The 57,671-nt window shown below is 44.9% G+C and carries 31 protein-coding genes (2 of these 31 cut by a window edge); 26 read left to right on the forward strand and 5 right to left on the reverse strand.

Annotation, left to right across the window (positions count from 1 at the left end; translation table 11 throughout):
* Positions 1-936, reverse strand: partial view of an aldo/keto reductase gene (locus tag QQL36_RS14985; protein ID WP_321570144.1) — the 5' portion only. 12 nt of this gene lie to the left of the window's left edge; 936 of the gene's 948 nt are visible here — the first part of the coding sequence; its start codon is at positions 934-936; its stop codon lies beyond the left edge, outside the window.
* 99 nt (positions 937-1,035) lie between these two features.
* Here QQL36_RS14985 and QQL36_RS14990 point away from each other — a divergent pair, with 99 nt between their 5' ends.
* Entirely contained in the window at positions 1,036-1,992 is a 957-nt protein-coding gene (locus tag QQL36_RS14990) for an ABC transporter ATP-binding protein (RefSeq protein ID WP_083720509.1), read from the forward strand.
* Positions 1,980-2,741: a class I SAM-dependent methyltransferase gene (locus QQL36_RS14995; RefSeq protein ID WP_321570145.1), complete on the forward strand. Its 762-nt coding sequence runs from the start codon at positions 1,980-1,982 to the stop codon at positions 2,739-2,741. Before QQL36_RS14990 ends, QQL36_RS14995 begins: the two co-directional genes overlap by 13 nt.
* Before the next feature lie 233 nt (positions 2,742-2,974).
* Here QQL36_RS14995 and QQL36_RS15000 read toward each other — a convergent pair whose 3' ends face one another.
* The gene (locus QQL36_RS15000; RefSeq protein ID WP_083720505.1) at positions 2,975-3,337 is read right to left on the reverse strand and encodes a group III truncated hemoglobin; all 363 of its coding nucleotides are present in this window, start codon (positions 3,335-3,337) and stop codon (positions 2,975-2,977) included.
* Positions 3,338-3,378: 41 nt separating this feature from the next.
* Positions 3,379-3,810 carry an Rrf2 family transcriptional regulator gene (locus QQL36_RS15005; protein WP_321570146.1) on the reverse strand — a complete coding sequence of 144 codons (432 nt, stop codon included), beginning with the start codon at positions 3,808-3,810 and terminating at the stop codon, positions 3,379-3,381.
* A gap of 348 nt (positions 3,811-4,158) precedes the next feature.
* Here QQL36_RS15005 and QQL36_RS15010 point away from each other — a divergent pair, with 348 nt between their 5' ends.
* The 6 genes from QQL36_RS15010 (at position 4,159) to QQL36_RS15035 (ending at position 11,472) form a co-directional block, all read left to right on the forward strand.
* Positions 4,159-6,399, forward strand: coding sequence for a DUF5703 domain-containing protein (locus QQL36_RS15010; protein ID WP_321570147.1), 2,241 nt, complete (start codon positions 4,159-4,161; stop codon positions 6,397-6,399).
* 233 nt (positions 6,400-6,632) lie between these two features.
* Positions 6,633-8,120: an alpha-amylase gene (locus tag QQL36_RS15015; RefSeq protein ID WP_321570148.1), complete on the forward strand. Its 1,488-nt coding sequence runs from the start codon at positions 6,633-6,635 to the stop codon at positions 8,118-8,120.
* Between the two features lie 240 nt (positions 8,121-8,360).
* Positions 8,361-9,881, forward strand: a complete 1,521-nt coding sequence (locus tag QQL36_RS15020) for a S10 family peptidase (protein ID WP_083720499.1) — start codon at positions 8,361-8,363, stop codon at positions 9,879-9,881.
* A gap of 102 nt (positions 9,882-9,983) precedes the next feature.
* Positions 9,984-10,553, forward strand: a complete 570-nt coding sequence (locus tag QQL36_RS15025; protein ID WP_321570149.1) for a Crp/Fnr family transcriptional regulator — start codon at positions 9,984-9,986, stop codon at positions 10,551-10,553.
* Positions 10,554-10,618: 65 nt separating this feature from the next.
* Complete coding sequence (locus QQL36_RS15030; RefSeq protein ID WP_083720495.1) at positions 10,619-11,056, forward strand: carboxymuconolactone decarboxylase family protein; 438 nt, start codon at positions 10,619-10,621, stop codon at positions 11,054-11,056.
* A 53-nt stretch (positions 11,057-11,109) separates the two neighbouring features.
* Positions 11,110-11,472 carry a DUF4260 domain-containing protein gene (locus QQL36_RS15035; RefSeq protein ID WP_083720492.1) on the forward strand — a complete coding sequence of 121 codons (363 nt, stop codon included), beginning with the start codon at positions 11,110-11,112 and terminating at the stop codon, positions 11,470-11,472.
* Between the two features lie 13 nt (positions 11,473-11,485).
* Here QQL36_RS15035 and QQL36_RS15040 read toward each other — a convergent pair whose 3' ends face one another.
* Entirely contained in the window at positions 11,486-13,576 is a 2,091-nt protein-coding gene (locus QQL36_RS15040; RefSeq protein ID WP_321570150.1) for a S9 family peptidase, read from the reverse strand.
* 153 nt (positions 13,577-13,729) lie between these two features.
* Complete coding sequence (locus tag QQL36_RS15045; RefSeq protein WP_083720487.1) at positions 13,730-14,395, reverse strand: response regulator transcription factor; 666 nt, start codon at positions 14,393-14,395, stop codon at positions 13,730-13,732.
* A 1,350-nt stretch (positions 14,396-15,745) separates the two neighbouring features.
* Between QQL36_RS15045 and QQL36_RS15050 the strand changes: the two genes are divergently transcribed.
* From QQL36_RS15050 to QQL36_RS15135, 18 genes are all read left to right on the forward strand, one after another.
* Entirely contained in the window at positions 15,746-17,473 is a 1,728-nt protein-coding gene (locus tag QQL36_RS15050) for a gliding motility-associated C-terminal domain-containing protein (protein WP_321570151.1), read from the forward strand.
* 31 nt (positions 17,474-17,504) lie between these two features.
* A complete protein-coding gene (locus QQL36_RS15055) occupies positions 17,505-18,515 on the forward strand; it encodes a type IX secretion system membrane protein PorP/SprF (RefSeq protein ID WP_179090968.1) in 1,011 nt (336 codons plus the stop codon).
* A 21-nt stretch (positions 18,516-18,536) separates the two neighbouring features.
* A complete protein-coding gene (locus QQL36_RS15060) occupies positions 18,537-20,864 on the forward strand; it encodes an OmpA family protein (RefSeq protein ID WP_321570152.1) in 2,328 nt (775 codons plus the stop codon).
* A gap of 565 nt (positions 20,865-21,429) precedes the next feature.
* A complete protein-coding gene (locus tag QQL36_RS15065; RefSeq protein WP_321570153.1) occupies positions 21,430-25,539 on the forward strand; it encodes a glycosyl hydrolase family 18 protein in 4,110 nt (1,369 codons plus the stop codon).
* Positions 25,540-25,815: 276 nt separating this feature from the next.
* Positions 25,816-27,612, forward strand: a complete 1,797-nt coding sequence (locus QQL36_RS15070) for a carbohydrate-binding protein (RefSeq protein WP_321570154.1) — start codon at positions 25,816-25,818, stop codon at positions 27,610-27,612.
* Between the two features lie 28 nt (positions 27,613-27,640).
* On the forward strand, positions 27,641-29,242 hold the full coding sequence (locus tag QQL36_RS15075) for a glycosyl hydrolase family 18 protein (RefSeq protein ID WP_321570155.1): 1,602 nt from the start codon (positions 27,641-27,643) through the stop codon (positions 29,240-29,242).
* 58 nt (positions 29,243-29,300) lie between these two features.
* Positions 29,301-30,458, forward strand: coding sequence for a carbohydrate-binding protein (locus QQL36_RS15080; protein WP_083720475.1), 1,158 nt, complete (start codon positions 29,301-29,303; stop codon positions 30,456-30,458).
* 36 nt (positions 30,459-30,494) lie between these two features.
* A complete protein-coding gene (locus QQL36_RS15085; protein WP_321570156.1) occupies positions 30,495-32,576 on the forward strand; it encodes a T9SS type A sorting domain-containing protein in 2,082 nt (693 codons plus the stop codon).
* 331 nt (positions 32,577-32,907) lie between these two features.
* Complete coding sequence (locus QQL36_RS15090) at positions 32,908-33,498, forward strand: RNA polymerase sigma factor (protein WP_083720471.1); 591 nt, start codon at positions 32,908-32,910, stop codon at positions 33,496-33,498.
* Positions 33,499-33,724: 226 nt separating this feature from the next.
* Positions 33,725-34,723 carry a FecR family protein gene (locus QQL36_RS15095; protein WP_321570157.1) on the forward strand — a complete coding sequence of 333 codons (999 nt, stop codon included), beginning with the start codon at positions 33,725-33,727 and terminating at the stop codon, positions 34,721-34,723.
* A 413-nt stretch (positions 34,724-35,136) separates the two neighbouring features.
* The gene (locus QQL36_RS15100; RefSeq protein WP_321570158.1) at positions 35,137-38,772 is read left to right on the forward strand and encodes a SusC/RagA family TonB-linked outer membrane protein; all 3,636 of its coding nucleotides are present in this window, start codon (positions 35,137-35,139) and stop codon (positions 38,770-38,772) included.
* Between the two features lie 16 nt (positions 38,773-38,788).
* On the forward strand, positions 38,789-40,240 hold the full coding sequence (locus QQL36_RS15105; protein WP_321570159.1) for a RagB/SusD family nutrient uptake outer membrane protein: 1,452 nt from the start codon (positions 38,789-38,791) through the stop codon (positions 40,238-40,240).
* Positions 40,241-40,262: 22 nt separating this feature from the next.
* A complete protein-coding gene (locus QQL36_RS15110; RefSeq protein ID WP_083720464.1) occupies positions 40,263-41,174 on the forward strand; it encodes a putative zinc-binding metallopeptidase in 912 nt (303 codons plus the stop codon).
* Positions 41,175-41,180: 6 nt separating this feature from the next.
* Entirely contained in the window at positions 41,181-42,461 is a 1,281-nt protein-coding gene (locus tag QQL36_RS15115; protein ID WP_083720462.1) for a DUF4302 domain-containing protein, read from the forward strand.
* A 37-nt stretch (positions 42,462-42,498) separates the two neighbouring features.
* Positions 42,499-51,423 (forward strand): gliding motility-associated C-terminal domain-containing protein, encoded by an 8,925-nt coding sequence (locus QQL36_RS15120; RefSeq protein ID WP_321570160.1) that lies wholly within the window; start codon positions 42,499-42,501, stop codon positions 51,421-51,423.
* 21 nt (positions 51,424-51,444) lie between these two features.
* A complete protein-coding gene (locus tag QQL36_RS15125) occupies positions 51,445-55,602 on the forward strand; it encodes a PKD domain-containing protein (RefSeq protein WP_321570161.1) in 4,158 nt (1,385 codons plus the stop codon).
* 17 nt (positions 55,603-55,619) lie between these two features.
* Positions 55,620-56,627: a PorP/SprF family type IX secretion system membrane protein gene (locus QQL36_RS15130; RefSeq protein ID WP_321570162.1), complete on the forward strand. Its 1,008-nt coding sequence runs from the start codon at positions 55,620-55,622 to the stop codon at positions 56,625-56,627.
* Positions 56,628-56,643: 16 nt separating this feature from the next.
* Positions 56,644-57,671, forward strand: the 5' portion of a protein-coding gene (locus QQL36_RS15135) for an OmpA family protein (RefSeq protein WP_321570163.1). The gene runs 751 nt beyond the window's last position; 1,028 of the gene's 1,779 nt are visible here — the first part of the coding sequence; the start codon lies at positions 56,644-56,646; its stop codon lies beyond the right edge, outside the window.

A 57,671-nucleotide genomic window follows, 5' to 3' on the forward strand; every position in this document is an offset into this window, starting at 1 on the left:
ATTATCCAGCAATCCCAGATCTTCCGCATCCAGCTGTAAAGCCGGTGCCGCCACCAGTGTTTCCAGCTGATGTTGGCTTGTAGCACTCACGATCGGAGCTGCAATGGTTGGTTGCGCCAGCAACCATGCCAGTGCAACAGTTGCAGGTTTAGAATTATGTTTAGCCGCTACTTTGTCCAGTGCATGTAATACCCCAATACCTTTTGCATCCAGGTATTTCCTCACTCCTTCACCACGCACACTTTTCTTAAAATCGTCCTCAGAACGGTATTTACCTGTCAGGAAACCTGCTGCCAGTGACCAGTAAGGCATTACACTCAAACCATACTGCTGTGCAATAGGTTGGTATTTTGTTTCAAAATTTGCACGCTCTACCAGGTTGTAATGTGGCTGTAAAGCCTGGTAACGGGGTAAACCCTTTTCTTCTGCCAGTTTCAGGGACGCTGTCAGGCGCTCCGGTGTCAGGTTGGAAGCCGCAATGTATTTTACTTTACCAGCTTTGATAATTTCATCGTAGGCAGACAATGTCTCTTCTAAAGGAGTCACATTATCATCAAAGTGTGTATAGTACAAATCAATATGATCTGTTTGTAAACGTTGCAATGACTCATCAACTGATTTCAGGATGTGTGCCCTGCTCACATCTTCTTTATGTTCTTTGTTCTGAGAACCTACTTTGGTAGCGATGACAACCTTATCGCGGTTGTTGCGCGCCTTCATCCATTTACCAATGATGGCTTCTGATTCACCACCTTTATTGCCTTCTACCCACCAGGAATAAGTATTCGCAGTATCAATGAAATTAAAGCCGGCATTGACAAAAGCATCTAATATTTCAAATGATTGTTTTTCGTCTAAAGTCCAGCCAAATACGTTACCACCAAAGTTGATTGGAGCTATCTGTAAATCTGTTTTCCCAATAGTTATCTTTTTCATCTGTCATCAATTTGAGAGGATAAAAATACCCCTAATAGCGACCGCAGGGTTTGTAAAATGGGGGCAATTAATTGTATATTTCTTTTACTTTTGTTTATTATGAGTTTTTTAACAGCAACAGGGATCCGTAAACAGGAGAATGGCGAATGGGTATTAAAGGGTATTAATTTTTCGCAGGAGAAGCACCAGCAGATTGCTATTGTAGGGGCCTCCGGTTCCGGAAAAAGTACCTTACTGAAGATTGTAGCCGGATTGATGCAGACAGATGAAGGTGAAGTACGATTTGAAGGTACGCGGGTAAAAGGCCCACACGAAAGATTGCTTCCCGGCGAACCTGGTATTGCTTACCTGAGTCAGCATTATGAACTGAGATTGAACTACAGGGTAGAGCAGGTGCTGGAATATGCCAATAAGATGACGGATGACGAAGCAGACGAACTCTATAGCATATGCAGGATCAATCACCTGATGAAGAGAAGAACCGATCAGCTCTCAGGTGGGGAAAAACAACGAGTGGCTATGGCCCGGTTGTTAATTGGTAATCCTACATTATTCCTGTTGGATGAGCCTTTCTCCAACCTGGATTATTCACATAAAGAGATCCTGAAAACGGTGATCAGGGAAATCGGAGAAAAGCTGGACCTGACCTGTCTGCTTGTATCACATGATCCACAGGATACACTGTCATGGGCAGATGAAATACTGGTGGTGAAAGATGGTTTGATTGTGCAGAAAGGCACGCCGATTGATGTATACAATCATCCTGTGGATGAATATACGGCAGCGTTGTTTGGTCCTTATAATCTGGTTGATGCGAAGGTGTTGGAGCTGACAGGCGAAGAGCAAGCATTTATTCGCCCCGAGAATTTGCAGTTTGCATATAAATCCGGGATCAAAGGCATTGTAGAAGCAGTAGATTATATGGGGAGTGCGTATGAGGTGCGTGTAAAGGTTCCGGGAGGTTCCCTGTTGGTCAGAACACCTACTGATGTACTGACTAAAAAGGGGAGCACTGTATATCTCACTATTAAACCTGATAGTATATGGCGTCTTTAGACAAGTTTAACTCCAAAGAAAGATTTTCTGACAGGGTAGACAACTACAAAAAATACCGTCCTACCTATCCGGATTCGTTACTTGATTTTTTGCAGGCAAAAGGTGGGCTTACCAGTGATGCAACAGTGGCAGATATTGGTTCCGGTACAGGTATTCTGACGGAATTATTATTAAAAAAAGGTTGGACGGTGTATGCGATAGAGCCGAATGCAAAGATGCGTGAGGCGGCAGAAGCACAGTTGAATGACTATCCCAATTTTTCTTCTCTCACTGGTTCAGGGGAGGCGACTGGGTTACCAGATCAGTCAGTACAACTGATTACAGTGGCGCAGGCTTTTCACTGGATAGATCCTGTGTTGGCGCGGAAAGAGTTTGATCGTATCTTATTACCTGATGGGCATATAGCGTTGCTGTGGAATTTGCGTACGCTGGATTCTCCGTTTGACAAAGGGTATGAAGATATTAAGGCGAAGTATGGAACGGATTATCATGAGATCCGGAAGGCACATGAGCCGGAGCTGACGGCGTTTTTTGCACCTGCCACGATGGATGTATACTACTTCAGGCATAGCCAGCAGCTGGACTTTGAGGGATTGAAAGGGCAGGTGTTAAGTTCTTCTTATATGCCGCAACCAGGGCAGAAAAATTATGAGGAGATGATGGAAGCGCTGACAGAGTTGTTTGAGGTGAATCAGCGGGATGGTGAAGTGACGATTACTTATGATACGAAGTTGTACATCAATAAATAGCTGTACATCCGCAATAAAATATGCATAAATGGGGGAATTCACTAATTCTCAGAAAACAATAGCGCCTGCCGCAGGAGAACCCGCAGCAGGCATTACATCTTTTTAACGCTCTTCTTTTAAAGACCACCCGGTCTTTAATCCAATTACAAAAATCACCAGCAGGAATTCACCCACTGCCAGCAATATATCGCCTGGTACTCTTAACCAGCGGAGTTTTGCGAAACCATGATCTCCTATGCCGGGCGGGTCACTACATGTTGCATGACGGCCGATATTTTTTGTGCCCTGTTTTTAGCTGCCTGTGCGGTTTCGCCGGCGAACAGTTCATCTATGGTTTGCTGAAAGATGGAGAGCCAGGTGTTGAAATGCACAGTGTCGATAGCCATTCCGCGGTGTACACTCATTGGATCGCCCTCGTACTTTCTGGTACAGAGGAGGAGTGTACTCCAGAAGTTACATAGTTTCTGCAGGTGGGTATCCCAGTCTTTGATGCGGGCGTTGAAGATGGGACCTATGGTGTTGTCCTCTCTTACCCGGGCATAGAAGGTATGCACCATGAGTTGTATGTCTTCTTCAGTTGTAATATCGGTCAGCATAATTTAATACCTTTTTGTCTTTTATTAGTATAAAAAAAATGTCAGCGTTTCAGGAACCCAATGTCTTTAGTGAGTTTTTCGTGAAACTCGTCCAGTCTGGTGTTGTTCAAAATATTAGCCATATCTTCTCTGATTCTCTTGAACTCGTGGTGGATGGGACAGGGTTTGCTTTCTGAGCAATAATCCAGGCCGAGTCCGCAGCCGGAGAAGATCTTGTCGCCGTCAATGGCTTTGACGATGTTGGCGATAGAGCATTGGAGGGCTTTGTCATCCAGGTAAAAGCCGCCGGTGGGGCCTTTGAAGGAGAGGAGTAAGCCTTTCCTTGTAAGTTCCTGCAGGATTTTGGCGATGAAGTATTCAGGGGAGTCGATACCTGCAGCAATGTCCTTAACGCCGACTTTGACGTTATTTTTGGATTGCTGTGCAATATAGATCATTGCCCTGATGCCGTATTCGCAGGTTTTTGAGAACATATGGCAAAGATAGGGTGGAATTAATAAAAGATAAAAAAGTATTTTATTGGTAGTGTGTCATTTTGAATTTAGTCAAGCCGGCCGCAGGCCCATTCCGAATCTTCCACGCAGTTGCCTACGACAACTGCGTGGAAGATTCGGGTGATTTTTTAAAGAAAATTGAAATTGATACACTACTATTTTATTAGAAGGGGGCTAAATTGGATGGATGGACAAATTGAGGGCAGACAATAACAATATAAAAGGGAGATTTTATTTTTGAAAGCGTATGCTGTATTTTTAAGTGTAGCATTTACAACCAATTCCATGTTATATCGACTTTTGTTATCCTGTTTATTGATTTTTTGTTTGAAAACGAATGCGCAGCTGGTATGGAATACCCAAAGCCGGCATGCAGGAGAATCTATGCCTTGTGGAGGTGGAGATATTGGGTTGAATGTGTGGGTAGAAAAGGGGGATCTCCTATTTTATTTATCGCGCAGCGGTACATTTGATGAGAATAATGCAATGCTCAAGTTGGGGAGGGTAAGAGTACGCATAGAAGGCAGGCCATTTGACAAGGGGGATTTCAGGCAGGAGTTGCACTTGGAGGATGGGAGTGTGATTGTAAGTGGAGGTGGGGTACGCATAGTATTGTGGGTAGATGTATTTCATCCGGTTGTGCATGTGAGTATGGAAAGTAAAACAGCAGTGCGGATGAGTGCTGTTTATGAATCATGGAGATATGAGGATCATGTTATTACAGATGCGGTAGAGTGCAGGGCGAATTCATATAAAGAATTACAAGCTTTTCCGATTACGACTTATAAGGATACTGTTTCTTTTGTGGGAAATAGGGTACAGTTTTATCATCGCAACAGGGATGATAAGGAGGATATTTTTGATTATACAGTGAGGATGGAAGGAATGTCTGCGGTGAAGGATCAGTTATATAATCCTATCCGGCATAATACTTTTGGAGGAATTATGCAGGGGAAAGGGATGATAGCAGGGGGAAATACGGATGGCCAGTATGCAGATACAAAATATCGTGGGTGGGAATTGAGAACATCTAAGCAGGTCAAGTCGCAGGAAATAACGATCGGACTGCATGTAGCACAGACGAATACATCGAAGGATTGGGAAGAGGGGCTGTGGGCATTGATAAAGGAATCCAAACCTGTATCGAAATCTCTATCGAACCATGTATCGATAAAGATATCCATTGAGCCGTCTTTAGGGCGGAGACGCAGCATCAAATGGTGGAAACAATTCTGGAATCGTAGCTATATTCATATTGATAGTAAAGATGCTGCTGTTCGTACAATAGACCGTAATTATGAATTATTCCGTTATCAGTTAGCCTGCAATGCATTTGGTGAATGGCCTACAAAATTCAACGGCGGGTTATTCACATTTGATCCCTGTTATGTAGATAGCAGTAAACATTTTTCTCCTGACTTCAGGGCATGGGGTGGTGGTACTATGACCGCGCAAAATCAACGACTGGTTTATTTCCCCATGTTGAAAAACGGAGATGGAGAAATGTTAAAAGCACAATTTGATTTTTACATGCGCATGTTGCACAATGCATCTTTGCGTAGCAGGGTGTATTGGAACCATGTCGGGGCATGCTTTACAGAGCAGATAGAAAATTTTGGTCTGCCGAATGTAACGGAGTATCACCCGAAAAGACCGGCTGGTACTGACCCTGGTGTAGAATATAATAAGTGGTTGGAGTATGAATGGGAAACGGTGTTTGAGTTTTGTCTGATGATGCTGGATGAGCAGCGATATGATGGTGTGAACTTACAAAAATACCTGCCGTTTATAGATAGTTGTTTGTCTTTTTATGATGCACATTATCACAAATTCGATGCACAGGGGCATTATATATTTTATCCTACTTCTGCTGCTGAGACGTATAAGCTAACTTATAATTCCACTACTGTGATAGCAGCGATGCAGACGATTTTACAAAGATTGATAGTGGTTGCACCTGATCCAAAATGGGATACGATGTTAGCACATTTGCCACCCATTCCTTTTGGTGAATATGAAGGTCATACCACTATTTTGCCAGCAGAGAAATGGGAAAGAATTCAGAACAGGGAAACGCCACAACTTTATCCTGTATTTCCCTGGGGGATTTATGGCATTGGAAAACCAGGATTGGATACTGCTATTAATACTTATAAATACGATCCACAGGCAGTAGCGCAATGGGATTACGCAGGGTGGAAACAGTATTCCATCTTTGCTGCCAGATTGGGCATGACAGCAGATGCAGCGAAATTAAGTGTATTGAAATTTAAAGATGGGCCACATCGTTTTCCTACATTCTGGGGCCCGGGTTTTGACTGGACACCGGATCATAATTGGGGAGGATCTGCCATGATAGGGGTGCAGGAAATGCTGCTACAAACGGATGACAGGAAGATTTATTTATTACCCGCATGGCCGGGAGAGTGGGATGTATCTTTCAAATTGCATGCGCCTTATCAAACGACTGTGGAGGCAGTGGTGAAAGGGGGGAAGGTCGTGTCATTGAAAGTAACCCCGAAGGAAAGGGAGAAAGATGTTATTTATCCAGGCAGGGGGTATGATTGATCTGTGAAGGTAACTGCGGCGGCAAGGGAGAAGCATGTTGTTTACCCGGACAGGGGGTTGTGATTGATCTGTGAAAGTAACTCCGTTGGCAAGAGATAAAGATGTTATTTACCCGGAATGGGGTGGTGATTGATCTCTGAGGGTGTTCCTGGCGATAAGGACCTGGTCTATCCAAACTGGGGTGGCATATGATTTGATTTATATTATTTATCCCCAAATGGATAGCAAAAGATATGCAAAACGGTACGATGATCCAGTATTTCCACTGGTATACTTCCGCAGATGGCAGTTTATGGAAAGAAGTAAACAAAAATGCCAAAGCCTTAGCTGCGATGGGCATCAACGCTGTATGGCTTCCTCCTGCTTATAAAGGAGCAGATGGGGCTAACAGCCATGGATATGACACTTACGATAAGTACGACCTGGGCGAGTTTGATCAGAAAGGATCTGTACGTACCAGATTCGGTACCAAAGAAGAATATATTGCCGCCGCAAAAGCTATACATGATGCAGGGATGCAACTGTATGTGGATATAGTGGCCAATCATATGATAGGTGCAGATGAAACCGAGAGAGTGACAGTGCGGAAGGTAGATTTGGAAAACAGGAATGAATTCATTTCTGAGCCTTATGAAATAGAAGCCTACACTAAATTCACCTTTCCGGGCAGGAAAGGACAATATTCACAGTTTATATGGGATCACCGCTGTTTTACGGGGATCGACTATGCTGCAGATACGCAGGAGAGCGGGATCTTTACCATCCAGAACGAATATGGAGAAGGTTGGGAAGATATGGTGGATGATGAAAAAGGCAACTTCGATTACCTGATGGGTGCAGATGTGGAATTCCGGAATCCCGAGGTGAGGGAAGAGTTTAGAAGATGGGGAGAATGGTATTATAATACTGTGAAATTCGATGGATTCAGATTGGATGCTGTGAAGCACATTACCCCTGATTTTTTCAAGGGATGGCTGGAGCAGATGCGGCAGTATGCAGGGCGGGAAATGTTTACAGTAGGGGAGTATTGGGCACCTGGGCACCTGGATTTATTATTGAAATATATAGATGCTACAGAAGGTAGGATGTCATTGTTTGATTCTTCCCTGCATCAAAATTTGCATCATGCATCAAAGTGTGGAAAAGATTATGACCTGAGTAAAATACTGGATGATTCGCTGGTGGCCACCAAACCTTTTCTGGCGGTGACTGTAGCAGGAAATCATGATACGCAACCTTTGCAGGCGCTGGAGGCCCCCCTGGATGATTGGTTTAAACCACTTGCGTATGCATTGATCTTGTTGAGAGAGCATGGGTATCCATGTGTATTTTATGCGGATCTGTATGGAGCGGAGTATACCGATAAGGATGGGGAGGGGAATGATTGCCATATTTTGATCGCACCGGTATTAGGGTTGGATAAATTGATAAAGGCAAGGGATCAATATGCATATGGTATGCAGCGGGATTATTTTGACCATCCGAATTGTATTGGTTGGACGAGAGAGGGAGATGAGGAGCATGCAGGCGCTGGTTGTGCGGTGGTCATGTCGAATGGAGAAGAGGGGAATAAGCATATGGAAATAGGTCAACGGCATGCAGGGAAAAAATTCAGGGATATAACGGGTAGCAGGGAAGAGGAGATTACTGTGGGAGAGGATGGTTGGGCTGAATTTACCTGTGGAGCCGGATCGGTGGCTGTGTGGGCGGAAGCCAGATAGGAACGGAGGAAGCGGCGATGAATTAAAAGGTATACTGAAGCAAAAAGAAGTAAATAGAAAACGGAATTACGCTCAGGTAAATGGAAGTAAACTGAAGCAAAAATGGATAAATGGGAAACTGAATCATAATCAGTTAATAAGACGTAAACAAATTAAAGCCCCTGTAACCCCAGCCAATTATATGGAAGGTAACCCCCAAGGGCTAAAACTTTTTATCTTTACGCTCTCTAAACCTGAATTATGACCAAAATCCTTTGTCTCTCACTGGCGCTGTCATGCAGCATACTCAGCCATGTAAACGCACAAAATAAAGAATTTAAAAACGACGCACCCATTTCACCCAGCCGGATACTGAAAATCGACTCCGCTGTAGTGACCCATCATGAAGTCACTATCAAAGGCCAACGGGTTCCTTACTCAGCACAGGCAGGCAGCATGCCTATCTGGGATGAAGATGGGCGCCCACTGGCAGGGGTGTTCTACACTTATTACGAAAGGGAAGACATCAAGGATAAATCAAACCGCCCACTGGTCATCTCTTTCAATGGGGGCCCCGGCACCCCTTCTGTCTGGATGGAAATTGGTTATACCGGTCCCCGTCTCCTCAACATCGATGATGAAGGTTATCCTGTGCAGCCATTCGGTATGCGCGAAAACCCAAATTCCATACTGGATGTGGCAGATATCGTATACGTAGATCCTGTGAATACAGGTTATTCCCGTCCTGTGAGCAAAGATGTTCCTGGTTCCCGCTTCTACGGCGTAAATGCAGATATCAAATACCTGGCAGAATGGATCAACACTTTCGTAACCCGCAAAGGCCGTTGGGCTTCTCCTAAATTCCTGATCGGCGAAAGCTATGGTACTACCCGTGTATCTGGTTTAGCACTGGAACTGCAGGATGAACAATGGATGTACCTGAATGGTGTCGTGCTCGTATCACCAACCGATTTAGGCATTGAACGCAGTGGTCCGCTGGATCAGGCACTGAGCCTTCCTTATTATGCCGCTACTGCATGGTATCACAAAAAACTCCCTGCAGACCTGCAATCCAAAGATCTTAATGATGTATTGCCGGAAGTAGAAAACTTTACCATCAACGAACTGGTGCCTGCTATTTCAAAAGGCGGCTCTCTGGATGATGCACAACGTAAAGCACTGGCACAACGTATGAGCCGCTACAGCGGATTATCTGCACAGGTGTTCCTGGAAAATAACCTCATCGTTTCCTATAACTTATTCTGGAAAGAATTACTGCGTGACCAGGGTTATACCATTGGCCGCCTCGATTCAAGATACAAAGGTCTGGATAAGCAAAATGGTGGTAGCAGACCTGATTACAATGCAGAACTGACTGCATGGTTACAGGCTTTTACCCCTGCTATCAACATTTACCTGCGTGATGAACTGGAATATAAAACTGATCTGAAATATAACATGTTCGGACAGGTATGGCCATGGGATAACCAGAATAATAAGACTGGCGAAAACCTGCGTCAGGCAATTGCACAGAATCCTTTCCTGCACCTGTTGGTACAATCTGGTTACTATGACGGAGCCTGTGATTATTTCAATGCAAAGTATAGCATCTGGCAACTGGATCCAGGGGGTAAACTGAAAAGCCGTATCAAATGGGAAGGTTACAGAAGTGGACATATGATGTACCTGCGCAAGGACGATCTGGCTACTGCTACAGAGAACCTCAGGAAATTTATTAAAGAGGCGACACCAGCAAAGGGTACGCCTGCGAAATATGAATAACTTTTTTAAACAGACTGTATCATCATTACGATACAGTCTGTTTTTATTCGGTACCTGATGGAAACAGCCAGACCATTAATACACCCTTCTTTTTGAATCACTATGGAAAGACTGCTACAACATGTACAACGCTTTGTAGAATTAAACAGCGAGGAACAGGAGCTGTTATTATCCTGCATGAGATATGAAGAAGTGAGCAAGAAAACACATTTGCTCAAACAGGGCAAGATCTGCACAGGGAGATATTTTGTGATAAAAGGATTGTTGCGGCAGTACATCGTCGGAGAAAACGACGCAGAGCAGATTACGCATTTTGCACTGGAAAACTGGTGGATAGCGGATTATGATAGTTTGGAAAGGCGACAGCCTTCGGAGTTTTGTATACAGGCTGTAGAGCCTACTGAATTACTGGTGCTGGATAAGGAAAAGGAAGATGAATTGTTTAGGCAGGTACCTAAAATGGAGCGGTATTTCAGATTGGTCTTACAGCGATCTTATGCGGCTTCTATGATGCGGATTAAGTATATTTTTACCACGAGTGGAGAGGAAAGATATAATCATTTTAATAGTTTGTTCCCGGAGTTTATACAGCGTATTCCCCAATATATGTTAGCTTCTTACCTCGGGTTTAGTGCAGAGTTCCTAAGTAAGATCAGGGCTAAGCGATCTTGAACTAGTTCAAGATTTTCAAGGGCAATTCTACCCCAACTTTGTGTCAACAACAAAAACAAATTGATATGCAAAACAGAATTGACATTAGTAAAGTAGAACCCGAAGCTTACAAAGTGATGATGGCTTTTGAGAAATATGTACATGGTACAAAGTTGACACCTATTCAACGCGAGTTGATAAAGATAAGAGCATCACAAATTAATGGTTGCGCGTATTGTCTGGATATGCATACGAAAGATGCAAGAAAGTTAGGCGAGACAGAGCAAAGGATTTATACATTATCAGCGTGGAGGGAAACTCCTTTTTTTACAGCAGAAGAAAGAGCGATACTGGCGCTGGTAGAGGAAGTAACGGAAATTAGTAAAGGGCATGTAAAGGATGAAACGTATGCAGCGGCAGCAAAGGTGTTGGATGACCAGACGATTGCGCAGGTGATCATGGCGACGATAGTGATAAATAGTTGGAACAGGATAGGAATAGCGACTAATATGCAGCCTGAGTGATAAAACGCCGAAATTCCAACGAATATCCGAACGGAATTGGCTTAAATTTATAGATGAAAACACTCATCACCCTCGAAGAAGTCGCATTCTTTTTCATTGCGCTTGTATCATTCCATCTACAGTCAGCCTACGTCTGGTGGCTATTCCCCGCTTGTCTGCTGTTGCCTGACTTATCGATGGTCGCATACCTGGCAGGGCCAAAAGCAGGTGCATATGTATATAACTTCGTACATCACCGGGCAGTAGCATTTGTGATCTATTGTTTAGGATGGATGTCGCATAGTGAGTTGTGGTTGTTTGTAGGAATTATACTGTTTGCGCATTCTTCGATGGATAGGGTGTTTGGGTATGGGTTAAAGTATGTAACAGGATTTACAGATACACATTTAGGAAAGATAGGAAAACGCCCCTTGTAAGGGGCGTTTTCTATTATTTACCAAGCTGCCTTATTAAGAATTCAGCCGCTGCTTTATTGACCTTGACTTCATTGCTGTATTTCATCCAGTGATGCGTATCATCCGGAATACTCAGGATTTCGTAATGCACACCTTTTTGCTCCAACCTGTTAATGAGATCGATACTTTGATTAAAGTTTACATTTCTGTCATCATCTGCATGAATCAATAACACAGGTGATGTCCATGTGTCAACATGTGCAACAGGCGATGATTGCCACGCTACTTTCTCCGCAGTATCAGCATCTGGTGCAGGGGTAGCAGTAGGAGGTGCGGAGAATTGCATCCGGTTATGCACCCCATGAATATCTACGCCAGCTGCAAATAATTTTGAATCCCTGCCTAATGCGTGAGCAGTGAGGAAGCCACCATAAGAACCTCCATAAATACCAATCCTTTTAGCATCTACCTGTGATTGTGCCGCCAGCCATTCTCCCGCAGCTTTCACATCCTGGTATTCGGAAGCACCTAATACCCCTGCACTGGCGGGTTTATGAAACTCATAGCCATAACCTATCCCCAACCTGTAATTGATGGCTAAAACAATGAACCCATTATCTACGAGGTATTGATTTAAAGCATAATCAATAGAATAATAATCCATCCAGTGCCAACCTAATACCATCTGGCGTTGAGGTCCGCCATGTACATATACAATGGCAGGCTTCCTGGCAGGACCACCTGCAGGTTGATATAATTGTGCATGAACAGGTGTTCCATCAGGTGCTTTGAAGATCACCTGTGTAGGTGTAACCAGTTTTACAGATGGGAAATCTGTAGGAAGAAGAGAGGCGCCTATCAATGCAGGTTTCCCCTTTCCAAAAGGCATCTTTGCGGCGAGCAGGGGTTGCTGTGCATTGGAAGTAAATAAGATCACAGTTTGTGCATCGCCTGTTACTACAGGATAAGTTTCAATGCCATCACCAGTAGTGAGCATTTCCATCGCTGCTTTATCAACAGGTACCCGGGCTATGTGGCGCCGGTCTATATCCTGTGGAGAGGGGCCATTGTTCGCACTAAACACCAGCCATTTTTTATCGGCCGTCAGCGAGATCTGTTCGCACATAAAGTTGCCGGGTGTGAGTAAAAGCGGTGTACCACCAGTACCTGGAATCGAATAGAGATGAGGCCATCCATCATGATAAGACAGGAAAGTCACCCGGTTATTCGCTCCCCAATGCAGGTTGGTCGCGCCATCGGTAGTGGGAACAGAACCACTTAATGTAGTAGGTGCTTTCCACAGTAATGTTGAATTCCCATCACTGATATTGGCCGTCCTTATTTCCCACGGTTTATGACGGCGGGGCAGGATAGAATCTGTTGCACCGCCTGTACCCGGTGTCCGGACAAAGGCAATCTGCTGCCCATCCGGCGACCAGCGGGGGGAATTATCCTGTGAAAACCCGGGTGAGATCCATTGAATAGGAGTGGTAGGATTTGTATAAACACCAATAAAACTATGACCACTACGATCAGATACAAAAGCGAGTTTGCTACCATCGGGCGACCATTCCAGCGAGCTACTGGTACCTTTGATACTGAATAAAACCTTTGCAGGTGCAGAGCCATCGACGGCTACGATGTATACCAGTCCTCCTTTTACGAAGGCAACGCTGTCACTGTGCGGTGACAGGGCCGGAAAATCCCCATCAGACAATACTTTGGCAGGACCGCCATCAAATGGGACAGACCAGATCTCAGTTTTTGGAGGTATAGGATCATGTGCAGGATTGACAGGGTTGAAACCGTCTCTGCCGCTATGATCGCCGCCCCGGCTATACACGACCCATTTACCATTGTCAGATATGGAGAGGCTGGTTATTTCCTGTCCATCATCCTGTGTATAGTTGCTAAGTTTGCGGGGAGAAAAGTCAGGCCCGGTGGCCACATATACATTTCTTTTTCCCTGTTCATTTACAGCCCATGCCACTTTAGAACCCTGTGCCGAAGCAGTGAGTTCAGAAGGAAAGGGGTAAGCAGTAACGGCTTCCATGGTATAATGTTGGCCATAGGCCATGGATGCGAAGCAAAAATAAAAAGCTGTTAGTAAAGATGGTTTGTGCATGCATTATCTGGTTTACAATGGTGGGTAGGATGGTGGTGGGGCTAAGATAATGTCAATTTTTAAAAAATGCAGCTAAACATCGCTGAAGCATCATACATCAGCGATGTTTAGTCGGAACTGCAATGTTTTAAGCAAAAACCAATTACACTGGAATTAAGATTTTTGTTGCTGAATAATGTTCCTGATCACGAATTCGGTGAGTGCGTTACGACCGGAAACACCTAGTTTTCCGGCAATTCTGTAGCGATGATTCTCGATTGTGCGGATAGACACGCCTAGTTCGTCAGCCATTTGCCTGGTACTTTTACCTTCAGCGATCATTTTAATGATCCTGTTTTCTGCCTTACCCAATCTGTGATACAAAGTTTGCTGAGCAGTGTTGGGATTGGCCAGAGAGACGGTGCTGGTTTCTTCAGGAGGTCTGACGTGGTTAAATTTGGCGAAGCGACCCAGGCGGGAGCGGATGCTGAGGAGCAGGTCCCGTTTCCTGAAGGGTCTGGCCAGGTAATCGTCGGCGCCGAGGTTCATGGCCATACGCATCTCCTGTCGGTTATCCCGCAAGCTGATGAATATGAGCGGGATGTGATCATAAGCCGGATCATTTCTGAGGGCCATAATAAAATGGTGGCCTCCGGTACCGCGTAAGTGGGCACCACAAATGATAAGGTCTGGTTGATGGTTCTGACAGATGATGATCCCTTCTTCCTCTGACGCGGCTGTGTATGTGTCATATGATTGTGATACAAGTAACTGCCGCGTTTGCCTTACAAATACCTGGTCTTCATCTACAAGTAATATTTTATAGACTGCAGTGTTCATTAGAAAAGTTGATATACAGGTATGAAAAATTTAACAGGCGAAACTTCAAAGGTTTGCCTGCTCATGCCTGGGTAAATAAATGGGGACAGAAACTGAGTCTTGATAGCGCATAACGCCCGAAAAAAACGGTGTAATCGTGTACATCTTTACTTGGTTAATATTAAGTTTTTACCTCCGGTGATATGCAGATAGAAACGGGCTTTTTTTAGCGCCTTTCGGATCTGCCTCCATCAGTTGATATAGTCAGGTTTCTTTCGAAAAAGATATGGGAGTGGTCTTTCTTCTGCGTAAATATGTATGAAATAACGGGTGTGACTTCAAGGAATACTATCGCATACCTGTAAAATAAGCGCTAGTACTCAAAAATAGATGTGCTGGTACTCATTTTAAACGACGGAAAAATGAAAAGCAATCCCGCTTCCAGCTTGATTTGCCAACTTTGACGGGCTATCAGATTAAACACACCAATATCCTTATAACCACTTACTGGCCTGGTTTACCATAGGTACGCCGGGCTTTAATTTATATGTAACCTTCCTCTTCTTCATGTTGCTATGGGAACACAGCTGTCATCTACTGTACAGAAATTGGACCATTTGCTTATAAACCAGTTCATTAACGAATAAGCGGGCCACAAATGCATTAGTAAATATACTAATTTTTAAAGTTCTCAGTAGATGATCTGTAATTATAAAAACATGTTAAAATAATATCATATTAAAAAGGAGCGTTCTTTTAAATTCTACCGGGCTTAAAAAAAGTTATCCACATTGTACGCATTTTCTAAGGAGGCAAATTATGTATAAACCCTATCTGAAAACCGAATCAAACTTACTCTTATGGCTATCTGAAAAACTATAGAGAAGAACATATTAAGATTTCCATAAATCCTTTGTGGAGAGTACATATGAGGCCAAAGGGGGAGAGTGAGTACTACTCATTAATTGGAAATGAAGACCTGATTTTTGGGTGGGAACTGCCAGGTATGAAGAGTGATTAAATTTGTAATAGTTTGATTTATAATAACCAAATGGTAGTATTTGTGGGGTATTAATTTTCTAAAAAATATTGTTTTATCAATAAATATAGATATTTTTATATTCGAATTAACTATATCCTTGACAATCGGGAATTTATAGTCACAAAACCATAACCAATGATAAACGCTGCATTATATCAGATCTGGACCGCTCTGAACGAGTTGCTGAGGGCGCCAACTTACCGCCTCAGACCTGTGCGGATACACTATATATATAATAAGGAGAGGGAGCAAAGTAGGTTCATGTAACTCAGCAAATCATTGGGACAAATATTCGAAACTTACCACTAGTTTATAGTAATCCTATGCCTATGCGCAAACATTACAATTCAGCTCGTTTTACCCTGCCATTTTTCAGGCAGCAGCGAGTAGGCCTGATTCACACTGGCGCCAAAAAAATCTCAGATTATTTTCTGGCCCTGATGCTGCTTATTGCAGGTCTGGCCTGGACTCCAGCCAGCGCTACGAATGTAGCTTCCCATAGCGGCCGCCCCACAGCAGGTACTGTTTCTACATGGATAACCGCCGCTGGTTCCCCAACTGGAGCAGATGACTCATATGCCAGTGGTGACAACATCACCTATTCTATTTATGTACAGAACAATGGTACTACCGCCCTCACGAATGTGACCATAGTAGATACCCTGCCTGCCAACACTTCATTTTATGGTGCCACCAGCAGTGTAACACCAGATGCTAATGGCAAGATTACCTGGACAATCGCCAGTATCGCAGCAGGTAGTTCCTCCTACGTAAATTTGACGGTGACTGTAGGTTCCAATCTGACAGGTGTCGCGTACATTAAAAATACTGCCTATGTAGATGCAGGAGATGGAAATGGTCTGTTGCCAACTCCAGGTACTATGGGTGGTACTTACACTACCTGGCCTGCACTCTCTACGCCTGTAGATAATGGGGCTAACTCTGTTTCATGGCTCAGTGTATCTCCTACCTCAACTGTTACTGCCGGCGACGTGCTTACTTATACTGTACACGTACGCAACAAGGGGTCTATAGACCTGAGTAATGTAGTTATCTATGCATATGTGCCTGCTTATACCACTTTCGTAGATGCAGACAATTCTGTTACTGCTGATGCGAATGGCCTGATTACCTGGACCATTGCAAGTCTGCCCGTAAATAGTGCAGATGTAACGAAAGCATATCGGGTAAAAGTTTCTACTGACCTCACCGGTGCCTCTGCCATTTCCAACACTGCTTATGTAGACAATGGCAATGGTAAAGGTAAGATTGCAACTTATCCAGCTGCAACAGGCGACGCCAGCAACCCGAATACTGCTTCCAACTCAAACGCCTCTACTTCCAATACCATTTCCAAATCATCCAGTTTCGATACATGGATGATCGTACTGAATGAAAATGCCAATACATACGTAAGCTCCGGTGATGTACTGACATATTATATATACACACGCAACACCGGTAGTGTAACTATCTCACAGGTACAGATCAACGTGGTTGTTCCATCAGGTACTACCTTTACACAAGGTTATGATGGTGCTACCCACCCAACGAATACTGAAACTCAAACGGTCTACTGGACAGTGAGTAACCTGGTGGCAGGTGCCATCAGTTATGTACGCTATACCGTAACTGCTGACGAAGATCTGACAGCGTATTCAGCGATTACAAGTACTGCAACTGTTAATAACGGTGATACTATCAAGAATACAATGAACTGTGACCCGAATGAAAGTGGTTGTGAAGGCAAAACAGTTACAAGTATAACTGTTCAGGGTGGTAAGCCGGGTCTGTTTGTAAGTAATGTGGTAACGCCAAACGGTGACGGTAAGAATGATTACTTCTACATCAGAAACCTTGATGAATATCCGGACTCCAAGCTGTATATCTTCAACCGCTGGGGTGCGCAGATTTATTACTCCAATAACTATCAGAACGACTGGAAAGGAACAGGTCTAGCAGAAGGAACTTATTTCTATAGAATTGAATTACACAATACCACCGGCGGTGTTGACACTTATACAACCTACAAGGGGTGGGTCATGATTATTAGATAATTGAATGAACTGTATTTCTAAAAGTGCAAATATGTACACAAGAAAAAATTGGTTTACTGTAGTATTATTACTTTGTCTGGGAGCAGGCGCCAAGGCACAACAAAGTGTTCAGTTCAGCCAGTATATCTTTAATGGCCTGTCCGTAAACCCTGCGTATGCCGGTTATAAAGATGTAATGTACCTGAATGCAACCTTCCGCGATCAGTGGACTGGATATCCTGGTGCACCTAAAACAGGTATGGTATCACTGGATGGTCCGCTGAAGCGCCCGAACAGAGATGCAAACGTTGGTTTGGGTGTGCAGGCCATGGTGGATAAACTGGGCCCACAGAGCGCTATCTCCATCTATGGATCTTATTCTTACCGTATCCGCCTGGATGATGAAGATACTAAACGTATCTGCTTTGGTATCGGTGTGGGTGCTACTCAGTATAGTCTGGATGGAACTACGCTCGAATACCTTGATTCCGGTGACCGTATCATCCCTGATGGTACTGCAAAGGAAACAACTCCTGATGCTCGTGTAGGTGTTTACTATTATTCTCCTACCTTTTATTTCGGTGTATCTGCACTGGACCTCTTTTCAAAATTTACCAGCAGTGGTTATAAATGGAGAGGATATACATATGAAAGTATTCGTAGAAGACAATCTGTTTACCTGACTGCAGGTTATATGTACAGCCTGTCGGAACAGGTTTCACTGAAACCTTCTGTGATGTTTAAGAGTGATTTCGCAGGTCCTGCAGGTTTAGATCTGAACCTGATGATGTACATCGATAATCTGCTTTGGATCGGTGGATCTTACAGAACTAACGTAGACGTATTTACAAACAAAGCGATTACCGCTGCTACAGCAGTGGAATCATCTAACGCAGCAAGTGCTATATTAGAGTACTACATTACGAGCAAATACCGTATCGGCTATTCCTATGATATGACTTTAAATAAATTGGCTGGCATGCAAAGCGGCAGCCATGAAATTTCAATCGGCATCCTATTTAATTCTAAGCAATACAGTACTTCCAATCCCCGGTATTTTTAATCTTAAGATCATCGAATTAATATGCTACGTTGTTACGCAATTTTATTATGTGCACTTTTAGTCGTCCCTGTCACACTATTTGGACAGGAATCTAAGAGTGTACGTGAATTGGCTGACGAGGCTTACGACAGGCAGGAATTTGCCACAGCCGGCTCCTTATATTCGAAACTGGCAAACAAGAACCGTAATAAGACTAACATCGAGTTGCTGCAAAAAATAGCAATGTGTTATCGCGAAGTTGGCTACTATGAAGAAGCTGCTAACTGGTTCAAAAAACTTGATGCCTTACCTAACTGTCCTAACGTTGCACATCTGGTTTATGGAGAGACACTAAAGAACCTGCAGAAATATGAGCAGGCAAAAGTACAGATAGCAAAATTTGTCACCACCAAGCCGGATAGCTTACGATTAAAAAATGTAATGAGCGCAGGATGTGATAGCGCCATTATGTGGAAAGCAGATCGTGTCGATATGGCGATGGAAGATATTAAAGAATTGAGTTCCTCCGGTTCCGACTACGTAAGTGGGGTAACCAGGCAGGGACTTTTGCTCGTATCAAACGGTTACCGGAAAATGGCAATTTCCAATGCTCCGGAAAAAACACCACAGATTGATACGCGCACAGGGCAACCCTATTTTAAAGCATACCTCTTTAAGCAGTATGCACAGGGTGTTGCTAATACATATGTAGAAGAGATATTACCAGAGCTACTGGGCAAGATACCTTATCACGTCGGCCCTGTATGTTTTAATCCAAGAGAAGATACTGTCTACGTAACACTGAACTCCTGGCAGCAGGATATTGCGAATAAAACAAAGCGTGGTCCTGTAAACGGTGAGCGTGTTATGGTCGTGTTCTGGTCTTATAAAACAGGTGACTCCTGGGCACCGCTGGAACCGCTGAAAGAAATCAATGCAGCAGGCTTTTCTTCTGGTCACGTAGCCCTGAGTCGTGATGGTCAGCTGATGTATTTCACTTCTGACAGAAAAGGTAGTGTGGGTGGAATGGATATCTGGTATAGTGAGAAACAAAAGAATGGTAAATGGGGCAAGCCTAAAAACTGTGGTCCTATTATCAATACACCGTTTGACGAAGCATTCCCTACTTTTAACGAAGCGGGTATGTTGTACTTCTCCAGTAAAGGACATCCGGGTATGGGTGGTTTCGATATTTACCGTGCAACCGGTACCAGTAGTAACTGGACCAAGCTGCAGAACCTGCGCTGGCCGTTTAACTCCGGTGGAGATGACCTGGGTTTCATCATGAAAGCGAATATGTATGAAGGCTACTTCGCCTCTAACCGTCCTGGTGGTGGTGGTAGCGATGATATCTATCGTTTCATGGATACTCACTTTGCTGAACGTTTTAATGGCGATGGTGGTATGGCGCCTTACCAGGCCCCACCTGTAACTAATGAACCAGCTCCGGTGGTGCTTGCAGCAGCAGAACCAGTGGTAAAGCCTGATGAGGTAAAGACAACAGAAACTAAAAAAGGTTCGTCTAAATCTGAAAAGGAAAAAGAGAAGGAAAAAGAAAAAGAGAAGGAAAAAGAGGAGAAATCTTCCAAACACCATAAAGGAGGGAAAACAGCACCAGTAGTACCAGTGCCTGTTCCTGTGCCAGCGGCACCAACGCCAGCACCTCCGGCACCTGCGCCTGCCAGGAAGGAAGAACCTGTGGTGACCAGTCCAATGCAACAGGTAACTGTTCCGTATACTGAACCAAGTGTAACACCTTCTGCACCGGCACCAGAACCGGCAGCACCAGTAAAGGAGCCTGCTCCGGAACCAGTGAAAAAAGCAGATCCGAAGAAGCCAGCTGCGAAGCAATCATCGCCTAAGCGTCCGGTTAGACCAGAGCCGAAAGCGACATTGCCAGAGCCGGTTGCAGAACCAGTCACACCAGTGGCAGAACCAGTGAAGGAACCTGCTCCTGAACCTAAGTCAGATTATTCAGAAGACCAGTTCAGCGAAATGGATAACGCCATCATCGATAAGATGGAAAAACTGATGTTCTTCTACGATTATAACAGTGCGATTCTGACTACTAAGTCAAGGGATATGCTGGATAGGGTAGCAGTGGTGTTGAACCAGTTCCCTAACTGGAAACTGAAGATCACCTCTTATACAGATAGCCGTGGTTCTGATGCTTATAATAAGGATCTGTCTGCAATGAGATGTTATGCGGTGATTGATTACCTGATTAAGAAAGGTGTGGCTAGCAGCAGGTTGTATTATGAAAACATTGGTAAAGATCCGAACGATCCTTGTAAAGGGGGAGTAAATTGTACGGAAGAACAGTATAAGTTTAGCAGACGTACCATGTTGAAAATATTACGTAAGAATTAAGATAGACATAAAGGAGAGAAATCCCGGTCGGCGCCCGCCGGCCGGGATTTTTTTTATCAGTCAACCGGTTTTTTTTATCAGGGAATTCCTGGCCGGCGACTGCCGGCCAGGAATTCCCTTTTCAGGTTTTGGCGGATGCCGAAGGCCGAAAGCATCCGCCAAAACCTGAATCTCCCTTTTTTTTAAAAAATAGAAATTCGCAATAGTACCATTTCCCGCATCACCCGACTCCTATATAGTGACTTCATAACCATATGCATTAAAAGAACATAACATATCAGACCAAGGTAGACCGCTTCACCTACCAAGCCTGATATCATTATTAATAAACAATTATTCTATTCTGTGAAACACTGGCTTTATTGCCGTCCTATTACAGCTCCCGAAAAACCTTGAAAACCCGGTTCTGTAATTACAATAAAGCATAACCGTCAGAGAGTCAGACGTGTGCCTATACCCGCTACTGCCATTTCAGCCTGGTGGAACCCTCCCACCAGACAGCCAGCAGGGTAGATAATGTGTGTGGCGCAGTCCTATCCATATCGTCTACAAAAATCCAGCGATAATGAAAGTAAACTTTACCTTTCGTAATGCATGGCTATGCACCTATGCAAGACATGCAATTCTTTTCCTTCTGCTAATAACCGGCCTCGGTAAAGCCAGGGCACAGGTAAGCCCTTCTGTAACCGCGACCACAGCAAACCACAAAAAACAGGTGATAGGCTATATCACCCAATGGGATGCCTGGAAAGAAGTATCGGGTATTGTTCCCAAAGGTGGCTACAACCAGCTGAACGTGGACTACTCCCAGTACACCATCCTCAACTTCTCCTTTTTTGGCGTAGCCAAAGATGGTTCCCTACACAGTGGTGACTTCCGAAACAAAAACATTTATCAGGTAGGTGCCGTTCAGGAACCAGCCGCTCTGATAAATGAGGATATTTACAGCAGCTGGGACCTGTACCTCCTCAAAGGAGAACTGGACGCTCCTCTTTACTATATCTCAGATGGCAGCTATGCCTACACACTGGGATACCGTAATTCAGGCAGTGGCTGGACTAATGTGAATACAGGTCTTTCCGGTAGTTTTCCGTTAAGCGTTCCTAAACAGGGTGGCGCACCAGGTCTGATCGACCTGTGTCACCAGAAAGGTATCAAATGTATGGCCTCTATCGGTGGCTGGAGTATGTGTAAGCACTATCCTTCTACTGCCGCTAACGCTACTATGCGTGCTAAATTTGTAGCTAATTGCGTGGACCTGATCAACATGGGTTTTGATGGTATCGACTTCGACTGGGAATATCCCAACGGACCTGGTATGAACATCGAAAACTACAGCCAGGCTGACTATGCGAACTTCGCTACCCTCGTAGAAGCTGTGAGAGCTGCTATCGGTTCAAGTAAACTGATCACTGCTGCTTTCTCCGCTGTTCCTTCCAAACTTTCAGGTTTTGACTGGACTCGCCTGAATAAATCCATGGACTACTTCAACCTGATGACCTATGACTATAATGGTGGCTGGTCAAACATTGCAGGACACAATGCTCCACTGTATGATTACCCAGGTGCTGAATATTCCGGGTTCTCTATCGACGCTACTGTAAAAGGTGTGAAAGCACTGGGTGTGAACATGTCTAAGGTGAACATCGGTGCGCCTTTCTATGGTCGTGGTGTAGTATGTACAAGTACTGCCGCGCTGAATGGTGCAACTACCAAACGTAGTGAAACCGTACAGCCGGATGGTCCTGTTTCTACCTGTGCCGACTATACCAACTGGGCATTGAACCTGTGGGATGGTACACCAAACTATAGCTACATCCTGCAGCAGACAGGCTCCGGTTCTGGCTGGACTGATCATTGGGACGATAATGCGAAGGTGCCTTACATGACAAAAGGCAACTACTTCCTGAGCTATGACAACGAAAAATCTATTGGTCTTAAAGCACAATACATCAATGACAATGGCCTGGCGGGTGTGATTGTATGGCAGGTATTCGGCGATATGCTGAACATGACCAGCAGCACGACTGCAAAAGGTAAACTGATTTATTGCCCTGCTACTACCTCTCCGCTGGTAAATAAGCTGAATGCTGTATTTGCAAATGGTACAGGTACTACCAACCAGTCACCAACCGTGAGCATCACTTCTCCTGCTGGTGGTGCTTCTTACACTGCCGGTGGTGCTATCTCTATCACAGCTACAGCTGCTGACAGCGATGGTTCTATCAGCAAAGTGGCGTTCTATAACGGTGCTACACTGCTCGCAACTGTTACTGCTGCTCCATTTACTTATTCATGGAGCAATGTAAGTGCAGGTAGTTACTCCATCACTGCCGTTGCTACCGACAATGCTGGTGCTACTACCACTTCTTCAGCAGTAGCCGTTACCGTTAAGTCTTCTACTTCTGACAATACTTCCGGTAAGGTACTGGTAGGTTACTGGCATGACTGGAACCTGGCTTCTGCTCCTTACATACGTCTGAAAGATGTAGATTCAAGGTATAATGTAATTGAAGTTGCATTTGCTACTACCGGAACTGACTATGCTACAGTAAGCTTCACTCCTGATGCAAGCCTTACTTCTGAAAGTGAAATTAAATCTGATATTGCTACATTACAGGCGCAGGGTAGAAAAGTTTTACTGTCTATCGGCGGTGAAAACGGAACCCTGTTGCTGTCTTCTGCTACAGCTAAAGCCAGCTTCATCACCAGCATGAAAGCTGTGTTAGACAACTACAACTTCGATGGTTTTGATCTGGATATCGAAGGCGGTACTTCCCTCCAACTGGATAACGGAGATAAAAACTTTACAGCGCCTACTACCGCGAAAGTGGTAAACCTGATCGCTGCATGTAAAGAAATCATCTCTTACCGTACAGCACAGGGTAAAAACTGCTTGCTGACCATGGCGCCTGAAACATATTATGTACAGACTGCTTACGGTGCTACTTATTCTCCACTGGTAGGTGCTTATCTGCCTATCATTTATGGTCTGAAAGATCAGTTGTCCTGGATTCAGCCACAGCTGTACAACACAGGTTCAGTAACAGCCCTGGATAATAAAGTATACAGCTCTGCTACAGCTGACTTTATCGTATCTATGACAGAAATGCTGTTGACAGGTTTCACTGTTTCCGGTACCAGCCAGACATTCCCTGCATTGCGTCCTGACCAGGTAGCCTTCGGTCTGCCAGCAGCTCCAGGTGCAGCAGGTAGCGGATACACTGCTCCTTCAGCTGTATTGAATGCTTTGAATTATTTAGTAAAGGGTCAGTCCTATGGTGGTACATATACCTTACGTAACAGCGCTGGTTATTCCGGTCTGCGTGGTATTATGACCTGGTCCATCAACTGGGATGCGGTGAATAACAAAGAATTCGCCAGCAACTATTATCCGTTCTTCTTTGGTACTACCGGTGGTAATCAGTCCCCATCTGTAAGCATCACTTCACCAGCTGCCAATGCTTCATTTACAGCACCAGCTTCTGTGACTATTACAGCAACTGCTACAGATTCCGATGGTTCTATTGCCAAGGTAGAATTCTACAACGGTTCTACACTGTTGGGTACCTCTACTACCAGTCCCTATACCTATACCTGGAGTAGTGTAGCAGCAGGCAGCTACTCACTGACTGCGAAGGCGACAGACAACGCTGGCGCGGTAACAACTTCTGCAGCTGTTGCAATTGTAGTAACAAGTAGCACAGGTAGCGGTACTTGCGACGGTATCGCTGCCTGGACTGCTACCGGTATCTACACCGGTGGCACCAAGGTGGTGTATAACAGTAAGATCTATACTGCTAAATGGTGGACACAGGGTGAACAACCTGATACGCACTCCGGCGACAGCCAGGTTTGGACATATACAGGTGATTGCTCTGGTGGTGGAACCGGTACAGGTTCTGCACCAACTGTAAGCATCTCTTCTCCATCTGCAGGTGCTTCTTATACTGCCCCTGCTACTGTATCTATCACCGCTGCTGCATCTGATGCTGATGGCACTATCGCGAGCGTAGCCTTCTACAATGGCTCTACACTGTTGGGTACTGTGACTGCTTCACCTTACACTTACAGCTGGACCAGCGTAGCCGCAGGTACTTATTCCCTCACAGCAAAAGCTACTGACAACAGTGGTAACACTACTACCAGCACTGCTGTAAGCATCACCGTAAGCGGATCTACCAGCACCGGAAACTGTGCAGGTGTGGCTACTTACCAGCCATATCCTTCTGTGTACAACGCAGGTGATAAAGTAGTATACAACGGTTATCTGTATGTAAGCCTTGCAAATGGCCTGTACAATGTGACGCCTGGTACTGCTGACTATTGGTGGCAACCACTGGGTGCTTGTACCGCTTCTGCTGCAAGAACTACCAATACAACTGTAGTTGCTGCCGAAACAACTGCCAAAGATCAGATCCTCGTGTTCCCTAACCCTGTTACGGGCAACAATCTGCAGGTAAGCTTAACCGCTGCTGCTGGTGAAAAGATCTGGGTAGAACTGTGGAGCATCAATGGTAGCAATCCTGTGATCAGAAAAGAATATGTAGCTGGCGCCAAAGGTGCACAGGTGATTACACTGGATGTAAGCCGTTTACCTCAGGGTACATGGATACTGAAAACATCCAATGCAAAAACCGGTCGCAATGGTGCTGCGAAGGTGATTAAAATGTAATTGACTGAGCAGACACGCTCCATCTATCCTTAGGAACTACGGGAGATTAAAAAATCCCGTAGTTCCTAATTCTAATTTCTGAAAAACTGTTGCAGTAAGATTTTTTACTTTTCCCTCACCGCAGGAACCGCCCTCAAAGCGGGGCGGTCTCCGATGCGGCTTTATTCACTCTTTAAAACTGAACCTGCATGAACTAAACCTTTACACTCCTACCAATTTATTCTTCATTTCTTTCCACGTTAATCCTCATTTATTAACAGGCTAAAATCATTCTTTATGAATGCTAAGAACTGTATCATACTGCTGCTTATGGCGCTTTTGACTCATACTGCGCTCTTTGCTCAATCAGGTATTTATGCTGGTGGACCTGTATATAAAAACAGAAGCTACTCCATCAGTGAACTCAAAAATTCAGGCTTTACATATGTAGTAGTATGGACCATACATATCGATGCCAGTGGCAACTTTAACTTCAATGCCGAATTCCCGTTAGTGCAAAATGGATCTTATGTGGGTGCCAGCACCTATCCAAATTTTGCAAATGATATAGCCCTGCTCAAGTCTGCCCCTACCACTATCAATAGGGTTGAGTTTTGCATCAGCGCATGGGGCTCCAGTACCTTCGCAAATATTAAAAGTTTGATTGCGGCACAGGGTACAGGTAGCACAAGTATCCTGTATAAAAATTTCCAGGCATTGAAAAATGCTATCCCTGCTGTAGATGCGATTGCTTTTGATGATGAAAGCACGTATGATGTAAGCTCTTCTACTGCCCTGGCAGTGATGCTGGGTAATCTGGGTTATAAGGTGACACTGGTGCCTTATAACAATACCAGTTACTGGACCAGCGTAGCGACGAATACGAATAGTCAGCTGGCAGGTACAGTTACCCGTGTAGATCTGCAATGTTATTCAGGTGGCGCTGGCAATAGTCCCTGCAGTAGCAGCTGGAGCTTTGGGTCTATTCCTATTTACGCAGGTTTGTGGGATTCAGAAAAATCTACTACTCAGGTGACAAGTACATTGAATTCATGGAAGAGTAGTTGTAGCAGTAAACTGGGCGGTGGTTTTATCTGGTTATATGATGATATTGACAACTCAAGTTCAACCGCCGGTTATGCGTCTGCTGTGAATAGTGTATTTGGTGGTGGTGGCCTGAATACGGCTGCGGCTACTTTTTATAAAGATTGTAATTATAGTGGTTTAGGGATTAGTTTACCAACAGGTAATTATACGCTGACACAACTCAAATCACATGGTATACTGAATGATGATATTTCTTCTATTCAGCTGGCCAGTGGCTACCAGACCACGGTGTATGCAGACGATAATTATGGTGGCAGTTCCTTGCTGGTAAATGCAAATAATTCCTGTCTGGTGAATAACAGCTTTAATGATATCATCAGTTCACTCAAAGTAGCTGCAGGTACATCCGCATCTACTACTAAAATTCAGGCAGAAAGTTATAACTCTATGTCAGGTGTACAGACTGAAACAACTACGGATACAGATGGTGGTTTGAGCGTAGGTTATATAGATACCGGCGATTGGCTGGCGTATTCAAATATTACTATTCCAACGACCGGTACGTATCAAATAGATTACCGGGTGGCCAGTGAATCAACAGGTGGTCAGTTATCATTGGATCTGAATGCAGGTGCTACTGTGCTGGGATATCAAACAATTCCTGTAACCGGTGGCTGGCAAACCTGGCAGACTGTATCACAGACTGTGAATATTACAGCCGGTACATATGCCTTTGGTATCTATGCACAATCTGGTGGCTGGAACCTGAACTGGTGGAGTATTACACCAGTATCAGGTGCTAGAGTGGCAGCTACTCCCAAAGCGACTGTGTTTAATATATCTCCCAATCCTGCACAAAATGAATTAAAGATCAATGCAGATCTGACAGGTGTATTGATACAGGTTTATGATGTAACAGGTAATCAGGTGATTAATTTAAAACCAAATTCTAATATTATCAATATATCCAGGCTAATACCGGGAATGTATACACTGGTCATCATCAAAGATGGTAATCGTACCACCCGCCAGTTCATCAAACATTAATTTTTTTCACTCCCTCAAAATAAACCATATGCAAACAAACAAATGGATAAGGGCTGCATTCCTCAGCATTGCAACCCTTATTTCTTCTTCTCAGGTATTCTCGCAATTCAAAGTAGTGGGATATATGCCTTCATGGTCAGGTGATGTGAATGCTATTCAGTATAGCAAATTGACCCACATCAACTATGCCTTCCTGCTGCCTACAGCTACTGGTGGTTTGCAGGCCATTGAAAATTCTTCCAAACTTTCCAGTCTGGTTTCTCTCGCACATGCGAACGGAAAGAAAGTGCTGATTGCTGTAGGTGGATGGAATAATGGTGATGATAGCGGTTTTGAATCCATTGCAGCCAACAGTACTTATCGCACCACATTTGTGAACAACCTGCTCAGTTTTGTGAGTCAGTATGGATTGGATGGTGTGGATATAGACTGGGAATATCCTGATGCAGGTGCATCTGCCAACAACTATGTATCCCTCATGACACAGCTGGCTACTGCTCTGCACAATCAGGGCAAACTGCTGACTGCTGCTGTAGTAGGTACAGGTGGTGAAAGCATTCTGAGCAGTGTATTCGCACAGGTAGATTTCCTGAACATCATGGCGTACGATTATAACAACTACGATCACTCTACTTATACTTATGCATCACAAGCTATCACTTACTGGAAGGGTAGAGGCCTGGCAGCCTCAAAGGCTATCCTGGGTGTACCTTTTTACGGACGTCCTTCCTGGGAAACTTATGCTGCGCTGATCGCCAGAGGTGCTGATCCATATAGCGATACTTATAGTGGTGTAGGCTACAATGGTATCACTACCATCAAAGCTAAAACTGACCTGGCTTACAATTCTGGTGGTGGTATCATGATCTGGGAACTTTCTGGCGATGCAACAGGTACCTATTCACTGGTATCCGCTATCAATACTGAACTGGGTGTATTACAGGGTGGCACCGGTGGCACTTCTACACTGATACAGGCAGAGAATTATACATCTATGTCAGGTGTGCAGACAGAAACAACAACTGATACTGATGGTGGTTTGAATGTAGGTTATATCGATACCAGTGATTGGATGGCTTATGCCAATATCAACTTCCCATCAACAGGTACCTATAAAATTGAATATCGTGTTGCCAGCGAAAGTACTGGCGGACAGTTGTCCCTCGATCTGAATGCAGGTGCTACTGTATTGGGATATTTAAATGTTCCGGTAACTGGTGGCTGGCAAACATGGACCACGATTTCTCATACAGTAAGTGTAACAGCTGGAACTTATGCACTGGGTATTTATGCACAGGCAGGTGGCTGGAATCTGAACTGGATTAAGATCACCAAACAATCATCAGCAAAGACCACAGCAGCTGAAACTACTACGACTATAACCACTGCCGATACGCATGAGAGCAGTGTGATTATATACCCTAATCCTGTAGCAACCGATCTGCACCTGAAAGGTGATTACACCCAACCAGGCGGTTACCTCACTGTTTACGACCTGAATGGCAAGCAGGTATTAAATGTAAAGAGTGGGGTACAGCAGATCGCGGTATCAGGTTTACCAGCAGGTACATACCTGTTGATCTATACAAAAGGTGAAAAACGAATCACGAAGAAGTTTGTAAAACAATAAGGCTAGAGATATACCATATCGATTTTTTATTAACCATTTAAAACCAAAACCCTCAATTATGATTCGATCCTTGAAATTCCCTCTATTGTTAACCGCTATGTTAGCACTGACAGGTAGCGCTGCCATGGCACAAAACTGGCAACTGGTGTGGGCAGACGAATTCACCAGCAGCATTGGCTCTGACTGGGTATTCGAGACCGGCGCCGGTGGCTGGGGCAATAACGAGCTGGAATACTACCGGGCAGAGAATGCCAGTATCGAAAATGGTCAGCTGGTAATTACTGCAAAAAATGAGAGCTACGGCGGTGCCAGCTATACTTCCACCCGTATGAAGACTCAGGGCAAAAAATCATGGACATACGGCAAGATTGAAGCCCGTATTGCAATGCCCTCTTTTTCTGGTTCATGGCCTGCATTCTGGATGCTGGGCGACAACATCGGTTCTGTAGGCTGGCCAGCCTGCGGCGAAATCGATATCATGGAACACATTAACACCGAATCCAACGTGTACGGTACTGTACATTGGGTAGGTACCAATGGTGGTCAGGCCGATTACGGCAGTAACACACCTGTGTCCGTGACTGGTTACCACGTTTATTCCATCGAATGGACCTCTACCTATATCAGGTGGTTTGTAGATGGTGCACAGTACAACGAAATCAATATCGCTAACAACGTAGGCAGTACTGAAGAATTCCAGAAGGCATTCTTCATCATCCTGAACTTCGCGATTGGCGGTAACTGGCCTGGTTTCACCATCAATAACGCTGCATTCCCTGCTAAAATGTATGTGGATTATGTAAGAGTATACCAGGATGGTGGTACCAGTGCATTTACCAAACAGGTAGAAGCAGAATCTTACAGCTCTATGTCTGGTGTACAAACTGAAACTACTACTGATACCAATGGTGGATCAGACGTTGGTTACATCGACACTGGCGACTGGATGGCTTACAACAGCATTACCATTCCTACTACCGGTACTTACAAAATTGAATACCGTGTAGCTTCATTGAGTGGTGGTGGTCGTCTCTCTCTTGACCTGAATGCAGGTTCTACTGTCCTGGGTTACCTGGATATACCATCTACAGGTGGCTGGCAGAACTGGACGACGGTTTCCCATACCGTAACCATCAATGCCGGTACGTACAACTTCGGTATCTACGCCCAGGCCGGAGGCTGGAACCTGAACTGGTTCAAGATTACAAAACTGTAAAAGAGCATTTGTTTTAATCTATCAACGTAAACCCTTATGAGCACAATTGTAAAATTTCTATCTGGCGCAACTATGCTGCTGATGTCGGCGGCATTTGCTTTCGGGCAACAACAACCTTATCGCTTAGGTTCTCCTGCGGGCCTTCGCGACGATATCAGAGCACAGGCAAAATCTTCTAATGCACGTCTGACCAGCGCTGCAGAATTAAAAGTAGGTCCAAATACTGTATTGACTGGTAAAGTAAACTCCCGTCGTACAGACAATAAAACAGAGGAGTTTATGGCCGGTGAGATTGATGGTGTAGCTGGTTCATCTTTCTACCTGGAAGTAAAAGGAGAAGATGTACGTGGTTTCGTGATTCTCCGTAAAACCAAAACTGGGTATAAATATTATACTGAAAACGGTACTGCCTATGTGAAACAGGTACCACTGGATTCTATCCTTTGTATCGATTATACACCAGCACCTGCTCCACAGGGTGGAGCTAAGGTGGCATCTGCTACTGCTACCAGCAGTGTAGCTGCACTGGGCTCCCTGCAAAGTCTGCCAAACGCTAATGGTGTGGTATTGCTGGATTTCGATGGCCAGGTTGTAACCAGTTCTTACTGGAACAGTGGTGTGACCATCAATGCAGCAGCTGCTAACCTGAGTGATGCTGAACAGCTGGAAGTATGGGAACTGGTAAGTGAAGACTACCGCCCATTCCAACTGAACATCACCAATGATGAGGCAGTGTATAATTCATATCCTGCTAACAGAAGAATGCGTTGTATCTTCACCCCAACCAACACCGCCGCGCCTGGCAGTGGTGGTGTAGCTTACATCGGTTCTTTCAACTGGGGTAACGAAACACCTTGCTGGGTTTTCAATGGTGGCGTAAAGGGTGCAGGTGATGCAGCTTCACATGAAATAGGCCATACCTTTGGTCTGGGTCATGATGGCCGTACTTCTCCTTCTGAAGGTTACTACCTGGGTAATGGTACCTGGGCGCCTATCATGGGTGCAGGTTATTATGTTCCAGTTGTACAATGGAGTAAAGGTGAATACCAGTATGCAAACAACACTGAAGATGATCTCGCTAAAATTTCCAGCGCTACTTATGGTGTAGGTTACAGAACAGATGATTATGGTGGTACTATTGCTACTGCATCTTCATTGGGTGTAAGCACTACCGGTGCTGTTAATAAAAGTGGTGTGATTGAGCGTACAGGCGACCTGGACTTCTTCTCATTCACAACAGGTGGTGGTGCACTTTCTCTTAGCATTGCTACACCTACCCGCCAGCCAAATCTGGATATCCTGGCTACGTTGTACAACAGTAGTGGTACTGTAGTAGCAACAGGTAATCCTTCTGGTCTGCCTGCTACCCTGAGTGCGACCCTTGCTGCAGGTACATATTATGTTTCTATTACAGGTACAGGTTACCTGGATCCTGCTACTACCGGTTATTCCAACTATGCTTCACTGGGTAGCTACCAGATTACAGGTACAGTTCCTGCGCCTTCATCTGCTGCAGCTACTATCTATAAGGATTGTAGCTATGGTGGCTATGCAATTTCGCTGGGTGTTGGTAGCTACAACATGGCGGATTTGATTGCGCTGGGTGCAGCGAACGATGATGTTTCATCTATGAAGATTGCAAGCGGTTACGAAGTGATCCTTTACAAGGATATCAATTTCGCAGGCGATGCTTACCTGTTCAGAGGTGACTGGTCCTGCCTGGTATCAGTAGGTTTATCTGACGGTTCTACCGTGAACCTGAATGACTGGACTACTTCCCTGGTAGTACGTGCTTCTACAGCATCTGCTGCCCGTACTGCTGCTCCTGCTGCTGCAACTGCAGAAAAAGTACAGGAGGGTGTAACGGAAGAGACTAAACTTTCTACATCACTCACTGTAACGCCTAACCCAACTGCTAACGAAGTACAGGTGAAAGCGCCAACTAAGGATGGCTACCTCTATGTAAGCATCTACACCCTGGATGGCAAGACTATCCTGGCGCCAAAACGGATTGTAAGTGGCGAAAAGGTAGATCTGTCCAAAGCAGCTCCTGGAGTTTATCTGGTAAGAGTATTCAATGGTGTGGAAACAGAAACAAGAAAGATTGTAAAATATTGATGATGAATTGCTAAGCAAGAAAGGTATAGGATGCAGTTGCAGCGTGGCTGCGTTGTGACGAGCAAACCCTGCCAATAGCAAAACCACCGGTTACATTTGTTAACTGGTGGTTTTGCTTTTTAATACGTACATTACTTTGCATCGATATTACAAGGGTAAATACATTTCAATTAGTTTTAATTTATTTTTTTATTATAAAATAGTGCACAATAAAAAGAAATGTTACTATTTTATCTCTCGGATTGATGGAGCCATTGTATTGAAACCCGGACCCATTTAAACAGCCATATAGCTTGTATTAGACAAATACGGGTTATATAAATGTCGTGATATGAATACACAAGATGCCGAGTTAGTAGTATTGTTACAACAGGACGATGTAAGTGCATTTGATTCACTGTACTGGAAATATCACCAGGCGGTGTACCGTAACATTTTCAAGTTTGTAAAGGAACCAATTGGTACCGAGGATATTCTCCAGGAGGTGTTTACCAAGTTGTGGGAGAAGAGAAAGGAAATTAATGCTACCCAGTCGGTGGCCGGATGGTTATTTGTAATCAGTTTTAATTTATCGGTAGACTATGTAAGGCGCAAGCTGCGCGAGCAAACCATTCACAAGGAACTATATAATATAAATCCGGAAGAAGATCTGGGACTGGATAATAAAAATGTATATGAAGAGCAATATCAGTTGCTCGAAGAAGCAATTGCACAGTTATCTCCCAAAAAGCGAAAAATTGTGACGATGTGTAAACTGGAAGGGAAGACATATGATGAAGTAGCAGCAGAGATGAATATTTCCCGGAATACGGTGAAGGAACATCTGTCGGTAGCAATGGCTAAACTCAATGATTATATTCAAAAAAACAAAGAACATAAATACATAGTGTTATTCCTCCTTTTCCTGAATTACCACGACTAGGAGAACCTTTAAGCTATCTTGATCAGGCCCTCTCTACAGGAGGGTCTGTTTTTTTTCGTATATACCTGCATAAAAATACACCGTAATATCTGCAATTTACAACTGTATCTTTTCACAATTCTTTGTGTCCAACATATTAGTATTAAGAATATGTAAATTTTTTTCAAAAACCACCCACCCACATTTACCACCTCCACGTATTTAGTGTAAATAAGCAATCAAAATAGTGCAGAACAGGAAGGAATACTTCAAACATCTGTTGCATAATAAGAACTGGACACAGGAAGACAGAGTGTGGTTTCTGCAATATTTGAATGAAAAAGATCTTACGGAATTACAGGAGTTTGCCGCAGCGGAATACAATGCGGACCTGTTTACCGCCGAGCCAATACTGGCCAGGGAGGACTCTGAGAGGATATTGAAAAATATCCATCAGCGGATCGCAGTAAAGCCACAACCAATAGTGAGAAGACTATGGTGGAGGGCAGCGGCAGCGGCCATGTTGATACTGGCGGCAGGAATAGGATACTACAAGGTATCACATCCGCCTGTAAAGGAGTTGATTGTATTATCAGGAGAGCAACGAAAGAAAGTGACGTTGCCAGATGGATCAAAGGTGTTCCTGGAACCCCGGTCCTCATTGAAATATAAAGGAGATTATGGTAAAGCGGAGCGCGAAGTGGCATTGTCAGGAGAGGCGCTGTTCGATGTACAGCACGACAATGCACATCCTTTCATCGTCGCGTCTCCATTAATAAATACACGGGTACTGGGTACTTCCTTTAATATTGAAGCCCGGGATGCCCGGGAAGCAAAAGTGGTGGTTTTGACAGGAATGGTACAGGTACAGGCTATAGATGGAAATCGTAATGATGGTCAGGAAGTGATCCTCACCGCCAATAAAAGGGCCGTATACAACAAAACTACCGACCAACTGCAAATGTCAGATGCTTCCGATGATGCGAGATTTTATTTACAGAAGCAACAGGGCCGATTCGTATATGACGGCACTGAGCTCATAAAAGTGGTAAACGACCTGCAAAGGTATTACAATATTAATGTTACAGTAGACAAACGCTTACAGCATTGCGCCTTTTATGGTGATTTCAATACTATTGATGAACCTGAGAAAGCCCTAAACGTAATAGCTTTATCGTTGAACGCCAGAATCAATAAAGACAGCGCCGGAAACGGATTCAACATCAGTGGAGGTAGCTGCCAGTAGTAAAAAGAAGTAGGAAAAAAAGACACAAGCAGTTAACCGAGACAACCTTATGAGAGGATAGGACTAGCATTTTGTACTGTGAAGGAATGCCTGACCGGGGTTTAGTACGCAATCCCGCTACAGGAAGGCATCCGGACCCTGTACTGCATGATTACAATCGGCCTGTTGTAATCGCTGTGATACCCAACCAAGGTTAGCCATTTTACTGTGAAAATCAAACATTGCAACAACCAAAATGAATCGCAAAAACATGACGAAATCTAAACGCACGCCGTCCGGGTAACCATTTTCGAAAAATCGGTTAATCCATAAAAAACTATGACTGCACCGCAGCAGGTGCGCTATTGCCCTGGCTTCACAAGAGCCGGAATGGGCACTCTATTTCCTGAAACGCACAAAACAATTTATGATCAATGTTTAAAAAGGCGACCCTATTCCTTCAACTAACCGTGTTGGCGTTACTGTTATCTATACACGCTGCCGGTTTTGGTATACAGGATGCACTGGAAAAGAAAATATCCCTTGAGTTAAAAGATGTACTGTTAAAAGAAGCATTGGACAAGATCGGGAATCTCGCCGACGTATCTTTTATATACGCAGGCAACTCTGTCACAGCCATCGACAAGGTCGATGTGAATGCTCATAACGAAAAGGTAGGAACGCTCCTCAATAGATTATTAAAACCTTATTCACTGTCGTATACCGTATTGTATGATCGAATCATCATCCGTCAGGCAGACAAAAAGATTAATTCAAGCGTAACCAGCACAGGTCATTCTGTGGCCTTCCGCACACAGGACATTAAAGGTGTGGTGCTCACCGCAAACAGAGAACCACTGCCAGGTGTAGCAGTGATGATCAAAGGGACAACCAGGGGGACTACTACAAATGACAAAGGTGTGTTCGAGCTGAAAAGTATTCCGGCAAATGCCGTTCTGGTCATCAACCTCACTGGCTATGAACCACAGGAGATCCCGATGGCCACCTTTAGTGGTGATTTGCTGACGGTGCTCCTGAAAGAGAAAACAACAAAACTACAGGAGGTAGTCGTAACAGGGTTTCAGAACATTGATAAGAGCAAGTTTTCCGGCGCTGCTACCCGTATTAAAATGGACGACGCCAGGATAGATGGTATGCCCGATGTGAGCCGTATGCTGGAAGGTCGCGTTGCCGGTGTGTCTATTCAAAACGTATCCAGCACATTCGGGTCTGCACCAAAGATCCGTGTACGTGGTGCAACCTCTATCAATGGTGACAACAAACCACTGTGGGTGGTAGACGGTGTGGTACTGGAAGATGTGGTCAATATCTCCAACGATCAGCTCTCCAGTGGCGACCCTACTACGCTGATGGGTTCTTCTGTCGCTGGTCTGAACCCCAACGATATCGAGAGCTTCGACATCCTGAAAGATGCCGCCGCCACCGCACTCTATGGCGCCCGCGCTATGAACGGGGTAGTGGTAATTACTACCAAAAAAGGGAAGATAGGTACACCATCTATCATGTACAGCGGTAACTACAGTACTCAGCTGAAACCAAATTATGGTAATTATAATATCATGAACTCAGCCCAGCAAATGTCGGTACTGGCAGAACTGGAACGCAAAGGCGCACTGACTTCAGATATTCTTTCCCGTGGTGATAACGGGGTCTATGGAAAGATGTATGAGGAATTGAATGCGGATGAAAATGGCAACTTCCCATTAGAAAACACCCCGGAGGCGAAAAGGCAGTTCCTGCTGAGATATGCTTCTGCCAATACTGACTGGTTCAACATCCTGTTCCGTACCAGCTTTATTCAGGAACACTCCCTCAGTATCTCCTCCGGTACAGATAAGTCTCAGTCCTATTTCTCCACCAGCTATTATCACGATAACGGCTGGACAGTAGCCGACAGAGTAAGCCGGTACACACTCAACTTCAGGAACAACTATAAGTTGTCCGACAAGGTTACGGCCGGCTTCTCTGTCTTAGGCTCTGTACGTCAGCAAAAAGCACCCGGTGCACTGAGCCGTACCAGCAACCCTGTAGAAGGACAGTATGACCGCGACTTTGATATCAACCCATTCAGCTATGCACTGAACACCAGCCGTACGCTGACAGCCTTTGATGAAAGCGGTAACAGAGAATACTTCAGAAGAAACTTTGCACCGTTCAACATTCTGACTGAGGTTGAAAACAACTATCTCAAAATAAACATGATGGACTTGCGCCTTCAGGGCGACTTTTCCTGGAAGCTCACGAAGAACCTTCGCTATGAACTCGTAGGCGCACTGCGCTATGTAAAGTCTTCACGTGAACACCAGATCACTGAGAACAGTAACATGGCGAATGCATATCGCGCAAATGGCAATTCGACCATTGCTGAGAACAACAAGTTCCTCTATCGCGACCCGGACAACCCTGATGCATTGCCACAAGTGGTACTGCCTTATGGTGGTTTTTACAACCGTACAGAAGACCTGCTGGTAAACTATGATTTCCGTAACAGCTTAAACTACTCCCTCAATGTGGCTGACAGGCATAACCTGAATGTACTGGTAGGGCAGCAGGTAAAGTATGCTGACAGACAAAACTCATCCAACACCGGTTATGGTTACCAGTATGATAACGGTGGTGTGGCGTTCACAGACCCGCGCATTCTGAAGCAAACGATCGAAAGCAATTTCCCTTACTATGGTATGAGCCAGGACTACGATCGCTTTGCAGCATTTTATGCAACTGCTACCTATGCTTTCAAAGAGAAATATAACCTGACCGGTACTACCCGTTACGATGGGTCGAATAAACTGGGTCGTTCTAAAAATGCCCGCTGGTTACCTACCTGGAGTATATCGGGTAGCTGGAACATCGATAAAGAAGCATTTATGAAACCAGCTACTTGGGTAGATTACCTCGCACTACGCGCAAGTTATGGACTCACTGCCAGTATGGGACCTGCTACCAACTCCAACATTGTATACCAGACAGTAAATAGCAACCGTGGCCACCTCGATGAAGTCGAATCTGTCATTAAGATTGCACACCTGCAGAACGACGACCTGACCTGGGAAAAGATGTACACAACGAACATTGGCCTGGATGGTACCTTCTTCGCCAGACGACTCAACTTCTCTATCGATGCATACAGGAAAAAGAGCTTTGACCTGATCAGTCTGATCAAGACATCCGGTATCGGTGGTGAGTTGTACAAAGCAGCCAACTATGCAGATATGGATTCAAAAGGTATTGAAATAATGGTGGGAGGTGATGTGATCCGCAGAAAGGACTGGGGCTGGAAAGCGAATGTGACCTTTGGCTACAATACCAACAGGATCACGAATGCAAAGAACATCCCATCCATCTTTGACCTGGTGGTGCCTGAAGGAGGTAATAAAGAAGGATACCCTGTAAGAGGATTGTTCTCTATTAAATACGAAGGGCTGGATCCAAAGAATGGTTATCCCCGCTTTCTGAACCAGAACGGTGAAATCAGCGCGGATGTATACCTGCAGGACCTGAATACTTCTCACCTCGTATATGAGGGACCGGTAGATCCTCCGGCGAACGGTGGTCTGTCCAATACTTTCCATTATAAGAATTTATCCCTGAATGTATTTGTCACTTACCAGTGGGGCAACAAGATCCGTCTGTACCCTGCATTCAAGACAAACTACTCTGACCTGGATGCTATGCCTAAAGAGTTTTACGACCGTTGGGTAATGCCAGGCGATGAGACGGTGACAAGAACACCTTCTATACTCGATGCACTGGAGCAAAATGTGATTTACGGCACTTATCCTTATAACAACTATAACTATTCGACCGATAGAGTGGCCAAAGGCGATATGATCCGTCTGAAGACAGTATCCCTCACGTATCAGCTGCCACAGTACCTGATCAGAAAGACCGGGCTGAAAAACCTGTCAGTGACAGGTGCTGCCATCAATCCATGGCTGATTTATTCAGACAGTAAGCTGAGAGGACAGGATCCTGAATTCTTCAACACGGGTGGTGTAGCACAACCTATCCAAAAGCAATTCACACTTTCATTAAAAGTAGGACTCTAAAAAGAAGAAGACTAACATGAAAAATTTTACACGGGTATCATTGATCAGTCTGGGCCTGCTTGCTATGAGTAGCTGCAGTAAATATCTGGACCAATCTCCTGATAGTACCTGGACAGAGTTAAATACACCGCAAAAGGTATCTCAGTTATTAGGCACTGCGTATCCGCAGGCCAACTATATCGTGTTTTGTGAAGCGATGTCTGACAATGCAACAGACAAAGGGGCCGGGGTGATAGAAAGGACAAATGAAGATCCATATTTCTTCAATGATGTCAACGACATCAATCAAGATTCTCCTGAGTGGTACTGGACAGCCTGCTACAAAGCTATTGCTGCCTGCAACAACGCACTCAAGGCATGTGAAAACGCTACTGACACCACCCAGTACCAGGCGCAAAAAGGAGAGGCGCTGGTAGCAAGAGCATATGCACACTTTATGCTGGTGACATTCTTCTCCAGATTCTATAATGCTGCCACAGCAGCTACTGATCCGGGTATTCCGTATGTAACTGAGCCTGAAACGGTGGTATTCAAACAATATGACCGTGGCACGGTTGCCGATGTGTATGATAATATTGAGCGTGATTTACTGGCTGGCATTCCGCTGATCAACGACGAAAAATACGACGTTCCTCATTACCATTTCAATAAATCAGCAGCTTACGCCTTTGCAACCAGGTTCTACCTGTTTAAGAAAGATTATGCAAAGGTGGTGGAGTTTGCCAACAAGACTTTCCCTAACAATGACCTGGCCAGTTACATGCGTCCATGGAATACCACCTACAGAACGATGACGCCATCCGTGCTGTGGGAAACATATTCCCGGGCTACTGAAAAATGTAACCTGCTACTTGTAGAAACGCAGTCACTGTATGGCCGGTATGTAGCGCAGTATCGCTTTGGTATGGACTACGCCATAGAGTCCGTAGCGCTGGGTCGCAATGTAACAGGTGGTAGCTATACATATCCAATATATTACTATGGTACACGCGACTACTTTGTACCAAAGCTGACAGAATACTTCGTGAAGGCATCTGTGAATGCGACTATTGGTGATCCTTATGTGATGGTGCCGCTGTTTACAACAGAAGAAGTATTGTTCAACAGGGCAGAGGCCAATCTTTATTTAGGCAATACGAACGATGTGCTGGATGATCTGAACCTCTTCGCCAGCAAGCGCATTGTGAACTATGATGCTACGACGCATGCGGTGACCATTGCTAAGGCAGAGACCTTCTATAGTACTTCCAGCAGTAGTAATGCTCTGCTGAACACCATCCTTAGTTTCAAGAGAGCGGAGTTTATACAGGAAGGACATCGCTGGTTTGATATACAAAGGTACGGTATCACTGTGAATCACTATGATATCAATGGCGCCAAGACTTCGATAATTGCCGGTGATAACCGCCGCGTATTGCAATTGCCATTGTCGGCCCAAACAGCAGGTCTCGCTTTGAATCCCAGATAACAACCAAAAATATTTCGCATATATGAAACCGTTAAACGCACTCTTTTTCTTCCTGCTGGTGATCGCCCTGGCAGCCTGTTCAAAAGAAAACGATGATCTAAGTGGTGTGCAAGACATCCCCGGCCTGGGTGGCGACACCTGGGTCGAGGATTCTTTAGACAAATGGCTGTATGATTCACTCACTGTTCCTTACAACATAGAGGTGAAGTACAAATGGGACCAGTTTGAATTTGATGTGACCAAAACACTGGTACCACCTAAAGAAGAGGTGGTGATCCCTGCCATGCAGGCAATTATGAAAGTATGGATAGATAATTATATAAAGTATGCCGGAGAACTTTTCTTCAAGAAGTATTCTCCCAAATTTTTCATTCTCTCTGGCAGCGCCAGCTGGAATGACAACGGTACTATCACCCTGGGTACTGCCGAAGGTGGTCGTAAGGTAGTGATGTACCTACTGAATGAATTTCGTACCAAAGAAATGGATGGCTACCAATTAGGTGATACTGCCAATGTGAAGCAGATCTTTCACGTAATAGAGCACGAATTCGGGCATATTCTCCACCAGAATATAATGTACCCAACCGAGTTTAAAAAGATCAGTGTAGGGCTCTATACGGCTAACTGGAACAATATCTACGATTCCGACGCACACCAGGATGGTTTTGTGACGCCGTATGCCATGAGCAGTGAGAATGAGGATTTCGTAGAGATGATCGCCACTATGCTGATAGAAGGAAAAGAAGGATTTGACAGGATTGTAAACAGCGTACAGGATAAGACCAGCGACAACGGCACTACACAGGCACAGGCCGTAGCTGCCCTGCGGCAGAAAGAAGCGATGGTGGTGAATTATTACAAGTCCGCTTACGATGTAGACTTCTACGCTTTGCAGAAAGCAACCAGAGACAGTATTAACGCACTTTTTTATTGATGCTTTATGAGAACAAATTTTTACCTCTATATTTTTTTGACTGCATTATGCTTTGCCGCCTGTAAAAAGGAGGATGATAATGTATTTAAACAATCGCCCGATGAAAGAATTAATGAAGTGCTCAGTACCTACAGTACTACGCTTACCAGTGCCGAATATGGATGGAAGGGGCTTGTGTATCCCTCGGCTATATCCGCGGTACCTTTTAGTTTTTATTTCAAATTCGATACAGCAAATCGTGTACAGATGTATTCTGACTGGGATTCATCCACACTCTCCGTTATGCAGGAGAGCAGTTACAGGTTGAAAGCCCTGCAGCAACCTTGTTTATTATTTGATACCTACAATTATATTCATATACTCTGCGATCCCGACGCTGGTATTAACGGCGGTTATTATGGCGGCGGGTTGCTATCCGATTTTGAGTTCATATTGGATGGCATGAGCACCGACGGTGATACAATTAAACTTACAGGACGTTTGCATGGCAGCAAGGCCGTACTCGTCAAAGCTACCTCCAAAGAGGCACAGGATTATTACGATAGAAAACGGAACTGGGATTTTGATTATTCTTCCCGGTTTCTTACTTATTTTAAAAAGCTTCATACTGGTAAAGGTGACTACGACATCTATATCAACCAGCAGTACAAGAGCATCAAAATCGTAAATGCCAACGTAAAATTCAGTGCCGGTTATTACTTCACACCCACTGGCGTCGCCTTTGACAAACCATTTACCGATGCCGGGGAAACCATTAATGGATTTGAGGATGTCTCCTGGTCAGAAGACAATCAGCTTATGACCCTGAAGGTCAATGGCAGAGTTGTTACTATCAACAGTGATAAAAAACCCTATATCGTAGACAGCACCGCCGGTTCCCGCTGGTACAATGCAGCTATAAACGCGGCTGACTATTACTACTCAGATGCAGGAATTCATGTAGATGGTCAGGATGACTATTACAACTTCAAATCTATATCCGGTTTTGAGTACCTGTTATACTATCCCAATTTCCAGAGTAGTGGATATGACTTTAATGGAATCATGGAAAACAGTTACTACGGACCGGCCTTTAAAGCAAAATTCAGCACCAGCGGCATTACCACATTCACCTATGGCGGCACATGGTATACCATCCCTGATTACAGTAGCACCACCATATCGAATATCGTCACCAAGTTCACAGAAAGCACTGGTTACTACTTTGTACAAACCAGTGACTACAATACCTATGACATGGTGAATGTAAAGGATGCCCGTAGCTGGATCAGCTGGCAATTATTCTAATGCATTAACCCCTAAATAATAGAAAAAGAGAACCCATATGAGAACCAAGCCTGTTTCTGTACGCCTCGGGGCTGTCTTATACCTGTTATTGTTGTTGCTGCCGGCCATTGGTCTGCGTGCACAGACTGATATTACCATCGGTCTGGGCAACGGTAGCAACTCTACGACATCTTATCCATGTCCTATACAAGACTGGTATCAAGCTACCCGGGCCCAATATCTTTATCGAGCCTCTGAATTGACTGCCAAAGGCATGGGCCCTGGTATGATCAATGCCTTGAAATTCAACGCCACATCTGTAGGAAGCGATGTGGACGGTGCCGAAAATTATGCTATTAAAATAGTCGGCACTACGGTGAGTTCATTGTCTGATTCATATTATGAACCCGTAGGTAATAACTTTTACGGACCACTGAATTATATGCCGGTGGTGGGATTGAACTCCTTTACCATTCCTTCAGGTTTCTTCTGGAATGGTACGGACAATATCCTGGTAGAGGTATGTGGCGGCGCGGCTTCCTATACCCATAACCCCGTATTCCCTTACACGACAGGTCTTGCGTTCAATGGGTCCCATACATATTACCAGGATGCGGGTACCAGTCTTTGCGGCACCTCACAGGTGAACTCAGCATCGACGACCCGTCCTGACATTATTTTTAACTGGACTCCTGCCGCTGCATGTACCGGTACTCCCACTGCCGGTACTGCAGCCAGCAGTGCTTCAGCCGTATGTCTGAATGAAAGCTTTACACTTTCACTCACCGGTGTGACGGTTGCTTCCGGTCTGAAATACCAGTGGCAATCTTCTACAGACAATAGCACATGGACAAACATTCCCAATGATACATTGTCATCACTTACTACCACGCAGACTGTGTCTTCATATTACCGCTGCGTGGTTACCTGTACTGCCAGCAGTAATGCGGCGAACTCTACGAGTGTACAGGTCACTAGTCCATCGTTAGTACATGGTACTTTCACTATCAATAAAGCGTTGCCTACAGGTGCAGGTAACTTTGCATCCTTCAATGACGCATACAATTATATCAAGTGCGGTATTGACGGAGCAGTGATATTTAATGTAGTGGCCAATGCGGCTTCTGCATATAATGAGCAGCTGATTATGACACCGGTACCGGGGGCATCAGCAACGAATACAGTTACCTTCAATGGTAACAATGATACGATCGCTTACCTCAGTACATCGAGCGCAGAAAGAGCTGTGATCAAACTGAATGGTGCAGATTATATCACCTTCAATGACCTGATAATTCAGGCCAAAGGCAGTTCTTCCGGCCAATATGGATTTGGTGTACAATTGCTGAATGATGCAGATTACAATACCATCAACAATTGTAAGATCCTTATTAATACGACTTCTACCTCCTCAGATTTTGCAGGTATCGTCGTAAGTGCATCTGCTACATCAGCTACCGGAACAGGCTCCACCAGCTGTGACAACAATACTTTTAGCAATAATACTGTGACGGGTGGTTACTATAGCATGACGCTGGTAGCCAGCTCGACGGCCTCAAATGCCAGCAATAAGGTGATCAACAACAAGTTCCTGGATTTCTACTATTATGGTATGTATATCTATGGAGCATATAACCTCACATTTGAGAAAAATACGATCAGCCGTCCTTCACGTACTTCTGTGGATAACTTCTATGGTATCTATGTGACGAACCTGAGTACGAAATTAAACATCAATGCAAACAGGATTACTAACCCATTTGGTGGCAACCCCACCAGTACCAGTACCTTCTACGCTATTTATTTTACCAGCGTAGATGCGCTGAATACACTGGAGAATGTGGTGAGCAATAACCTGATCTACAACCTCACAGGTAGTGGTTCTGTTTATGGATTTTACAACAGTTCTTCAGACAACGTATTCTATTATCATAATACCCTCTCACTGGATGGATCTGCTACACCAGGTACCTCTTATGTAACCAGAGGGTTCTACCAGACTACACAGGCAGCAGGTGTTTATCTGAGGGATAACATGATCACCATCAATCGTGGTGGACAGAATATCAAGCATGGTATTTACTTTGGTACCACATCAAGCGACATCGTATCCAATTATAACAATATCTATCTGGCGGCGACAGTTGCCAATGCTTACACCGGTTATTATTCCGCTAACAGGGCGACATTGACTGACTGGCAAACCGCTGCAACTCAGGATGCCAATTCACTGGCAGCGAATCCTATCTATAAGGACAGCACGAATGGTAACTATGCCCCAAGCAGTCAGACAGTAAATGACAGAGGCTTCCCTGTAGGTATCGCAGCAGATATCAACAGCACTACCCGTAGTACATCTACACCGGATATGGGCGCCTATGAATTTACACCTGATCCATGTACCGCACCACCAGTGCCTGGTACATCGACTGTGAACAAGAATCCGGTATGTGTGGGTACGAATGTAGGTTTAGGTTTGAACGGCAATAGCAATGGTTTAACACAGACCTATCAATGGCAGTACGCTACTACTGCTACAGGACCATGGACAAACCTCGGTACGCCTATCAATTATCCTGATACGGTGATTGTGTCTACGTCCACCTTGTACTATCGTACAGCAGTGACCTGTAGTGGTAATACCACTTATTCCACGCCTGTGTTGCTGACTGTGAACCCTGCATTGCCACCAAATACCTATACGGTAGATAAGAATTCACCGGCCAGCGCTACCAACTATACCAGCTTTGCAGCTGTGAAAACCGCGCTGGAATGTGGTATTACTGGCCCTGTAGTATTCAATGTTGTAGCAGGGCGTACACCTTATGAAGAACAGTTCTCGCTCGACTCTATAAGAGGTACTTCCGCCATCAATACCATCACCTTCCTGGGTAATGGCAACACGATCCACTATAGCTCCAATACCACCGATGAGCGCGCAGTTATCAAACTGAAGCATACAGACCATATCATCTTCGATAGCCTGAACATCGATGCAACCGGTACAGGTACCTACGGTTATGGTGTACAGTTCATCGATCATGCTGATAGCAATGTGGTAAGACATAGTAACATCGTTACGAATACTACGGATGGTTATAATTCAAACTACGCTGGTATCGTGATCAATGCTTCTGACTCTGATCCGGCTACTACAGGTGCTACCCGTTGTACTGGCAACGTGATTGACAGCAATACTGTGACAGGTGGTTTGTATAGCGTGACAATTGTAGGTGGCAGCAGTGATCCTGTGTATGGAACAACCATCAGAAACAATATTCTGCAGGAATTCTACTACTATGGCCTGTACTTAGAATATACTTCCGGTACACTGTTGAAAGGCAATACCATACAACGACCTACCCGTACAAATGTGAGTTACTACTATGGATTGTATGCTTATGGTGAAAACACGAACCTGAGTGTATTGGAGAACAGGTTCACCAATCCTTTTGGCGGTTCACTGACCTCTACTAATTACTTCTATGGTATTTACTTCAGTAGTGTGTCTTCCAATTCAAATACGCCTATACTGGTAGCTAACAATATCATGTACAAAACTACTGGTGCAGGATACCAGTATGGTTTCTACAACTACAATTCTCCAAATATCAATTACTACCACAATACAATTTCATTGGATAATACAGGTGGTAGCTCTTCTTACTATTCAAGAGGCTACTATCAGTCCAGTACAACCACAGGTATTAATTTCAAGAATAACATTATTACTATCAATAACTCTGGTGCCAACTATAAATATGCAGTTTACCTGTCATCGACCGGTACAGAGTTCTTCGCTGACCACAATGACTACTATGTAGCCGGTGGCGGCAACAATAAATTTATCGGTTACAATAACGGTAACCAGGCTACGCTGGCAGACTGGAGAGGTTCTGCCGGTCAGGATGCAGCTACCATCAGTATAGACCCTGTTTATGCGGATGCGCCAAATGGCAACCTGACACCGGTTATCTATCCGCTGGATAATACAGGTATCCCATTAGGTATCACCAACGATATCTTACACAAAACCAGGAGCACGACTACACCTGATATCGGAGCCTATGAAATAGACATCGTACCATGCATGTCTCCGCTGAATCCGGGTACTGCGGTGGTAACGCCAAACAGCAATATCTGTATGGGTACCCAGATCACTCTTGATCTGACAAACAATACACCGGGTGGCCGTATGACTTATCAGTGGCAGGCTTCTTATACAGCTACTGGTCCATGGATCAATGTATCCGATACACTCTATGTATCTCATTACAAAATGGAGCTGGGTATGCTCAATTACTTCCGTTGTAAGATCGTATGTAGTGGCACCGACAGCGCATTCTCCACAATCGCTACAGTAGCGATGAATGCTCCACTGGTGAAAGGATTATACACCATCAATCCTACAGGTACAGGCAGCCGTAACTTCACCTCCTTCCAACAGGCTGTGACAGCATTGGAATGTGGTATAGCCGGTTGGGTGATCTTCGATGTAGTACCTGGCACTTACAATGAGAAGATCCGCATGCGTAAAATACCAGGTGCTTCAGATACCAGCCGTGTCACTTTCCGTAGTCAGACAGGCGATCCTATATCCGTTACATTGACTACCCCACCAACTTCGGCTGCGAACTATGTGTTGAAACTGGATAGCGCCAGCTATGTGACTTATAAAAACATTACCATTAAAGCGACTGGCTCTACTTATGCAAGAGTGGTTGAACTGGCCGGTAATGCAGCCTACGATAGCTTATTGACCAACATCCTGAGTATGCCGTCTACAACTACCAACAGTACGAATATGGTAGGTGTCTATGCAACCAGCTTTAAAGGAAACAATAATGCCATCGTTGGGAATACCATCCAGAATGGTGCCAGTGGTATTTACTTCTCAGGTACAGGTACGGGTGAATTGGCAACGTCCATCGTGATTGACAGCAACTTTATAACCGGTGCCTATGTGAATGGTATCTATTCATCTTATGTAGATCATATCGTTATCACCCGTAACAATGTGAACCTGACTACACCGCTGGCCAGCACAGCTTACGGTATCTATAACTACTACGATGACGGTGCGTTCAAGACAAATCATAATATCGTAAACATCAGCAATGCCAGCACTACAACCTATGGTATATACACCTATAGTTGTGATGCATCGCAGGCGGATACTGCGCAGATGGATGGTAACAGGGTGATTGCCACAACAGGAAATACTGGTACCATGTATGGTCTGGGCCACCAGTATTCTACTTACGTGAATAACGTAAACAATGTGATCAACATCGCCACATCAGGGAGCAGTTCTTATGGCCTGTATAGCAGTAGTGATGCAAATAGTGTGTACTATAACAATACTGTTCAGAGTGCCGCTACTTCATCTGCCAACAATATCGCTGCTTACCTGGGTCACGCTTCTGCCGGATACAGCAATGTCTTCTACAGAAATAATATATTCTCGCATACAGGTGGTGGTTATGCCATGTATACAACCAGTGTGGGGTATCACAACAGTGATTACAATACACTGTATACATCTGGTACGAACCTGATCAGAAACACGAATACAGGTGCGAACTATACGACATTGAATGATTTCGTGACAGCTGCTGATCAGGATGTACATTCTATCGTTTACAAACCTGCATTCGAAGCGGGTAATAATAACTTGCTGCCAGATCTGAATAACCCTGAAGTATGGGCGATTCATGGCCGTGGTGTACAGGTGAGAGGTAATGCACATGATTTCAGCGGTGCATACCGTCCACAAACACTGGCAGAAGGTGTACCAGACATGGGGGCGTATGAGTTCCTGCCAGCTGTAGAACCCGTGTTGTTAACACCGGTACCGGCTGCTCCATCTCCGGGTATTACCCAGACATTCATGTTCGGTACAGATACTGTAGCGAAAGTTACCTGGGCTGCTTCAGGTGCAGTGCCTACATCCCTGACGCTGAAACGCTACTCAGGTATCAAGCCGCCAAACCTGACGCCTACACAGGAATTTATGTACTTCTATACCGACGTAGATGCAAGTGGACAGTACAGCAACTTTGACTTCAAACAATACTATGTGCCTTCATGGCAGGGTACATTCACAGATGAAAAAACAATCCACCTGGGTAGAACGAATAATGACTCTGCATGGGTGGTGAATGACAGTAGTAAGGTCGATACTGACTTTAAGACGATCTCTGAAAATCAGTTATCATACCTCGACAGGTATACCGGTCTGAAAGGCAGCGAACCCGATGTGCCAAGCTTCCCAGCTCTGCCGGATAGTTCTAACAGAGGTACCCGTTTCTGGGTAGGCTATGGTCACCAGTACTACATGAATGTGGATAACTCACAGAACATGGTGTTGTACCTGAGTGCACAACAACCTGCACATGTAGTAGTGAAGATCCATGGTACCAGCTACAGAAAAGAATATACAGTACCAGCCAACTCCGTACTGGCATCAGATATCATCCCTAAAGCAGGTTTGAGCGATGCACGTCTGCTTGGCGAAGGATTGTATGAACAAGGTATCAGCATAGAAAGTGACGTGCCTATCGTAGCTTATGCACACATCTATAGTTCTGCCTCTTCCGGTGCAACCATGCTGTTGCCTGTAGGAACTTACGGATATGAATATTATGCGCTCACATCCCGTCAGAACTATAGTTCTACTTCTTATTCCTGGTTCTATATCATCGCAGACAATGATAATACGGTAGTTGAAATTACGCCATCCGTACCTACACTGGCAGGTAAACCAGCCAAGGTTCCATTCACCGTGACACTAAATAAAGGTCAGGTGTACCAGGTACTGGGTGCGATCATGAGTGGATCAGAAGGATATGATCTGTCTGGTAGTAAGGTGAGATCAATCACCAACGCAGCAGGTAAATGTTATCCGGTAGCTGTCTTCTCCGGCAATAGCCGTACGTCCCTGGGTTGTGATGGTTCAATCGGTAGCTCCGGTGATAATGCGATCCAGCAAAACTTCCCGTCACAGGCATGGGGTATGCACTATCTCACAGCGCCTACCAGCAGTTCTGATGATCCTGCTACACTCTCTACGAATATCTTCCGTGTAATGGTGAAAGACTCTGCTACCGTTGTGAAACTGAATAATGTGCCGCTGACAGGTTTGATCAATGGACGCTACTATCAATACCAAAGCAATACCGCTGATTACCTGGAAGCTAATCAACCAATTATGGTAGCTCAGTACATGGCATCAGAAGGTGCTTGTCCGAATACCGGTTCAATGGGTGATCCTGAAATGTTCTATATCAGTCCGCTGGAACAGGGTATCAATGCTGTAGGTTTGTATCGCAATGTATTGGAGGCGATAGATGTCAACTACCTCACCGTGATTATTCCTACAGGTGCTTTATCATCTCTCCTGATTGATAACAGTAACCTCTTCGACTATACTTATGCACATCCTAATAAACCGGGATATTCAGTAGTGGTGAAAAGATGGTCAGCTGCTTCTGCACAGTGTATAGTAACCAGCGACTCTGCCTTTACCGCAGTAACCTATGGTATGGGTAGCGTAGAAAGCTATGGCTTCAATGCCGGTACACTGGTGAGAAATCTGAATGCCACTACCTCCTTTAACAATAATTATGGCTCCAGCAGCAGTTCTAATTATACCTGCGCCGGTACGCCATTCCACTTCACAGCGATGCTGCCAATCAAGCCAGTCTCCATCACATGGGAACTGAGCCAGGTAAGCAATCTGTTGCCTGCAGGCGATGTGACACAAACAAACCCTGTAGCACTGGATAGCATTGTTGCAAATGGAAAGACTTATTATAAATATGACCTGACAGGTGATTACATGTTCACTGCACCAGGTACCTACTACATCCCGATGAAGATGCAGCATCCTGAGATCGAAAGCTGTGACAACACTTCAGAGGTGATCCTCACTATCAAGGTGATCAGGAAACCAGTAGTGGATTATAGTGTGGATTACTCCGGTTGCGTAGCTGATATCGCCGAGCTGACAGGTAGTGTAATCACAGAAAACAATGCAGCCATCAATACCTGGAAATGGAATTTCGCAGATGGTACGACAGCTTCTACACAAAAAGTAACCAGACAGTATCCTGCTGCAGGTACCTATGTTGAAGAACTGCACATCATTACTTCCGAAGGTTGTATCGGTGATACGACAAAAGAAGTAGTAGCGAATGAACCAACTGCAGCGAAACTGGTGACCGATAGCTTCACCGTTTGTTACAACTCATCTGTGACCTTCACAGTGAAAGATCCTGAAACCGGTGTGACCTATAGGTGGTTCAATGCGAAGACGGGTGGTGCCCTGCTGGATACTGGTAATACATTTACCATCAATCCGGTAACAACGCCTGGTATCTACTATGTAGAAGCAATGAAGAATGGTTGTGTAAGCACCTCACGCACACCAGCCACCGTCACTGTACTGCCACAGCTTACAGTACCTGTAGTAGAAGTGGATAGCATCGGTGTAAACACCATCCGCTTCAAATGGAATGCGATACCTGGTGCAACTGGTTACGAAGTAAGTATCGATGGTGGTAATACCTGGACTACACCTTCATCTGGTGCACAGGGTACAGAACATATAGTAACAGGTCTGAAACCGGTGCAGGAAGTAACGCTGATCGTGAAAGTAAAAGGTTGTGAAGACAAGCTCTCCGATCCGGTATCAGCAGTTACACTCACAGATGGTATCTATATTCCAAATGCGTTCTCTCCAAATGGTGACGGTCTGAATGATGTGCTGAAAGTATATGGTGCTGTGATCAGTGAAGTACACTTTATGGTGTTCAACCAGTGGGGTGAGAAGGTCTTTGAATCAAATGACCAGTCAGTAGGCTGGGATGGTTTCTACAAGAGTAAGGCGCAGCCTTCAGGAGTATACATCTATGTGGTAAAACTGAAACTGATAGATGGTAGTGCGGTAGATAGAAAAGGTTCAGTGAACCTGATCAGGTAGGCCTAATAAAATAGTTATCCCATGAAGTATCCTTTTTTAAATTATACTGCTTGCTATTGCTCTCCACCTACGGGTGGGGGCAACAGCCGCAGCATACAGCGCTCCTTGTGGCTCACACTGGTCTCGCTGTTCTTCATAGTATTATCAGGTCATGCACAAAACCTTTCCAATAAAGGAACAGAGTTCTGGACGGCGTATGGTCACCATGAGTTTATGGAACCCGGTTGGACGAACTCGCAGGAGATGGTGTTGTACCTGAGTGCGGAGCAACCTGCTGTAGTCACTGTGTCCGTAGATAGTCTTGGCTGGAGTCGTACTTATTCTATACCCGCCAATACGGTGATTGCGACTGATTTTATACCGAAAGGCGGGACCTACGATGCGCGTTTGTATTCAGTACCACCCAGTTTTGGAGGTACAGGTGGCGAAGGTATCTTCAGGTACAAGGGTATTCATATCGTGAGCAATGTACCCATTGTTGCATATGGACACATATTTGGTTCTGCATCTTCCGGCGCCACTACATTGTTGCCTGTGAATACCTGGGGGTATTATTATGTATCCCTGAATAGCGAGCAGAATTATCTGCCAGACTGTTTCTCCTGGATGTATGTGATCGCGAGCCATGATAGTACGGTGGTGGAAATCACACCTTCTGCACTGACCCGCAACGGCAATCTGGCCAATGTACCTTTTACAGTGACCTTGAATAAGGGACAGATTTATCAGGTAGTAGGCAGTACAAATGGCAGCTCAGGAGTTGAATTAACGGGAACCAAAGTACGCTCTATTGCAAATCCGGGTGATACCTGTTATCCCATTGCTGTATTTTCTGGCAGTAGCCGTACAGCCATTGGTTGTACAGTAGGTACCGGAGGCAGTGGCGACAACAACATGCAGCAGGTTTTCCCTTCGCAGGCATGGGGTAAGCGTTATCTGCTGGCACCCACCAGTACATCTTCCAGTCCTTCCTCTTTTATGACCAACATTTATAAAGTATTGGTGAAGGATCCTACTACGGTGGTGAAAAGGAATGGTGTGGTATTGACTGGTTTGAATGGAAATAGTTTTTACCGTTTTACGAGTGGTACGGCAGATTATATAGAAGCCGATAAACCAGTCATGGTCGCGCAGTTTATGTCATCAGAGGGAGCATGCCCAAACACCTCCGGAGATGGAGATCCGGAAATGGTGTACCTCAGTCCGATAGAACAGGCCATCAAAAATATTGGCTTCTACCGCAATACCAGGGAGAATATTACCACAAATTACCTCACCCTGATCATTCCTACGGCAGGTACGCAAACATTGAAAATAGACGGTTTAAATAATGCGTGGAATTATACCTATGCACATCCTAATCTTCCCGGTTATTCTATAGTCATTAAACGGTGGTCAGCTGCTCAGGCACAATGTCTTGTTTCCAGCGATTCTGCCTTTACTGCAGTAACATATGGTTTAGGCTCTGTGGAAAGCTATGGCTACAATGCGGGTACCATGATCAATAACCTGAATGCAGTGGGTACGATCCACAACCAATATGATACTGCCAATGTAAAGAACGATTTTACCTGTACCAATACACCTGTAGAACTGTCTGTATTACTGGCTTATCATCCTACAAATATGGTGTGGCAAATCAGTCAGCTGGGTAGTTCGATCACACCCAATAATGATGTGGTGATCACTAATCCGGTTAGCGCTGGTCAGGAAATAGTGAATGGCGTACCTTATTACAAATACACCCTGCCGGGTACTTACCAGTTCAGTAATACCGGCACTTACGATATTACGATTACAAACACCAACCCTGAGATTGAAAAATGTGATCACACCGAACAGGTGAAGATCTCTGTGACAGTGAAGAAAAAACCTTCCGCGAAGTTCTCTTATACACATACCGGTTGTACAAAAGACTCCGTCTACTTTGCAGGAGACACAAGCGGAAATGGATACGATGTCAATCGCTGGAAATGGACATTTGCCGGACCAGTATCAGATAGTGGCCAGCATGTGACACATGCTTTTGCAGCGGGTACGCAGAGTGTACAACTGAGTGTAATTACAGAAGAAGGTTGTATTGCCGATACCACTGCATCTATCACCATCTATCCAAGACCTACTGCTGATTTCAATACCAGTGTACAAAATGTATGTGAAGGCAGTGATGTAACGCTTACCGATCAGTCATCCTTTGCTGGTAGCGCACCTATAGTAGGCTGGTACTGGGATGGTGGCAATGGCACTGTCAATAACAACCCGACTGCCGCTGCGCAGCCTGAACATTATGATACATACGGCACTTACAATATCAGGCATATTGTAAAGGTAAGCGACCTCTGTGTGAGCGATACGGTTACAAAATCAGTCACTGTATACGCCAAACCAGTTCCATCCTTTACCTACCCTGACAACTGTCTGGCAGTAGATGGCATCGTACAGTTCACCAGTACGACCACTGTACCTGATGCACAAACACTGAGCTCCTATACATGGGACTTTGGTGATGCAGCGGCTACTCCTGCCAATCCAAACACCAGCACAGATGCAAACCCACAACATACATACACTTCATTTGGTACTTATACGATCAAATACAGTGCGACTACAGCCAATGGTTGTACGAAAGATACGACCGTAACTGCCGTCTTTAAACTGAAACCAAAACTCACTTACACCAGGCTGGATTCTGTATGCGTCAATCTGAAAGGAACAATTGATGTAGCAAAAGCTGCCGTAACCAATGGGGTAACTGGTACAGGAGTGTACAAAGGCCCGGGTACAAGCACTGCCGGGGCATTCAATCCAACGACCGCAGGTGCAGGCACACACACCATCTGGTATGTATTTACTACCAGCAGTGGTTGTATAGATTCTATCTCTACCACTATCAAAGTGAATCCAAAACCAGCTGCTGCGTTTACGGCGGAAGATGTATGTCTGGGAGCACCGGTGGTGATCAGTGATCAATCCACTATCTCAACAGGTAACATCGCTTCCTGGAACTGGAACTTTGGTGATGGTAACAGCGAGAGTCATACTGATAATACAACCTTCAACAAAACATACACTGTCTGGAAGACCTACACTGTGAAACTGGTAGCGGTCAGTGACAATGGTTGCGTCAGTGATACCGCTATCCACACAGTGGCTGTACATCCTAATCCGACTACTGACTTTGCGCTACCTCAGCATATTTGTATGCCGGAAGGGATTGCTGAATTTACTAATAGCACTTCCACGCCTGATAAATCAGCTATGAGCTATCAGTGGAACTTTGGTGATGGCACAGCCACCAGTACGACTGCTTCGCCAACGCATGTTTATCAGCAGGCAGGCAGCTATACGGTGACACTGACCGCTACTACTAAATATGGTTGCAGCAGTAGTAAAGACAAAGTGTTAAGTGCCTTCTTTACCCAACCGGTGGCCCAATTCTCCGTATCGCCTGATACGCTGTGTCAGGGCACCGAAAGCATATTCACTGATCAGAGTACAGATGCCAGTGATAACATCACGTCGTGGAGCTGGACCTTTGGGGATGGCAGTAGTTCTACCAGCCGTAACCCGGTGAAAGAATACACCACGCCAGGTGAATACACCGTACAGCTCACTGTTACTAACGGTGCAGGTTGTATATCCAGCCCTGTAAGCAGTCAGGTAGTGGTATACCTGCAACCCGTGATCGATGCCGGCGATGACTTCGTCGTACCACAGGGTACCCTCATACAATTTAATGCAACGGCCAACGACAGCACCCAACTGGTATTCCGCTGGTCACCTGGTGATGGGCTCTCGTCTGCCAATGTGCTGAACCCCTGGCTGGTAGCAATGGCAGATCAGGTGTACACACTCACCGCTATCGGCAAAGGGAGCTGTGGTGCACAGGACCAGATGAAAGTAAAAGTGCTGAAGCCTGTAAAAATACCGAATGCGTTCTCTCCAAACGGAGATGGGATCAATGATCGCTGGGTGATTACCAACCTCGCTGATTATCCAGGTGCTACTATCGAAGTATTCAACAGGTATGGACAAAGAGTATACTATTCCGTTGGCTACGATACGCCATGGGATGGTATGTGGAATGGCAAGCTGTTGCCGCTGGCGACCTATTACTACATCATCAAACTGAAAAACGGGTTCGCACCTCTCACCGGGTACGTTACGATACTTCAATAAGCAAATATTAACTCGCAATGAAAAATATCATCACCTTCATCCTGCTTTGCCCGCTATTGTTTGTAATGGCTGATAAGGCAAATGCGCAATCTGATCCGCATTTCTCCCAGTATTATGTGTATCCCTCATGGCTGAACCCCGCACTGACCGGTGCTTTTGACGGCGATTACCGTGTGTCGGCTATTTACCGTACCCAGTGGGGAAACATCAGCAGTCCGTTTGCTACCTATGGTGTAGCCGCCGACATTACTACCAATAAGCAATTCAATGTTGGCGTCAGTGTATTGAATCAATCCGCTGGTGATGGTGGATATAACTATACGACCGGTTATGCCAGTGCCTCTTATACCGGTGTAAAGCTGGGTGCTAATCAAACACACAGATTGGTATTCGGTATACAGGCCGGTTTGATCCAACGCCGCTTTGATGCTTCCAAACTCACCTTTGGCGACCAGTGGAACCCTGTGACTGGTTATAACCCGGGCACTCCAAGTGCAGAGGTATTAGGCAGAACATCTGCTACCTCATTCGATGCCGGTGCTGGTGTATTGTATTACGATGCGGAGCCAGGCAAAAAGTATAACATCTTCGGTGGTTTCGGAGTGAGTCATCTTACTCGTCCTCCCGATCAGTTTAGTGCCAGTGGTGATGCGCGTTTCCCCATGCGCTTTACAGGCCATGCCGGTGTGAAAATAGCGGTCAATGAAACCTTTAGTATCACGCCGAATTTATTATACCTCCATCAGGGTAATGCAGAAGAAAAGATGATAGGTGCATACGGTCAGATGTATGTAACACCGACTGTTGATTTCCTGTTAGGTGTGAACTACCGTTTCAAAGATGCCATTGCTCCTCATGCAGGCTTTACCTATGGCGGCTTTACCCTTGGCGTTAGCTATGATATCAACAATTCCGATCTGGGCAAGATAGCCAGAGGTTCTAACAGCTTCGAGCTCTCGCTGACCTGGATAGGCAGAAAACTCTTTAAAACACCTGAAGTAGAATTTGTGTGCCCACGTCTCTAAAATCTAATAAAGAACCATGAAAAAGATCTTCTTCACAGCAGCACTGTTAGGTGCAGTAATGGCAGGCAAAGCCCAGTTTGCTTACAATTACCTCAAGGCTGCTGACTATTATTTCAGGAACGCGGACTACAATTCTGCTGCACAGTATTATGAAAAATATCTGGCAGGCAACCGTTCCATCGTCAGCAATGCCGTTTATAAACCCTACAATACTCAACAGGTAGCCAGCAAAAAGCAGGTATCTGTAAGCTCTGAACACCAGGCCATCTATAAGCTGGCAGAGAGCTATCGCTTACTGCATGATTATAGCAAAGCAGTGCCCTGGTATGCAGAGGCATTGGAGTTTGAAAAAACAGAATATCCATTAGCGCCGTATTATTATGCGGTATCACTGCGTGCACTGAGCCGGTATGATCTGGCAGAAAAAGCATTCGCTTATTTCCTCGATACTTATCAGACAGATGATAAATACCGTGATGATGCAAAGCGTGAACAACAGAACCTTCACTTCATCATTATACAACTCGCGCGTCCTGATCTTTCTCTATACACTGTAGAGAAGGGCAATACCAACCTGAATCCTGAAGGTGCCAACTATGCCCCTTTATGGATGGGTGATACATTGCTGTTATTCACATCTACCAGACCTGATAATGGTGCTCCAAAGAATCACGTGTTTACCAACAGGGTATATGGTGCAAAGTTCAGTGGCGAAGTACCAGACAGTATTTCCAAACTGGCATTGGCTCAACCCAAAAGTGAAGAGCAGGGCGTGATCACTATTACACCTGATGGCAATACCATGTTTCTGACCCGCTGGGTGAAAAATAAGAAAGCAGCGATCTATAGCAGTCATAAAAATGGTGATACCTGGGCAGAACCCGTATTGCTGGATTCTATCGTGAATGCCACAGGTTTTAGTGCACAACAACCATTTGTCACTGCCGATGGAAAGCGCTTATTATATGCCAGTGACAGACCGGGGGGTGAAGGAGGATTGGATATATGGGAAGCGCAACTGAATGGAGACGGTACCCCCTTCTT

Origin of the sequence: Chitinophaga sp. LS1 (assembly GCF_034274695.1) — a bacterium.
In the GTDB taxonomy this organism is placed as follows: domain Bacteria; phylum Bacteroidota; class Bacteroidia; order Chitinophagales; family Chitinophagaceae; genus Chitinophaga.

Bases quoted from the DNA above. Each gene is read 5' to 3' on its own strand.
- QQL36_RS14990 (WP_083720509.1), top strand. From the start codon at position 1,036: ATGAGTTTTTTAACAGCAACAGGGATCCGTAAACAGGAGAATGGCGAA.
- QQL36_RS14995 (WP_321570145.1), top strand. From the start codon at position 1,980: ATGGCGTCTTTAGACAAGTTTAACTCCAAAGAAAGATTTTCTGACAGG.
- QQL36_RS15000 (WP_083720505.1), bottom strand. From the start codon at position 3,337: ATGCTGACCGATATTACAACTGAAGAAGACATACAACTCATGGTGCAT.
- QQL36_RS15005 (WP_321570146.1), bottom strand. From the start codon at position 3,810: ATGTTCTCAAAAACCTGCGAATACGGCATCAGGGCAATGATCTATATT.
- QQL36_RS15015 (WP_321570148.1), top strand. From the start codon at position 6,633: ATGCAAAACGGTACGATGATCCAGTATTTCCACTGGTATACTTCCGCA.
- QQL36_RS15020 (WP_083720499.1), top strand. From the start codon at position 8,361: ATGACCAAAATCCTTTGTCTCTCACTGGCGCTGTCATGCAGCATACTC.
- QQL36_RS15025 (WP_321570149.1), top strand. From the start codon at position 9,984: ATGGAAAGACTGCTACAACATGTACAACGCTTTGTAGAATTAAACAGC.
- QQL36_RS15030 (WP_083720495.1), top strand. From the start codon at position 10,619: ATGCAAAACAGAATTGACATTAGTAAAGTAGAACCCGAAGCTTACAAA.
- QQL36_RS15035 (WP_083720492.1), top strand. From the start codon at position 11,110: ATGAAAACACTCATCACCCTCGAAGAAGTCGCATTCTTTTTCATTGCG.
- QQL36_RS15040 (WP_321570150.1), bottom strand. From the start codon at position 13,576: ATGCACAAACCATCTTTACTAACAGCTTTTTATTTTTGCTTCGCATCC.
- QQL36_RS15045 (WP_083720487.1), bottom strand. From the start codon at position 14,395: ATGAACACTGCAGTCTATAAAATATTACTTGTAGATGAAGACCAGGTA.
- QQL36_RS15050 (WP_321570151.1), top strand. From the start codon at position 15,746: ATGCGCAAACATTACAATTCAGCTCGTTTTACCCTGCCATTTTTCAGG.
- QQL36_RS15055 (WP_179090968.1), top strand. From the start codon at position 17,505: ATGTACACAAGAAAAAATTGGTTTACTGTAGTATTATTACTTTGTCTG.
- QQL36_RS15060 (WP_321570152.1), top strand. From the start codon at position 18,537: ATGCTACGTTGTTACGCAATTTTATTATGTGCACTTTTAGTCGTCCCT.
- QQL36_RS15065 (WP_321570153.1), top strand. From the start codon at position 21,430: ATGAAAGTAAACTTTACCTTTCGTAATGCATGGCTATGCACCTATGCA.
- QQL36_RS15070 (WP_321570154.1), top strand. From the start codon at position 25,816: ATGAATGCTAAGAACTGTATCATACTGCTGCTTATGGCGCTTTTGACT.
- QQL36_RS15075 (WP_321570155.1), top strand. From the start codon at position 27,641: ATGCAAACAAACAAATGGATAAGGGCTGCATTCCTCAGCATTGCAACC.
- QQL36_RS15080 (WP_083720475.1), top strand. From the start codon at position 29,301: ATGATTCGATCCTTGAAATTCCCTCTATTGTTAACCGCTATGTTAGCA.
- QQL36_RS15085 (WP_321570156.1), top strand. From the start codon at position 30,495: ATGAGCACAATTGTAAAATTTCTATCTGGCGCAACTATGCTGCTGATG.
- QQL36_RS15090 (WP_083720471.1), top strand. From the start codon at position 32,908: ATGAATACACAAGATGCCGAGTTAGTAGTATTGTTACAACAGGACGAT.
- QQL36_RS15100 (WP_321570158.1), top strand. From the start codon at position 35,137: ATGTTTAAAAAGGCGACCCTATTCCTTCAACTAACCGTGTTGGCGTTA.
- QQL36_RS15105 (WP_321570159.1), top strand. From the start codon at position 38,789: ATGAAAAATTTTACACGGGTATCATTGATCAGTCTGGGCCTGCTTGCT.
- QQL36_RS15110 (WP_083720464.1), top strand. From the start codon at position 40,263: ATGAAACCGTTAAACGCACTCTTTTTCTTCCTGCTGGTGATCGCCCTG.
- QQL36_RS15115 (WP_083720462.1), top strand. From the start codon at position 41,181: ATGAGAACAAATTTTTACCTCTATATTTTTTTGACTGCATTATGCTTT.
- QQL36_RS15120 (WP_321570160.1), top strand. From the start codon at position 42,499: ATGAGAACCAAGCCTGTTTCTGTACGCCTCGGGGCTGTCTTATACCTG.
- QQL36_RS15125 (WP_321570161.1), top strand. From the start codon at position 51,445: ATGAAGTATCCTTTTTTAAATTATACTGCTTGCTATTGCTCTCCACCT.
- QQL36_RS15130 (WP_321570162.1), top strand. From the start codon at position 55,620: ATGAAAAATATCATCACCTTCATCCTGCTTTGCCCGCTATTGTTTGTA.